We start from the raw sequence: 57671 nt of genomic DNA, 5'->3' as shown, positions 1-57671 counted from the left end.
TTGGTTTAGTAACTACTAAATCGATCTCCGGGGGAAAATGGACGGACCAAGGTGTCGTTATCTCGTCTAATGACGCCTCCAATTATAACGCCATTGATCCTAACATTACGGCAGATGCTAACGGAAACCTATGGATGACCTTCGGTTCCTGGAGCAACGGGATTTACATTACCTCCATCAACAAAACAACCATGAAGCCAACGGGCAACTCGTATCGCATTGCGACTAAATCCGGGGGGATTGAAGGCTCCAGCATGGTTTACAATCCAAACACCGGATATTATTATCTATTCGTATCCATTGGCCAATGCTGCTCAGGCGTAAACAGCACCTATAAAATTGCAGTGGGACGCTCAACCAGCGTACTGGGGCCTTTCTATGCGAAGGACGGTACCGATATGAAAAATGGCGGGGCTACGGTCATCGATAGCGGCAACAGTTTTTGGGCGGGTCCTGGTGGACAGGATATATACGGAACCAACGTTATCGTCCGCCATGCTTACAGTGTCGCTGAGAATGGCGCACCCAAATTGTTAATCAGTGATCTCGAATGGGATTCTGCTGGCTGGCCTTACTATAATTAACGTCTAATCGAGAGTTGCCCCGAAGTCCTACTCTGTGATTTATGGGGCAGCTTCTTTTTACTGATAAACCTTCTACTCTCTCTTTCGATAGATACCTGGCGAGACACCATAACGCTCCCGAAACACCCTGTGAAAATAGGTGTAACTTCCAAACCCCGTCTCCTCTGCTATACGCTCTAAGGTGTAATTGGTATTGTCCATTAATCTCAGTGCCATCGCAAGCCGGATTTGCCCCGCATATTGCATAATAGAATAACCGAATTGGATCTTGAATAAATGTACAGCCCTTGTCACACTAATTCCAGCATGAGCAGCTACGTCCTTTAGTCTGATCTCTGAAGTAGCATGCTCCTCCACATAACTCTTCATTTTAAGTCCGTGTAGAAGCGAAGCCGAAGATGATGCAGGTGCCTCTTCCATAGCCCGATCTAACAACAAACATAAAGCTTTAAATAGTGCTTCAAGTATTTCAGGGCTACCCCCGTCTAGTCTTCTATTCTCCAGATCAAGCTGTTGCCATATACTTTGCAGCTTACCATCATCCGCAATTCTAACCTTTTTGGGTCGCTCACGCAGGTTCCACCAGTGGTCCACCCATTCCCCTGTACACATTACAAAATAGTCCACACTATGTCCCAAAGGACTTTTCTTTTCACCGATTCTCAGATCATATATATCGTAGGGCTTAAATAACAATAGATCCCCCGGCACTACGGCAGTCATTTCTCCATCGATGAGGACTTCACATTCCCCTTCTGCTTGCAGCCTGATGATATAGGTATCCAACCCACTGCGATATAGTTGCCGAAAAGGCTGAGTATGGCGGATAAATCCACACAGACTAATTTGAACGCTGTTTGTTCCCATCGCATATGCTCCTCATTCTATAATAGTCGATGACCAGATTGTTGAGGTTCTTAGCCATATAGTTTCTTCAAAGTGCAGTGAATCTCCTTCTATAATAAAGACAGAATTCATATGTAGGAGGTTATCAAGCATTATGAGTAAAACTATTCGCGTCATTCAAACCGCTAAAGAAACCACGGATCGTTTAACAGAAAAGGACCCTCTGATTTTCCTTCCCGATACGTCAGGAGTCGAATCAGAGCTAATCAATATCTATGATGATCTGGAGTATCAAGAAATTGAAGGCTTTGGTGGAGCTCTTACGGAGTCCTCTGCCGTTACTATCGCTAAGCTTAGTGCAGCTAAACAAAAAGAAATCATCGACGCTTATTTTCATCCTGAGCACGGCATTGGATATACCCTTTGCCGCTCACATATCCAAAGCTGCGACTTCTCACTGGGCAACTATGCTTATGTAGAGGAAGGCGATGCGGAGCTACGTTCGTTCGATATTTCCAGAGATCACGAGTCGGTTATCCCCCTCATAAAAAATGCTGCCGCAGCAGTAGGTGAAGATTTCCGTCTGTTCTCTTCCCCATGGAGTCCTCCAGCGTTCATGAAGACTAACGGGCAAATGAACGGAGGCGGAGCTCTTAAGCCTGAATATCGTAAGGCTTGGGCTAACATGTTCGTTAAATATATTGAGGCGTACACTGCAGAAGGGATTGATATCTGGGCTGTCAGTGTTCAGAATGAAGCCAAAGCTGTACAAAGATGGGATTCCTGCCTGTATACCGCCGAAGAAGAAAAGGATTTTGTGCGTGACTACTTGGGACCTGCTCTGGAACAAGCGGGCTTGGGCCATGTAAAGGTTATGATCTGGGATCATAATAAAGAACGGGTGTATGACCGTGCTAAGGTTGCTTTTGAAGATCAAGCAGCGTCCAAATACATATGGGGAATCTGCTTTCACTGGTATTCCGGTGATCACTTCGAAGCCCTCTCTGCTGTACATGATCGTTTCCCTGATAAAAAGCTGTTCTTCAGCGAAGGCTGCCAAGAAGGTGGCGTTCATCTCGGCTCATGGAACACCGGTGAACGTTACGGACATGATATCATCGGCAATCTGAACAACTGGATGTCGAGCTGGACAGACTGGAACATTGTCTTGGATGAGCAAGGTGGACCTAATCATGTAGGAAATTACTGCGACGCTCCAATTATCGGAGATACCAAAAACGATGAAATTACTTTTGAGAGCTCATTCTATTACATCGGGCACTTCAGTAAATATATTCGTCCGGGTGCTAAACGCATTGGTTTCTCCAAATATACAGATAAGCTTGAAACAACAGCTTTCCGCAACCCTGATAGCACTATTGCTGTTATCGTTATGAACCGCACAGAGCAAGAGCTTCCATTCACCCTGCGCTTCCATGACGAACTGGCTGAGAACATGATTCCGGCTCATGCCATTCAAACGCTGCTAATTAAGTAGAAGCGGTTCATTCCTAATAAAAAAGAGGTTCTCTTTATGCCAGCGCACAGAGAGAACCTCCTTTTTTATTAAATTAAATGAAATAGTGCTTAAAGTCTTGCCGACAGTATTTCACATAACGCTCCATACAGTGTATGTTCAAGATCCAACGAGGCAAGAGAAGCCAGGGCCGCCATCGGCGTTACTGCTGCTTTGACTACATGGTAAATTTGCTCTTTCAATTGGAAAAGAATTTGCGCACGGTTCAGAAGGCTGAACACCTCATCATCTACCGAATTCACCGCAATCCGGGCATTTGTGAACGTTACTTCCAATGAATGCTCTACCGCTTGATCCGAAATCATGATCGTAAGCGTATGTGTAGCCTCATCATAGTCCATGTTTGCTTCGATTTCTGTGCCACCAGCGAATACCTGTACCTTCGTATCAGCAAAACCGACAAAGGACAGCTTCCACGATCTCCGCTCAGGCACAACCTTTGTATTTCCCTTAGCAGAGAGAATCTTGAAGCTGGCTCTATCCCCCATTTCCAGGATCATTTCTGTATCACACCATTGATCATCCTGATCCTCCGCAGTATCGCCCTCATCCTCCCAGAGATGAAAATGACCCCTTCCTCCCGCAAATACACGGACCTCCATATGCCCCGGATTATCCACTGAAGAGGTATATTGCGTCAGATCTGCCATAGGCACGATAGCACCCGCTTTAGCTAATACAGGGATATTCTCAAGATTGCGATAAAGAGAAAGCTTTCTGCCACCGTCGTACACTCTTCCGTTAAAAAAATCTATCCAAATCCCTTCAGGTAACCAAGCCTTAAATTCGGCAACGCCTACCTTTGGGTTGACCGGCTGTGTAATCGGACAGGCAATAAGTTCCGTTCCGAAATAATATTCATTGGGCACTTCATAGGCTTCATTCGACAACGCATGATGATAATACATCGGTCGGATTAGCGGAAGACTATCGCGGCTGGCATAGCGATTCATCGTGTACAGATAGGGAAGTAAACTATGCCGCAAACGCAGGCAATCCTTCATCACATCTTCCGCAATCTTATTGAATCGCCATGGCTCCTTGCTGTTAAAGGCACTAGCAGAACTATGTAACCGCAGAATAGGCGAAAACACACCGAATTGCACCCAGCGCATTGCTAACTCATCATCTAAATAACCATTCATATGGCCCCCGATATCATGGCTCCACCAACCATATCCCACGTTAGCGGCGTTGGCTGTGAAGTAAGGCTGGAAATCCAGCGACTCCCAAGTGACAATGGTATCTCCAGAGAAGCCCACAGGATAACGATGGCTGCCAAGACCTGCATAACGGGAAAAAGTAATCTGCCGGTTGCCTCGCCGGCCGCTATCCAGATAGTGATAATGGTTCAGCATCCAAAGCGGATCTAGTCCCGGTACTTTAGTCACTCCACCCTGCTGCCAATCAATCCACCAGAAGTCCACACCTTCATTCTCTAGCGGATGATGCAGAAACTTAAAGTATGCTCGCAAAAAATTCGGATCCGTAATATCAAATTCTACAGCATCACCCTTTTCCGGGTCCATACCCATCTCCGCAGCAATGGCTAGATAAGGATCTTCAAACGCTCGTACACCGTCTGCTGGATGTACGTTGAGCGTTACTCGAAGTCCTTTTTCATGCAGCCATGCCAAAAATCTTTGAGGCTCCGGAAACAGTTCCCGGTTCCAGGTATAACCCGTCCAACCACTGCCGTACTGCGGATCAATATCGACGAGATGCCAATCCATATCTATAACAGCGACGGAAAACGGAATTCGCTCGAGCTCAAACCGCTCCATTAGCGCTTTGTATTCTTCTTCTGAATATCGGTAATAACGGCTCCACCAGTTGCCAAGGGCATAACGTGGCAATAGGGGCGTACGACCGCAAAGGTGATAGAAATCCTTCAAGCAGTGCAAATAATCATGACCGTATCCAAAAAAATAAACATCGAGGCCAGCCATTGCCCGTAGCTCTACCCGTCCATCCTCTTCCAGTACTAGGGAGGTGCTATCATCAACTAACGTATACCCCGCACGTGAAAGCAGTCCGTGCTCCAGCGGAATGGCGCCATCTGCATTATCCAGTGTACGTGCTGTCCCTCCCAAATCTTGGACTGTATCTCCATAATTCCAGACACTCATTAGGTGACCCGCTTCGTTTCTCACCCGAACATTGAGACCATGCCGGGAGAAAGGCTGCTTGTCATAAGTTAAATGCAGGCGCTCCGTAATCAACTCAAGTTTATTCCCCAGATCCATTACGCGGAACTCTGGAACCGGAAAATTGCGATTCACAACGGTCTGTGACGCCCGATCTTCGAAATATCCTTCCTCACTATATTCCATCCGGATAAGCTCCGGAGTTAAGACAGTGAACCGATAGCACTCCCCCTGAATAATCGCGTCAGCATTACTGCCTGGTTCAGAACGCAGCTTTAATTGGGTCGCCAAAGGGGTTGGCTCTTTCATCGTATTTCCCATCAAGTAAAAACCCCATTTCTTGTTATTCAACGCCGATATAACGGCTGAAAGCATCTGTCCGAATTTTCACCATCTTTTCGAGGCCCATCCCCCGCAGCTGCTTCACATAGTCATCCCACTGCTCGTCAATATCACCTGAGATTATAAATTGAGCACGCATTGTATTGACGTAACTATCAATATCGGTGGTCAAGGTCGGCAGCTCCTGAAACTCTTCTGCAGTGTACATTACGTTAGGGAAAGGTGGTGTTGTGTAGTCACTTCCCAGCTTATCGAGTTGTAGCTTCAGCCCATCTCCGGTTTTGGGATTTAGAAAGATGGTCTTTTCAAAAGCTGGGCTCACATATTTCGGCCCGAAATCCCGGAGTGACTGTTCCCAATACCAAGCATCTGCACTGGTGCCGGTTGGAGGGTCCATCAATGTATACGTACCGTTGTCATTTTTCTTAATCACCGTTCCAATGGCACCCCAGAAATTCTGAATGCTGGCTTCATTGGTATAGAACTGATCCGCCCAGCGTGCTGCAATTTCTGGATACTTGCAGGATATGGTGATCAACAGCTCGTTGCGTTCCAGATTCATCCCATACGGGTTCCCAACGGTGTAGCGCTTCCCGTCTGGTCCAGCAATTGGCGGAATGGTCACATATTGATCACTCCATTTGCCAAACATAGCGTCTGGCGTCCACTGATAAGAGAAGCCTACGATTGGGGCATCCGGATTTAGAAACTTTGCCGATCTCATCGTTTCGTCTTGAGTGAATACTTCTTTATCAAGTAATCCGTCTTTAAATAATTTGCTCTCCCATTTGAGCCCTTCTTTGTACTCTTCTGAAATCGGGTAATAAACCGCATTTCCGTCCTTGACCACCATGAAGTTATTATTCAAATCTGCGATTCCGAAGGGACTGATTAGATCATTACTTAATTCGATAAAAGGAATCTCATCCTGTTTTCCGTTTCCATTCGGATCTTGTTCTTTGAATGCTTTTAGCACGTTATAAAGATCGTCTATCGTATCCGGTACCTTCAAACCCAATTTGTCCAGCCAGGTTTTGTTAATCACAGGCTGACGTGAGCTTTTAGGACGTGAGGGTAATCTTGCAGGCAGCGAGTAGATTTTCCCGTCAGGAAAGGTGCTGATTTTTTTCATTTCCGGTGTTTCTTCCATAGCTGCTTTGAGATTAGGCATGTTGTGCTCAATATAGTCATCTAACGGCCGAAATAAGCTTAAATTATTGACGATATCCGCATCTCCGAAGGTCTGACTCCCTAAAATGATATCTGGAAGTGTGCCGCTGGCCAGCATAATAGACTTCCGTTCACTCCAATCATTGGAGGACATCACCTGCCACTCAATTTTGACATTCGTGTTCTTCTCCAAATCCTTGAGCCATTGATTCTCGGTAAAAGAATCTCCCATGCTGACCCACCGGACAGTGAGTACTTTCAACGTCACCGGCTTATCCACTATCGGCAATCCTTCTTTGTTAAATTCACCCGGTTCAGTTTCAACAGAATTAATCCCACTGTTCCCTTTACAAGCTGTAAGGCTAGCAAGCAACGTTGTCACTAAAAGAATGACGGTGATTGTTCTATATATCCTGTTTTTTTGTTGCTTTTTCATAACGTTCTTGCTCCCTTACGAATGTTAGTAGAATAGCTGAATGTACTATTCCTTCACTGCGCCGATCATTACCCCTTGGTTAAAGTATTTTTGTACAAAAGGGTACACGCACATGATCGGAACCGTTGCCACGATAATAACAGAATACCGCATCATATTGGCGAGTCGTAGTGCGATTTGCGCAGCTTCCCCGGTTCCCATCCCCGACTGCATCTGATTGGTAATCAAAATATTTCGCAGGATCAGCTGCAAAGGATACATATTAGGATTTTTCAGATAGATCAAGGCATTAAAATATGAATTCCAGTAACCAACGGCGATCCATAGACCCAGCACGGCAATAATCGCCTTCGACAGTGGTAAAACGATCTGTAGAAAATAACGAAGATTTCCACAACCATCGATCTGTGCAGCTTCCCATAAATCTCCCGGAATACTCGACTGAAAAAAGGTGCGGGCAACGATTATGTTAAACACACCAACGGAGAAAGGCAGTACCATCACCAGAAATGTATCGTACAGATGGAAATCACGGATCGTTAGAAAAGTCGGAATTAACCCCCCATTAAAAAACATCGTAAAGATGAAAAACAGGGAAAGATATTTTCGTCCCACAAGATCCTTTCTGGACAACGCATAGGCCGCAGAAATATTTACAATTAAACCGATTGCCGTCCCTACCACCGTATACATGATGGTATTCCAGTAACCGATCCAAATATTTTCATGACGCAGCAGCTCTTTGTAACCATCGAAGGTGAACCCTTTAGGAAATAACCAAACCTGCCCCCCCGCCACCGCGGAAGGATCACTGAACGAAGCAATGACGATAAAATACAGCGGATAGATCAGGATAATTAGAAAAAGTGCTGATATAACATACATCACTATTTCCATTATAGTATCCGAAGAACGATTCTTCTTTATTTTCCCCACATTCCCTTTAGTAACTGTCTCTAAACCTCCCATTTCAATTCTCCTCCCTTCTACCACAAGCTATTTTCGCTTAGTTTTTTAGATATCTGATTGACCATGATCAATAAAATAAAATTAATAACGGTGTTGAATAGGTTGATCGCCGAGGAAAAGCTGTATTGACTGCTGAGCAAGCCAATTTTGTAGACATAAGTAGAAAGAATTTCACTTGAAGTGATGTTCAAGTCATTTTGCATTAGGTACACTTTTTCAAAACCAACCCCAAGCAATCCACCGACCCGCAAAATAAGCAAGGTTATCGCGGTTGGCATCAGCATCGGAATATCGATATAACGAATTTTGTGCATCCGGCTTGCTCCGTCTACGGTTGCCGCCTCGTACAAGCTAGGATCAACTGCGGAGAGCGCAGCGATAAAGATAATGCTGTCCCAGCCGACATGCTGCCACACATCCGACCAAACATATACACTGCTGAATAATCCAGCGGAGCCAATCAGATCAGGAGCCTCTTTTCCAAAAAGACTATATATATTGCCCAGCAGTCCGGTGCTAGGTGAGAACAAAATCATCATTAAACCCACCATTACTACCGTGGAGATAAAGTGCGGCATATAGGACACCGTCTGGAAAAAACGTCTAAACCGGTTAGGTCTCATCTGGTTAACCATCAACGCCAGTATAATTGGAATCGGAAAGGTAATCAGACTGTACACACTGATGATCAATGTGTTTTTAATCGTTGATGAAAATTGATAGGAATGAAAGAATTTCTCGAAGTATTTGAATCCAGCCCATGGGCTGCCCCCTATTCCCAACGCAGGGCTATAATCCTTGAAGGCAATCAGCACCCCGTACATTGGCTTGTACGCGAATAATAACGTCAGAACTACAGCAGGAAAAAGCAATAGATAGAGACCCCAATTTTGTTTGATTTGTCCGAATTTCCGCCCGAAATGAAGTGGACCAGATTTCATGACATCCCCTCCTTATTTAAAATAGAGAATGCTACCCCACAGCTATCCTGTAGGGCAGCACCTTTTTCGAAAGACGAATAGGTTATTTCACGTTCATATAACGGGTGTAAGCATCCGTGCGAATCTTAACTAACTTTTCAAGTCCCATTTTATTAAGCTTGCTCACATAAGCATCCCAGCCCTCGTCAATTCCGCCTTTGCTAATAAATTGCGCCCGCATAGTATTCACATAGCTGTCGATATCCGTAGTCAAGGTTGGCAGCTCCTCGAACTCCTCAGAAGTGTACATTACGTTAGGGAAAGGTGTTGTTACATATTCACTGCCCAGCTTATCCAGTTGCAGCTTCAGTCCATCTCCACTTTCAGGGTTCAGGACGATTTTCGATTCAAAGGATGGGCTCACATATTTCGGTCCAAAATCACGTAGAGATTGATCCCAATACCAAGCATCTGCGCTGGTTCCAGCTGGTGGATCCATCAATGTATAAGTGCTATCATCGTTTTTCTTAATAACCGTTCCAATCGCACCCCAGAAATTCTGAATGCTCGCTTCGTCAGTGTAGAACTGATCTGCCCAACGTGCAGCAACCTCAGGATATTTGCAAGATGTGGTAATCAGCAGCTCATTACGGTTAAGATTCATCCCAATCGGATTTCCGATCGTATAACGTTTACCATCTGGTCCGGCAATCGGTGGAATCGTCACATATTGATCGCTCCATTTTCCAAACACGGCGTCTGGAGTCCACTGGTACGTAAAGCCTACAATTGGAGCATCCGGATTCTGGAACTTAGCCGATCTCATCGTATCGTCCTGAGTGAATACCTCTTTATCTAGCAAGCCTTCCGCATACAATTTATTTTCCCATTTGAGACCTTCTTTGAACTCCTCTGAAACAGGGAAATATATCGCTTTTCCGTCCTTGATGATCATATTATTGTTATTCAAATCGGCAATTCCGAAAGGACTGATCAAGTCATTACCAATTTCAATAAAAGGAATCTCATCTTGTTTTCCATTACCATTCGGATCTTGTTCTTTAAAAGCTTTGAGCACGTTATAAAGCTCATCAATCGTTTCAGGCACCTTCAAGCCCAATTTGTCCAGCCAGGTCTTGTTAATCACAGGCTGACGTGAGCTTTTTGGACGTGCAGGAAGTCTTGTTGGCAGGGAGTAGATTTTCCCGTCAGGAAATGTGCTGATTTTTTTCATTTCTGGGGTTTCTTCCATAGCTGCTTTGAGATTAGGCATATTTTGCTCAATATAATCATCAAGCGGCCGGAAAAAGCTTAGATTATTTACGATATCGGCATCCCCAAAGGTTTGATTTCCCAAGACGATATCCGGAAGCGTGCCACTCGCCAGCATAATCGACTTCTGCTCACCCCAATCATTGGAGGACATCACTTGCCAATCGATTTTGACATTCGTATTTTTCTCCAGATCCTTCAGCCATTGGTTTTGCGTAAAGGTGTCCCCCATACTCCCCCAACGGACAGTCAGCACTTTAAGTGTTACAGGCTCATTCACAATCGGCAGACCTTCTTTGTTATAGCTGCTCGTTTCATTTGTCGCTGCATTATTCCCGTTGTTACCGCCGCAGCCAGCAATTCCAAATACCATCGCAGCCGCCAGCAGACCCACAGTCCATTTCTTTGCAGTTTTTTTCTTACTGTGTTGACTCATCTCTTAATCCCCCATTTCAATTTATCAAAATGCATCTGAATAGCTTTATAATAACTTCTTATTTTTTCGTATTCCGGACACATTAAGACGGTTATCCAGACCTTTGAATCCGCTTACAAAAAATGCAAAAGCTAAATGCTCTACTTGGGGAGATTTAATAACAGTATCCCGACTTCTGTATGTGCTATCCGGACTTTGAGGGAAATCGCTAGCGAGTTCTTATGTTTTTTTCACGCAGAGGTTTTATAATGATTTTATGATCAAAAAAACAGCGAAACACAAAACCTACCCCATTCGCCATTATATAAAAGTCATGATGTTGGTTTCATTCACAGTCCTTATTCTGGATTTAGGAATCAGCATCGCTTCCATTTCCATCGTTAAGCAGCAGTCCACTCGAAATTTGCAGGATACTGCGGCGCTTTACATCAATCGTATTAATCATGATTTTGCCTACATTAATCACTATATGGGCTGGACGCTTGGGAACGATGAGAGCTTACTAACGATGAATACTTACGGGGTCAACAGTATCGAGTTCTTAAAGGCAAATGATAATCTGTTCAAACGCTTTACCGAGCTGCAAAAAAACTACGGGCATGAGTATAACTTCTTCTACTATTTGAAAAATGAGACCTATTTTTTGAATTGCGCACCGATCAGCGTAACCTATACGGATTACAGGGAGCTGAAAAAAAAGATTATTTCTTATATTGATGATAAGGAGATGTACGAGAAGTTTTATTCCAAATGGACGCCTATTCTAGTAAACAACCATTATTATGTGATTAATATCGTGCCCTATTACAATCGCTATTTAATTGGACTGATCTCCGCAGATAATCTGATCCGGCCGCTACGCCAAATTAATCTTGGCGCCAATGGTTATGTTTCTCTAGTAGATGAGAATGAACAGCCTTTAACTAGTCCGATCTCCAATAGCGGAAAGCTAATAACGGAAAATGGGGGATTCTCTAATCTTTTGCAATCGCGTACAACAATCAACAGTGCATTCTCAGACACCACCTTCAGCACCAAAATGGTCATTAAATATGGCATATTCGAAAAAATCATGATTGCCCAGCTGCTTATTATGTTATTGTTCTTCATTGTGACCTCCACGTTATGCATTGTTCTGCTCTTTTTCAAAAAAAGAGTGTTAGGTCCGATTCAAAGCTTCTCCGATAACCTTGCTTTCATTAATGAGTCTGGGCAACCCGCAGATTTCAAAAGCAGTGAGATTATAGAGCTGGAACAGGCTAACACTCAGTTTAAAGGCTTGGTTGAACAAATCAAAACCTTTAAAATCGCTATGTACGAACAGGAACTGGAGAAACAAAGAATACAGCTGGACTATATGAAGCTACAGATTAAACCACACTTTTTCTTAAACTGTCTGACTAGCATCTATAGCATGGCGCAAATTCATATGTATAAAGAAATTGAAAATATGACGTTGTCTACCTCTAAGTATTTCCGTTACATTTTTCAGAATGGCGAGAATTTTGTCCGGCTGGAGGATGAAATCGAGCATGTCCGAACCTACTTGGAGATTCAAAAGCAACGTTATCAGGACGCATTTATTTATTACATCGAACAAGAGGATCAGGCAGGCAGTGTGGAAATTCCACCGTTAGTGCTGCAAACCTTTATCGAAAATTCAATTAAATATGCGATTTCACGCGAACATGAAGCCGAGATCAGACTTACAGTACAACGATTACAGATGGATCAGGAAGAAGAAATGCTCGTTATCCAGCTCACCGACACCGGTCCCGGTTTTCCATCTCAGGTGTTAGAGAAACTTAATCTTGGAGAGCCCTTGGATCAAAGCCAAGGTACGCAAATCGGCATTATGAATACGCTCAAAAGATTAGAGTACCTATATTTAAAAAGAGCAACCATTACCTTCTCCAATTTGGAGAGCGGCGGCGCTAGTGTAATCTTATATCTTCCGAAGCTTCCTAATAAATCTAAATGAATGGAGAGCAAACTATGAATGTACTGCTTGTTGATGATGACTTTTATGTTATTGCCGCATTGCAAAAGAAAATTGATTGGGAATCATTACACATTGATACTGTTTATACGGCTAATAATGTCGCTCAAGCACGTGAAATAATAGAAAAGCATTCTGTTCAAATTCTGATTTCAGATATTGAAATGCCGCAGGGCAGCGGACTGGAATTACTAGCATGGATTCGCGAGGGAAATTATAGTATTCAGACTATTCTTCTTACCAATTATGCAGATTTTAACTATGCGCAGAAAGCAATCGAATTGCAGAGCTTTGAATATTTCCTTAAGCCCATTGAATTTGACAAGCTGATGTTGATCATCCATAAGGCGGTTACCCAAGCAAAAGAGCAGCAAAAAAACGAAAAAGCCATTCAGGGCGGTTACTTTTGGCAAAAAAATCAGGCGAAGATTCTTGAGCATTTTTGGCGGAAGCTAGTTAGTGGCAGTACATCATTTCCCATTAAATTGTCAGACATCACACATGCCATTGAAGAACAAAACCTCTCCTATCAAATGAGTGATACCCTACAGCCTTTGATATTTAACTTATTCCCTTACAATGGCAGTATGGGAAAAGAAGAAAAGGATCTGTTTGATTTTGCCCTGCTAAATGTATTGTACGAATTGTTTCAGCACCCTTGTTTTACCATCGAAAGCATTCTGGAATACAAAGATTATAACTGGATCGCCATATTAAAATGGAACCAGGCTCCAGATACGCAACTGCTTGAAGCATTATGTGCTTCTTTTATTCAAAAGGCGAATCCTTATTTAAAATGTGATGTCTGCTGCAATATTGGTTTAAACGATAAACTGAGTAATGTAGGGAATGTTCTAAAACAATCCCTGACTATGGATGAAGAAATTACGAGATGCAGAAATCAGACCTTTTTGGTGGAGGCTTATCTGCATCAAAATAAACCGGGCTATACGCCACCGGATCTTGCCTATTTGGAAGAACTGCTGAATCAGAATAAATTCACTGCTTTTCTTGAAGAAGTTACACAATATTTAAAGGTCATGCTTAACAATAGAACACTTGAGACCTCTGTCCTTAGCTTGTTCCGTTTAGATGTAGTACAGCTAGTCTATTCATTTCTCAACCTGAAAGGGATAAGATCACACAAATTATACTCTGGCAAAACTAATGATAAATTATCTATGCACTCTTTGGATTCAATCGAGGATATGGAAGAATATCTTAAATACCTTGTCACTACAGCCATGAAATATCGTGACTTTGCTGCCCAGCCTAAGTCCGTCGCAGAAGAAATCAAACAATACATTCATTCACATTACGGCGATGACCTGACCCGAAATGATTTGGCTGAAATTGTCTATCTCAATCCTGATTACCTGGCAAGGATATTCAAACGAGAAACTGGGGTTTCATTAGGCAGTTATGTCATCCACGTCCGAATCGCGGCTGCAAAACATCTATTGGAAACCACAAATATGTCTGTATATACCGTCGCGAACAAAGTTGGCTATAGCAACTACTCCTATTTCTCCAAGCTTTTCAAACAAGAGGTAGGTCTCCCTCCAAACGATTATAAAAAGGAACAACAATACAATCCAGCTTACTAAAAGAGGGTAACCCAGCATCTAGTTCATGGATGCTGGGTTACCCTCTTTGGGATATCTTCTGCATATTAATTACTGTCTACCTTTACTCCTACGCTGCTGATAATGATCCACCTACGAGCTTACTCTTGCGCCCAGTGATCAACCGCCACACCTATACTCCTACGCTGCCGGGAATCTTACACCCCTGACTTTACTCTTACACCCAGCAATCATCCGCGATGCTCCCTGCTTCCGGACCCAGATGACGCTATTTGCTCATTTATCGCCTTTTGAGCACAGTTTCGGACTCCAGTGCAACTATTACTGTGATATTGCTCCAAATCGAGTGTGTTTCAGGTCAATAGCGACTATGCGGTCCGTTAGAATTCCAAATGTGGCATAAAGCAGCGTTTAAGGTCAGCTGAGTCCGATAGCTACTTCGTACGCGGAAATCTAATCGAATCTGCGAAGCTTGCCGGGGATCACGGGAAGGTTCCCCACCGCCAGTAATCTTGCAAGCTCCAAAAAACACATAAATGCCCCAGCAGTCATAATCAGAACGGCTGGGGCATCTCTTTTACTAAATTAAGCCTGAAGCGTTACATACTTATCGCCAAGCAGATTTTTGAAATAGGTGCGATTATATAACATACTAGGATGGGATGGATAAAAACTCAACGCCGTTTCATTGTGATGATTCGCCTTCTCGTGTTGGCCGAGACGATCATAACAGAGTGCCAATTGAAGATGCGGCAGCCAGGTATAAAAGATTCCATTCTTCATCCCCATCGAATCGTAATCCCGCGGTAGCTGAATCGCTAGCTCATACCAGTATGCGGCTGGTTGCAACTGGCCTTTTTCCAGCAGAAGTGCCCCCAGTCGGCAACAAAACTCTGAACGTGGTTTATCATACTGCAAGGTTTTACATAACGCTTCAAAAGCACCTTCTTTATCCCCCAGCCGTTCCCGGCATTCGGCAAGCTTTAGGCAAGCCTGGAAATTATCTTCAATCCAGCCCTGCCTACCCGCTAAAAAAATCTCATAGTATTTGCAAGCCTCTTCATTAATAGCATGATCTCTTAATTCATTCGCATAATAATACTGGTCTCTCGGCGAAAACACTTCACCCTGTGCAACTCGTTTTTGATAAATCTGCAAATTACGATCTGTGTATTCCTTATCCTTCTCATGTGTGATGCAGACATCACTACTAAAAGAAGGACCACTTACCTCTAAATACTCATGAACAGGCCCGATCCATTGAAAGTTGCAGCTGCGCCGAACCAGCCTGTTGCGGCGTAAACTAGCTGTGACATTTCCCGCTTCGTCAAAAGCCAGATTATATTGCATGTTCACACTGTGAATATGTCCCGGCAGGATTTCTTTTAGTTTTTTTAAAAGAATCTGATCCTCTTCCTTTATATAATCATCCGCATCAAGCCACAAAATGTACTCCTGAGTAGCTTTGCTAAAGGCAAAATTACGTGCGGCACTAAAATTATCAATCCATTCGAAATCATAAATTAAAGCTCCGAAGGACAACGCAATCTCTTTCGTTTTATCCGTCGAGCCTGTATCCACGATAACAATTTCATCTACGAGACTTGCAATGGTAGATAAACATCGGTGCAAGCTTTTTTCTTCATTTCGTACTATCATACATAAACTAATCGTAACCATACTCGCCCTCCTACACGCTTTGTTTGAAATTCTTTCTATATTGATATGCAGGGTTTAAGAAACGGACTCCCGCTCTATCCCGCCCGATCATGAAGAACTTCAGAAATATAAAGATTATGTAAGAAACTTTCCACTCCATTCTTAGGTCTATATAAGTAAGATCAAAGGAGGTACAGCATATATGAAATCCAAACGAAAAAGCGTTAGAAACGGCTGGATCTTAACTTCAATATCGTGCGTCGTAATTGTACTAGTACTGCTGATTGGATATAAAGGGCTTGACTGGGGAACGCCCACCACTCCACCCCCGTCCACCAACGCACAAACTAATAAGGAAGCAGATAACGAACCCAGCTCCACTCAAAAAATGCTCGAATTTCCTAGCAGTGATCCCGATAATGGGCAGGTCATCATTCCACTGCATACCACGCTCGCGCAGCTAAATATTGATAGTGGCAGCGAATATGTAAACACAGAAATCCCCCCCATACCTGAAATGACCTTTGCTTTATCTCAAGACATGAAAAACCAAGTAGAAGCAACGCTGGTCTACCGCCCTGATATCGGTGGAGGTTATCTTCTACTTGCTCCTGCCGGATGGCAGGCTACGGCGGTTGTCGGCGCTAACGGTTCTTATGGAGTTACCTTTCAGGATCCGAACCATCCGGAACAAAACATGAACTATTCAGATACGGCTTGGACTTGCACAGGCTGTGCCATCACTGCAATCGGAGCCTATTTCCCGGAGAAAGCCGAATGGGCTGACGCGCTGGGATTTACGATTAATAATCCACTTAAGTTTAGCGAACAGCATATTTTAGGTACTGCAGGAGCTGAAGCAAGAACGGTCAGATATACGCTTCAAGCAGACGCGAATGGCTATCAGAATGAGGGTGCTGCCTATTACGATAAGGGAGAATGGGGTTATTTATTCCGCAGTATCGGAATACATCAAGCTCAAACATCCCCACAGCAGGAAGTAGTGGAGACCCTCATGAAGTTCTTTACAGATAATCATGGACCGCTCTTCATTGCTGACCCAAACGCAGAGAAGCTGGACTAAGGGTGGGAATTTTTAGAGGAAGGTATTTTCAACCTTGCTCTTGCTTTTAGAAAGACGTAGGTGCTATTTTTTGTTATAATCAATGCAATGCGTTGTTTATGAATTCAGACATATATAAAGGGGACGTAACCATGACTCAAATTATTAAAACTCTAACTATTGCAGGCAGCGACTCCAGTGGTGGCGCAGGCATCCAAGCGGATCTAAAAACATTTGAAGAGTATGGTACCTACGGCTTTAGTGCCTTGACCACTATCGTTACTATGGACCCGGACAACGGATGGCACCATAATGTTTATCCAATTGATGCCTCCATTGTTGCTGAGCAGTTAAAAACTATTTTCGCTGGTGGCCCGGTTAATGCCATGAAGACAGGTATGCTTGGAAGTGTTGAAATTGTGCGCGTTGCTGAGCAAGCGATCAAAGAAAATCTTCAGACTAATGTAGTTATTGATCCAGTTATGGTGTGCAAGGGTGAAGATGAAGTCTTGAACCCTGACAGCGCTGAGGCTATTCGTGACTTATTGCTACCACTAGCAACTGTGGTCACCCCAAACTTGTTTGAAGCAGGTGTTCTTTCAGGTCTTGGCAAACTTACTACCCTTGAGGAAATGAAAGAAGCTGCCCGTCTGATTCATAAGCTCGGTGCACGTAATGTCGTGGTTAAAGGCGGCAAAGCACTCGGCGGCGATCAAGCGATTGATATCTTCTTCGACGGTTCTGAGTACACTGTATTCCAAACAGCCAAAATCGAACCCGCTCACAATCATGGAGCTGGATGTACTTTTGCCGCAGCAATTACAGGCGGTCTAGCTAATGGCTTAACGGTTCATGAAGCTGTTGCAAAGGCTAAAGATTTTGTCTCCGCAGCCATTCGTAATGGATTTGCGTTTAATGAATATGTGGGTCCTGTATTTCACGGTGGTTACCGTTTAGAACGTTAGAACTCGCAATCCAATTACACAGAAAAATAAATGGCAGTCCAGACGCTGAACATCAGCTCTGGACTGCCATTTTTATTTACTATTATTGAAAATCCGTAAATTCAAAACTATGCTTACCGAACATAGATTTTTTATACGATTATTTTCATGAAAAAAGCACCCGAATCAAGATTCGAGTGCTTCTGAGCTACGTCCTCTAATTATTTTATCAAAATGGATAAAGCACTTTTTGACGCCAAACGGAAAGATAATTCATCCGCTCCCGGCAAGTTCAAAGCCACATTCTCAGCCTTTTCACTATCGTTGAACAGAACAACTGCAATAGAGTTATCTGTATTCTTAAAAGCTACGGAACGAATCACTTCTTGATTGGTGGAGGCGTCAATGCGCACAGCCTTCGGACGAATAAATTTACTGAAATGGGCCAGCGCATAATAGTCGAGCGTATACGTAAGCTCCTTGGTCTCTTGGTTGACTGTCACAACACCACGACAAGTACTTTTGCCAAAACCCGGTACGGTTGGGCCGTTCTTTTCATCTAAGGCCATATTCCATAACACAAAGGATTTACTATGATTTCTAAGAATATCAATCCCTGTTCTCATTACATTGGAGAAGGCTTGTTCAAACGGAGGAATCCATTCTCCACCAGAACCTTCTGTAAAATGCACTTCTTTATCAGCAAAAGCTTTCAGAACCTCTGATTGCGCTGATACATTGCCACCATACCAGTGCCAAGCTACACCATCTACTTCATCTTTTGCATAATCGAGCACGGTTAACGGATAATCTGGACGATCCCAGTTGTGGTCGTAGCAGAGAATTTTTGTAGCGATGTTGTGCTTAACAAAGCTAGGCTTCAAGTAGTTTTTAATGAAATCTTTTTGCGCCTCAGGCAACATTAACATACTAGGGTAGTGTTTTGGTTCAAATAAAGGCTCGTTCTGTGGTGTTACAGCATAAGTTGGCAATCCGTGCCCTTCAAAAGCTTGAATATATCGAACAAAATAATCGGCATAAGCCTGATAATATTCTTGTTTAAGTTCTCCAGCAATCATCGATCCGCTAGTCTTCATCCAACCTGGTGCACTCCATGGAGAAGCCATCAGTTTGATCTCAGGGTTAATTTCCAGAGCTTGTTGCAACAAAGGGATAATGTCTGCTTCATCATGTGCGATAGAGAAGTGGGTTAATTCCGTATCCGTTTCCTGTGCAGGTCTATCATCATAGCTATAAATATCTCTAGCATAATCCGATGCCCCCATTGGATTTCTTAATACGGACAAACCAATTCCATCTTGTGCGTCAAAAAGCTTGCTCATGACTTCCTTTTTCTGTTCGTTGTCCAGGACTTGATTAATCAAATAAGCGGATGAATCCGTAAAAGATGCTCCAAAGCCATCCATTTCCTGAAAGGTTTGATTCTCGTCAATAGTTACAGTAGTGGTCGCCTCTGCGTCAGCAATTGGAGTTAATTGTTGCAGACTTTGCTCTACAAACAATGTATTCTCCCCGGTGGATTGATAAATTTTAAGCTCTGGCATGTTGTTTCCCTCCATCTTTCTATGAAGAGGCCCCAGTGAAGGGGCCACATTCTATTTTCTAACTTATTTAAGGCCTAATTTTTCTTTGTTGTTTTTCATTTTTTCAGAACGAACTTCTACAATCTTATCCCAGTTGTTATCATTTAAAAATGTTTTGTAAGCAGCTAAGGTGCTGTCGAATGTAGCATCGTCTTTAGCGCGGATCATACTTACAAGCGTAGTGTTCCAAGTAGTATCAATTGCAGTAAGACTGCGAGCTTCAGGCGTTCCTTGAGCCGGGTTAATGTTTTCAAGAATAAAGTGTGGTTTTAGCTTTCCTTTGCCCCACTCTTGCATTTGTTTAATGGAATCTGCGAATGCGTCATTACTCAGCGCTTTATCACGGTCATGTCCAAAGAACATAAATTCGCCCATCCGGTAATCTTTTTTGAATTTATCGGCATTATTTAATTGCAGGTCTTTGATTTCAGGCAAGAATTCAATTTTACCGCTGTCGTTAACTTTATAGGTTTCTCCTTCAATACCGTAGTTCATGAGCTTTTGTCCTTCGTCGCTGAGCAAATAAGTGTAAATTTGAATCGCTTTTGCAGGATCCTTAGCCTTTTTAGTAACATAGCTAATCATCCAACCTGTAATTCCGGATTGATTCAACGTTGGTTCATGTCCAACAGTACTTTGTGGGCCATCAATAGCGATATATTCCTTGCCTGGATTTTCTGTCATGAAGATTTGCAGGTTACCACTTTGTTGCGGTGTTCCATCCAAAAGTATTGTTGCATATTTACCGGATTTCACTTTTTCTTCAAAGGCAGTACCGTCATCAGCAAAGCTGTCATCACTGATGTCACCATTTCTGTAGACTTCATTTAACGTTTTCAACCACGTCAAGTAATCCTCATCCAGGTTACGGTTGTAGAATTCGCCATTTTCAGTTTCCATCGGCACTCCGATAAAGTCCTCCAATACATCTCCCAAAGAACCAGTGCCTGAACCAATGGAGTTAAAACCAAAAGGAATCATGTCCGGGAATTGTTTTTTGATTTGTTGCATAACGCTCTTGAATTCTTCAGGAGTTCCAAAGCTTGGTTTTCCAATGGCCTCGTAAACATCCTTACGGATGACAAAGGCTGTTTTAGCAGGGATGTTACCGCTATCATAATCGTTTTGCGTATTGGAATAGTTAGGGTATCCATAGGTCTTGCCATCTGCTAACTGGAACCAGTTCATCGTATCTTTTTCTGCAACTTTATTGAAATACGGATCATATTTATCTGCCAGATCATTCAAAGGCAATGCCCATGTAGCAGCTTTTTGTACGACTGGAGAGTTGGAATCAAAAATAGTCAACAGGTCTGGCATTTCACCGCCGGCAAAAATCGTATTCAGCTTAGTGTCATCGCCTGTAATGAATTTAATGTTGATGTTTAAATCCTCTTTAATTTTCTTGGTGACAAGGTCTTTTCCGAAATCAGTATTCCACCAGTCTGCATTCACGTACCAAGTCAGATCTGTTGTCTCTTTTTTTGTATCCAGCTTCCATGCCGGTGTTTCCGGATCTATAGTATAACGGCCTTCAATGGAGCTTAACTCTTTACTGGAGCTGTCAGAATTACCTTTCGATCCACAACCTGTAAATACTAATACAACAGCCATAAGTGCCGTACAAAGTTTGAGTCCTTTTTTCCCAAATGCTTTGTTCATCTTTTATTTCCCCCTAAAATGTTTTGTAAGTATTCACTACTTGGAAATTTACTTACTATTCCTTCACCGCCCCCATCATCATGCCTGAGATAAAGTACCTCTGTAATATTGGATACATCACAACAATCGGCAAAGTTGTAATGACAATTGTTGCTAGTTGAACCCCTTTAGTCGTAGTTTCGATAATCGCAGATCCACCCACATTTTGCATGGATTGTGTTTGCGACTGAACAATGATTTCATAGAGCTTCATCTGCAGCGGGTAGAGCGATTGATCGGTAATATATAACTTGGTGGTCATAAAGTCGTTCCACTGCCCAACCCCGTTAAATAACGCAATGGTGGCCATAGCCGGCATGGAAAGAGGGATAAAGATTTTTAGGAAAATGCGCCAGTCACCTGCACCATCAATTTTGGCTGACTCTTCAAGTGAATCCGGTACATTTCTGAAGAAGTTCATTAGAATAACTACATCATAATAACTGAACAAGGCCGGGATAATATAAACCCAGAAGCTGTTTAAGAGGCCTAATGATTTAATCAATAAATACGTAGGGATCATTCCACCTGAGAAAAACATGGTGATTACACCCATGGCAACATACAGCTTACGTCCACGTATGTATTTCTTACTCAAGCCATAACCGATCATGGCACAAAAGAATACGTGGGTAATGACACCAATAAATGTTTTGGCAAGCGATACTACGAATGCTAAACCAATGGTCTCATCTTGAAATACAGCACGATAATTTTCCAAGGAGAACTCTGGAGACCAAAATATGAATCCGCCTTCCGCAAGCGCCTTGCCCGAGCTTAAAGAGGATATGACTACATTCCATAAAGGAACGACAATAATGATTGTACAAATACAGAGCAGGATAATATTTAAGGTATTAAAGATTCGACTATCGAGATCTTCTTTAGCCACCGTACGATTCACAGAAATGCCTCCTTCTACAGAACTGATTGATTATCATTTAATTTACTGGATACTTTGTTGGCGCTAATCAGTAGGATGACTGAAACGATGGAGACACCTAAACCAACAGCAGTAGCATAAGAGAAGTCACCTTGCGTCATACCCATACGATACACATAAGAATTAATGACCTCCGCCTTAACGCGGTTCTGAGAATTCATCAATACCAGGGTTTGATCCAGATTTGATCCTAATAAACCGCTTACAGTGAGAATCAGATTTAAACTGATAATCGGCTTCATATTAGGAAGCGTAATATTCCAAATTTGTCTCATACGACTTGCGCCATCTATTTTGGCAGCCTCATAATAAGTAGGATCTATTTTCGACATAATGGCTAAGTAGAGAATCGTTCCCCAACCAGCCTCTTTCCAAATATCGGATAACGTTGCAATCCACCAGTATTTATTCGCATCAAGCAAAATATTTACCGGTTTCGAAATCAGTCCCAAACTGAGCATAATCTCATTAAACATACCGGATGAGGAAAACCAGGCAATCAGCATCCCGCCGAGAACGATCCAGGACAAAAAGTGTGGTAAATAAGAGATGGTTTGCACTATCTTTTTAAAGCGTCCGCCACTTAATTCGTAAATCATAACGGATAAAATAATAGGAATAACAAACCCTATGGCTAATTTCAGAAAGCTGATCCCTAATGTATTGACTACAGCGTCCCAAAAATATTTATCAGATAAAATAATTCTGAAATTATCGAGCCCTACCCAAGGTGCAGAATCGAGCGTATCAATTACGGTGTAGCTTTTAAAAGCAATCGTCAATCCGTAAATCGGAATAAAACAAAAGATAATCATAAAAATAATTCCCGGGATGACCATGGATTGAATTTCCCATTGTCTCTTGTAATCAATTACAAATTCTTTGACCCTCTGCCCCATAGGCTTTTTCCCGCTCATTGGATTCTTTCCGTTTGCTGGCACTACGGCTAATTTATCCACTTTTTCTTCTCCCCTCCAAATCATGATCCCCACACAATAAAAACGTTTTTATTTTTTTGAAAAAAAAACCCTCCCAAAACAACAAAATTATAAAAAATGATCGGGTAAAATCTTGAACCCATTACATATATGTGTTCTTACCGACCAATCTTTACTTGACTAGAACCTCTTACGACTAATTCACCCGCCAATTTCATCATCTCGCCCTGTTCCTTCTTCTGGATCATGCGAACTAGGTGATTAATAGCCAAAATACCTTGTCTAGCAATTTGATTTCTTACCGTAGTTAAAGGTGGTGAGAAATACTGCGCAATATCAATATCATCAAACCCCATAACGCTAACATCTAGCGGAACTTCGTATCCATGCGATTTCAAAGCTTGAATACATCCAATCGCACTCAAGTCGTTCCCTGCCAAGAAGGCATCAGGTATTTTATCAGGACTATAATGAAGAAAAGATTTTATAGCGTTGTAAGTGCTTTCTTCTTCAAAATACCCTTGTATAATATACTCTTCATGCGTGGGTAGCTGATACTGACGCAAAGCAGCTAAGTATCCTTCTCTCCGCTGAACACTGTCGTACATCTCATCCACACCAGATATGTAAGCAATCTTTTTATGCCCTAGACTGATTAAATATTTGGTCGCTTCAAACCCCGCTTCAAAGGAATCAAAAATCACGCTTCCCATCGTGTCGTTCTTAAGCGGTCGATCCAAAAATACAGCCTTGATCTTGTCTTTCACCATTGCAGCAATTTCTTCTTCGTCTATTCTCAGCTCCTCGTAGATAATGACACCATCCACTCGCCGGCCTAGAATATTGCTCATAATCACTTGTTTATCCTTGGTAACAAATACATTCAGCCCGTAACCTAGCCGATCACATTCACGCGACATGGACTCAACCAGCTTATAGAAGTATGGACCCGACACACTTGTTGTGAAAAAACCCAGCATTTTGGTTTTCCCGTTCCTAAGGAGCTTACCGTTCAGGTTAGGAACATAGTTTAATCGCTTCGCAACCTTAAGAACATGTGATTTCGTCTCCGGGTTCAATACATCTACGTCATTTAACGCGTTGGAAACCGTAGAAATGGAGACTCCAGCCTCTCTGGCAACATCTTTGATCGTTACCTTTTCCATAATGATTCAATCTTCCTTTACGAATAAAAACGTTTTTATAGATTTAAATTAACATAAAAACGTTTTCATTACAATATATTTTTTATTTTTATTTTATCAGAGGTAATAATTGGTACACAAGCTTAAATTTTCTACAGAATCTTATAAACACTTTACCTGTAAACTCGAAATCATTCGTAATACACTCTAAACATAATGTCTTGCTCGTAGTTCCCAAATCCACGGCCATATATGGTTAGTCCACCTCTTCTCCGTCCGCTATTCTCTGCCGTTAAACGAAAGGTCCACTGATCCTGCTCTACTCGTACATCCTCTAAGGTAATATCTGAGATTTGCTGCCCATCCACAAAGGTTCCACCTGCATTAATCCGCAGAACCTTCAGCAAACCATATTGGTTAACATCCGAACGCCACCAAATGGGATTTAATCGTCCTCTAGTGAGGCCAAAGTCGCCCGGACTGGTCCATTTTCCTAAATCCTGTCCATTCATCATAAAGCCGATATCCGACGGCCACTTCTCATTTACATGTGGAGCTTCGGAACCTATTTCCAGTGAAATCTCAATCTCTTGCACCACTTGATCTTGAAATAGATAATTTGGAATCTTGTACTCGATAGAACCTTTCGCAAACCATACAATGCCGGCATTCACCCGTTCCGGGTCCAGAAAATAACGTGGATCATCATAATAGCCGATCAGTTTCTCAGTAGTAGCAATCCCGCAGGTAGGTAAAGCCTGAATATCGGTATATTGCCCTACAGGGATAGACACCTCAACCACCTTTCTGGCAACTCCACGGGAGCCCGATAATTTAATCTGCAGGTAATTCGCAGACAAAGAACAATATTTATAGGTCCCTCCATTTACTCGTCTCATTTTAGAACTGATCAGGCCTGCTTTTTGCAGCTTTGCTACATGAGTACTAACAATTGCACTACTAAGATAGAGCTCCGCTGCCAGCTCTTTGATGTGCATCTCTCTGCGGTCCAGAAGTTCAATAATTCGCAGCCTAACTTCACTTGCCAGTGCTTCATACACCTGCAAAGATTCAGAATCTGTGGTTAAGTACATTTCAACGTCTCCTATGCTTATTGAATTAGTATTTTAACGAATCCTAAATTAATTCATTGCTTATTATAAGCTAAAATCAGTATCATGTAATCATAAAACAATTACTTAATTAGTGAAATCATTAATTCAACTAGAGGGAGCTGTACACTCATGCCGATTAAATCGACAATGATTATTGACAAAGATTTCAGACTAGCTGAAGTAGACCCGCGGATCTACGGCTCATTTATCGAACATTTAGGAAGAGCAGTTTACGGTGGGATTTATGACCCGGGTCACCCTACTGCGGATCAGAATGGTTTTCGGAACGATGCCATCGAAGCTATTCGTGCCCTAAACGTTCCTATCATCCGTTATCCTGGAGGAAACTTTGTATCCGGTTACAATTGGGAAGATGGGGTTGGACCCAAGCATGAACGCAAGCAATCTCTTGAATTAGCTTGGTGGACCACAGAAACCAATCAAGTGGGTACCAACGAATTTGCAGATTGGGCTAAGCTCGTAGGCAGCGAAGTCATGATGGCAGTTAACCTTGGAACACGCGGCATCGATGCAGCTAGAAATCTAGTAGAGTACTGCAATCATCCTTCCGGTTCCTACTACAGTGACCTGCGGATCTCTCATGGGTATAAAGAGCCCCACGCTTTTAAGACCTGGTGCCTCGGAAATGAAATGGATGGTCCGTGGCAGATTGGAGCTAAAACCGCGGTCGAATATGGCCGGTTAGCGAACGAAACTGCAAAAGCTATGCGCTGGGTCGATCCAACGCTTGAGCTTGTGGCTTGTGGCAGCTCCGGCAGCGGCATGGACACTTTTGCCGAGTGGGAAGCTACCGTGCTTGATCTTTCTTATGATAATGTGGATTATTTATCACTGCATACGTACTACAATAACAACAATGACGACACGCCTAACTTCCTAGCCCGCTCCATGGATTTGGATCATTTCATCAGCAGTGTGGCTGCCACCTGTGATTATGTTCAAGCGAAGAAAAAGAGCAAAAAGAAAATAAATCTGTCGCTCGATGAATGGAATGTATGGAAATCACAAGGCAGCAGCCGTGCCGAACAACACTGGCAGATCGCACCGCCAGAATTCGAAGATGTGTACACACTTGAAGATGCACTTGTTGTGGGCTGCTGTCTTATTTCATTATTGAAGCATGCTGATCGTGTGAAAATGGCCTGCTTAGCGCAGCTGATCAATGTTATCGCCCCAATTATGACTGAAAATGGCGGACCGCTTTGGCTGCAGACTACTTATTATCCGTACCTGCATGCTTCCCTTTATGGTCGTGGAACCGTACTTCACCCGCTGATTTCCAGCCCTAAATACGATTCCAAAGATTTCACTGATGTGCCTTATTTGGAAGCCATTAGTGTATACAACGAGGAACTGAATGAAGTAACCGTCTTCGCTGTAAACCGCCATTTATCCGAAGGACTAGAGCTCGACGTGGATCTGCGCAGCTTCAGTTCCGTAAACATTATTGAGCATATTGTACTGGAACATGAAGATATTAAAGCTGTAAATACCAAATCCAATCCACATAATGTGATGCCTAGCCAAGGCAAAGCCGTTGTTGAGGGTGGACATGTAAAAGCCCTTCTCGCAAAAGCTTCCTGGAATGTGATTCGACTGCGTGTGAACGGCTAAGTTAACTTGTAATAGTCATAGAAACGCCCCCATGAATCTTTAATAAGCCTTAGATTCATGGGGGCGTCTTCGTTATTTCATTCTGAAAATTGTCACGGATTGCTTCGGAAATTCATAAGTAAAGCTGCTTCCTTCTGTCTTAAAGCTGGTTTGTTTCGGAGAGACCCGCTGCTTATTCTCAAAGTTATTTTCGTCCTCAAGCTGGTATCCCGACATTTCATAGACTTCGATGGTCAGTGCTTCTTTTACCAAAGATTCCAGTACAACCTTTGCAGAAACACTGTTCTCTTGTACATTTACTGTCTTGAGGATAATATCCCCCGTTAAATCTTCCACACTTGCCGTGTAATACAGCGGTTCAATGACCGGAAGTTTATCTTCTGTCTCATTCACCAGTTCTCCGTTAATAAAAGTACGGATATGTCTGCCCACTACTTCTAACTTAAGATCGTATTCTACATCTGTTTCAACCGTAAACATAGCATGCGTCAGAACAGAATTTCTTCCGTTGATAATTGAGGCCACAATCGAATCCTGATTCTGCCAGCCACCCAGCTCCCAGTACAAATGATTCTGATCATCCGCTTTACCAAAATAGAAGATAAACCCTTTATTTCCTGCGGTTCGTGTAGCCTTAAAATGCAAAGTATAGTTTTCCCACTCTGTCTCACCAAGCTCTTGTGTCCGTTTAGCCGTTCTGTTCTGAGCAGGGTCAGGCAGATTTGAAACCTCCTCTGATAAGTCAGAATACGTCTTCACTTCTCCCGTAAGATTGTTGACTAATGTGATCTCGGAGAAACGAGCAGCAGAGGCATCCACACCGAAACTGATGGCTCCAGTGATCGCTTCCTTTCTGCTTTCCTTCGTTGCCGTGAAGCCATCTGCTTCCATCTTCAGCAAATGATCTCCCTGATGGTTCATGAATAGCTTTTGCACATAATAGTTTGCCGTTCCGTACACTTCATGATTATTGAACCAGATCAGGTCCGGCTTCCAGTTGATATAATCCACATTACAGAGCATTGGAGCATAACAAGCTAAGCCAACGGCATGAGCATTATTTTGCAGACCTGTCATAAATGCTGCTTCTACTAATGCATTGTAATAGGTATTGCCCCATGAAGCATATTCACCGAGGAATACCTTTGGCTCATCCGCTTTGAAGTCATCATAACGATGATGATTAGCCAGGAACCATTCAGGTGTACAGTAATAATGCTCGTCTACGAGGTCAGACTTATTCTCTTTTGCCGACGTCCAGCCCCGTTCATATTCCTGGCCGGCAGAGAACGGGCCACTAGAATTAATGACCTTGATTTCCGGATATTTTGCTTTGATGGCTTGATGAAAGTAAGGATATCTCTCGAAAAAGGGTGCGCCTACCTCTTCATTCCCAATGCCGACATACTCCAGCCCAAAAGGCTCGGGGTGACCCAGTTCTGCACGAATGCCTCCCCACTTCGTGGAAGAATCCCCCTTGGCGAATTCAATTAAATCCAAAGCATCCTCAATCCAAGGCGTTAATTCATCCAGCGGGACCATCCGTTTATGATGCGGGTCATAGCCGCCCGGAAGAACGGGGATCGGCTTAGCTCCAATATCCTCACAGAACTGAAAATATTCATAATAACCTAACCCAAGCGTCTGATTATATGACCAGTTATTGCGTCTTGCCGGTCTTTGTGCAACATCCCCAATCGTATTCTTCCATCTGTACATGGAGTCTCTGTCATCTGGATCCAAGGAACCGTCATGCACCAGACATCCTCCTGGGAACCGCATAAATTTAGGTTTTAAATCAGCGAGCAGCAGCGAAATATCTTCACGCATGCCTCCGGGTCTATTCTTAAAGGTCTTCTCAGGAAACAGAGAAACCATATCCAGATATACCTTCCCGCTACCTTTGGTAACGATTACAAGACGACTGCTTGTGTCAGTGCTATTAGCTGTGATAACGGCTTCATATCGGTTCCATTCCGAGCTGCTAACGGCTATTTCCACTTCACCAAGAATGGTGCCGTCTGTGCTTTCGATGTTTACGGTAAGCGGCACATCAAAGCTTGTCTCCCGGCGGGCATACACCGAGAAGTTATAATTCTCGCCTTCTTTTACCGGAATACCACTGTTAAAGCCTAGATTCATCAGGCCAACGCCGTCACCTTCAGCCACAATATCGATGGCAACATAATGTTGGTTACGATCATTTAAGGGCTTGCTGTCTTCTACAGAGATATTCACCTTTCCATCTCCACGTTCTACAGGCTCCCAAGCCATCAGCGCATGATAATCTGCCCGGTCAATCGGGTCGAATTCAAAAGATCGGTTCTGAACTAGCTCAGCGTAAAGCCCACCATCGGCCGCATGATTCAAATCCTCGAAGAAAATACCGAATAGATCGCCTAACTCCGCCCCCCGCTGCTGCGTATGTATCGTCAATTTTCCTTCTGTTTTCATTCTTTTGTCTTCCTCCTTGTGAATTCCAATTTGATTTATATTTATATTACTTAGTTCATATCAATATAAATCATTATAATAACTCCTCTCTACATTCGTCAATTCGAAAACGAAAAACTGACACCGAATACCCCTCGATGTCAGTTCACACTAGGAAGCCCCCTAGTATAGGTTATAAAGAATACGTAAATTGATAGCTGCCCGAACCTATTTCGAGTCTCACTCCGTTATCGACCAAGCTGATGCTGTGCACGCCTCTGGACTGCTCTACAGGAACTCCATTTTCTAATAACCCTAGTTGATTGGCTCCAGGCAGAACGACAATACCGTTGGTATTGGCAGGAATCGTAACGTGGATCACCATTCCATTATCCTCTGATCGCCGCCACGCTGACTCCACTTTTCCGTACATGGTTTCAAGACTAGCTTCTGCATAATCCAGACCGGGGCCTGGCTGTGGCTTGATATGAACGATTTTGAAGCCAGGCTCCAACTCATCTGTTCCAATTCCTGCAACGTAACGATACAACCATTCACCTATTGCGCCATAGGCGTAATGATTGAAAGAATTCATATCTGCACTCCAGAAGCTGCCGTCCTCCTTGATCCCATCCCAATGCTCCCAAATCGTCGTCGCACCTTTCGTCACCTGATACAGCCATGATGGATAATCCTTTTGAAAAAGAAGCTTATACGCGAGTTCGTTATTTCCAATCTCGCTGAGCACAGGATTCAGATAAGGTGTGCCCACGAATCCAGTAGTCAGATGATCCTTAGCTTCAGCAAGCAGCTCAGTGAGCTTCTGAATTGCACGTTCTTTGGCGACCCCTTCTACAAGATCGAAACGTAAGGCTAATATCTGTGCAGTCTGTGTAGAGACGGATAACCTTCCCGCAGGTGTTATGAACTCATCACTGAATGCTTTTATAATTTTGGCGTGCAGCTCACTATAATAGTCCACGTCCTCCGATTTTTCTAAGGCTATTGCCGCTTTCAAAGTCAGAGAAACAGAATAGGCATAAAAAGCGGTGGCGACATAATCCCGATCTGTAGCCCCTACATAGCTGTCTGGCTTGGAATCAAGCGCCAACCAATCGCCGAAATGAAACCCAGTATTCCATAGATAGGGATTGCTTCCCTGTGCATAAATATAAGAAATCCATTGTTTCATGCTCTCGTATTGCTCTGCAAGCAGCCTTTTGTCGCCATACATTTCATAGATTGTCCATGGACAGATCGTAGCTGCATCTCCCCAGGCCGCAGAAGAATGGTTAGTATCTCCGTCGCCAGGAGGAGCTGCTCTCAGCTCTGGAATAAAAAACGGAATGCCGCCCTCAGGGGTTTGGTCTGCCTTCAAATCCCGCAGCCATTTCGTAAAGAATGGTGCCGTATTCATCAAATAAGAGGCTGTGCGGACAAACATCTGAGCATCCCCCGTCCAGCCGAGCCGCTCATCACGCTGTGGACAATCAGTAGGCACATCGAGGAAATTCCCTTTTTGCCCCCACAGGATATTGTGATGCAGTTGATTCACAAGTGGATCTGAGCACTGAAAATCACCCGTACGTTCCATATTGGAGTGCATCACAATTCCTGTGAAATCCTCTAGTTGAAGATCTGCTGAGAACCCACTAAGCTTCACATACCGAAAACCTTGGAAAGTGAAGTGTGGTTCATACGTCTCTTGCTCTCCACCTTTCAGAGTATAGCGGATGCACTGTTTCGCTTTACGCATATTCTCCGTGTAGAAATTTCCGTCCCGGTCTAATATTTCAGCATGCTGAAGTTCTACCGCCTGACCAGATTGACCTTTTACATTAAATTTTAACCACCCTACCATGTTCTGGCCCATGTCCAGCACTCTATCTCCCTGGGGGGTAGTCAGCAGTGCAATCGGCTTCAAGGTTTCAACTTGTGTCACTGGCACATTTTCCTGGGCAACGATGATCGCTTTGGAATAGTTAATAATCTCCACTGGATGCCAACCTTCTGATGAAGGATCGGTGATATCCAGCTCCAGCCGAGCATCATAGGTTTCACCATTATAAATTTCAGACATCATAATTGCGCTTTTTGCAGCCTGCCAATTCTGATTTGAGCTAATAAGCTCATTTGAACCGTCTGCGTACCGGATATGAAGCTCCAGCAGAAGTGAAGTCTTTGATCCATATATCTCCTTTTGATTATCCCAGCCTAAATACCCTCTGTACCAGCCATTGCCTAACAGTGCGCCTAACGCATTCGCACCTTCATGCAGAAGCTTTGTGACATCATAAGTTTGATATTGCAGCCGTTTACTGTAACTGGTCCAGCCTGGAGTAAAATAATGATCTCCCACCCGACTTCCGTTCAGCTGCAGTTCATACAAGCCCAAAGCAGTAACATAAATCCTTGCACTTTCCACTGGACCTTTTACATCCACGAATGTACGAAGCTGTGGGCAAATCTCAAAATCTTTTGAAAAAGAGGCTGTAGGAGCGCTGATCCACTCCGCCTGCCAATTCCCTGCATCTAATAGTCCGGTTTCAAAAAATGCAACCTCAGACCAACCCGAGTCTGTTGCATTCTGATTCCATGCCCGAACCCGATAATAGTAACGCGTGCGAGCTTCCAGCAGCAGACCTTCAAGCTCAACATGGATCGATTGAGAAGACTTTACTTCCTCTGTATCCCATAGCTTGCCTTGAAAAAGCATATTCTCAGCCACTTGAATTTGATAAGCAGACTGCATGCAGTCCCTGTCATCTGTAACTAACTGCCAACTGATTCTGGGTCTGATCACATCAATTCCTAGCGGATTTTCTTTGTACTCACAACGAAGCTTAGTGATTGCGAACATATAGATAAAAACCTCCTTCTATAGCGACAAATTAGTCTTTGCCCTATAATTATAGCTGCGTTACCGCTTTCATCACCCGGTAATAAGGACATCATATCCCTGCAATTATGCCATAACTCTGGAAAGGGGAATTCAATATGCAACGAACCACCGAGTTGTTCAAAAATGAAGTCTTTTTTCAAAACGATCTGCATCTGCTGGTTAACCGCTATTCAGAGAACTTCCATGCCCCTTTTCATGCACATGAATTTATTGAGTATTGCTATGTAGCTGAAGGAAGAGGTTTTCATCACCTTGAAAATGAGATCTTTCCCGTTAGAAAAGGAATGCTGTTTGTGATTCCTGTAGGTGCTCCCCATGTGTTCCGTCCAGCATCTTCTGATACTTTAGGGAATCGCCTGATCGTCTATAATTGCCTTTTTGATATGCAAATGGTGGAGCAATTAAATATCGTCCTTCAAGAGCCATCTATCCGGGAGCACCTAACCACTCTTGGGAGTAGCAGCTCATCTTACTTTTCCGTCTCAGATCTAGATGGCTCTATTGAGCGCTTAATGCTGAATTTATATCATGAAATGTCGGTATCCGGTATGGGCTCCAAAACAATGCTTTACACCCTGCTGAGTCAATTAATCATAGCAGTGTACAGGCAAAAATACGGAGAAGATGACAAATCTACGATGGATATGGCTGACTTCACGCAAGTCATTCAATACCTAGAGCATAATCTGTCGGAGAAGATTACACTTGCCGAATTAGCCCGTATTACACAGTGGAGCAGCAGGCATCTTCAGCGTATGTTCCACAAGCATACTGGCCAGTCCTTTGGGACCTACTTGAAGAATCTGCGAATGCATAAAAGCTGTGAATTGCTGCGTACTTCTGGACATAAAATTAATACGATTGCCGAGTTAGTTGGTTACCGTGACATCGACTCCTTTAACGCTGTATTCAAAAAAATAGTCGGCCAGACACCCATCGCGTACCGCAAGCTCTACAGATCATAAAAAAGCCGATGTCGTATGAACATCCATACAACATCGGCCCTATTAATTTATTGATTAGTGATCTGTTTAAGTAAAAACTCAACAAAATCAGTTGATTTAGTCTTACTGTCATCTTGCCCTAACGTTCCGATGATCATCTGGTTAGAATGGATAGGGAGTTCTGTAGCAAAATCCGTATCTGTGATATCTATGCCAGTAATCAGCTCTTGACCACTCTCCGGGTTAGTCATACGTTTCAAACGGTTATCGTCCAGAGGAAGTCCTGCGGATTTAATAAACGACTCCAGATTTTGCAGTCCCGACTGCTGGCCAATCCATTCAAAAGTAGCATCATCCATAATCAGGATATCCGGATGGTCGGCTGCCAGCATCGCCATAGCCCGCTGCATATAGCTCATATCCAAGACTCCACCGTCCGTCCCACCTGTTGAGGGTAGATAAACGATTTCTGCCTCCACTCTCTTCCAGGTCGGGTAACGTTTGATAATCTCTTGTTTTAGCTCTTCATTCTTACCTGACGAGTCCTGAGATTCATAGTTGCCTAGGAACATGATTCGAACATCTACCGGTGGGAGCGTAGCTTCATATTTTCTTTCCTGCCACTGATCATAGAGCGCTTTCCCCCCAAAGATAACTACTAGCAGCACGATAATAGAAATAATAGTGTGCGTTTTGTAGAGCCGAAAGAAATTCTCCGATTTACGTGCTACGCCGGACATGGCTCCCCACTTCTCCAGGCGCTTGTCCTCCGCTTCCTGAATCTCCTTCTGATCCAAGCCATCTAGGATGGTTTTGTAAGCGCGGAATTCCTCTTCATAAGCTGCGACCTCATCTTCAGTCGAATTCGATCGACGGCGTTTCAAATGAATATCTAACCTTTTGTTCAATTCCTCCCGGGTAACGTCTTCAGGCAAGTTCAAACGCTCATAGGCTTGCTTTAGCTTCTCATTCAAAATGATGTCTCCTTCCTGATGCTTTTCGTCATTTCAGATCGTTAATTTGGTTCTATGTATTGAATTCTTGTGGCAGTAAAAGTATGGGCTAAGCAGTAAAAAAAACATCGCAGGAACTCAAGTAAACTATATCATGTTGTGCTAGACGGTAACAAGTAAGCGTTTATCTAATCCAAACCATGCAGCTGCTTAAATTGCTCAGGACTCATCCCTGTCAATCTTTTAAACACCAAACAAAAGTAACTAGCATTATCAAAGCCCACTAGCTGGGCAATTTCATACATTTTTTTATCGCGTCCATTAAACATAAGCTGTTTACTCAAATTGATACGTTGCTTATTGATATAGGTTACAGGTCGATCATGAATTGTTTTTTGAAAAAGCCTGCATAAATACTGTGGCGATACAGAAATAATCTCCGCCAGCTCCTTTAAAGGAAGCGTCCTATGCAGATTGCTCTCTATATAACGCAGCACCGGTTTGATTCGCTCCAATTCATGTGCCTCATTTAGAGGCGATACTAGCTTTCTTTTTAAATCCAGAAGCAATGCGTAAAGATGTTTTGATCGTGCTAAATTGGTTTCCAGCTCATTGCTATCTGGCAGCATAAGGATTTGCTTTAGAGGATTGAGCCATTGATCTTCTTTTAATCTAGCAGGACCAGACTCGCGGATGCCCGCATAGAGCAGCATTTGACCAACCTCTCTGCCATTGAACGAGACCCATGATACCTTCCACTCCTTCCCACTGATAGGGGCATACGAATGAGGAATATCCGGGAACAAAAAGAACACATCACCTGGCCCCACGAGATATCGGCTCTCATGAATGATAAGCTCACCCTTACCTTCGTGAATCTGATGTATTTGATAGTCTGGAAAGCCTGCAGGACGTATAGTTTCTGGCTGATGCTCCCAAAATCCAAGGGTTGTAGCATAAAGCGGCAGCATGCTTACATCTTCTGTTTGGCAAAAAATAATTTTGCTCTCCATAAATAAGTCCTCGTTTCATATTTTGTTATCTGGGACTAAAATTCTTTTATTTATCCTAACATTACTTCAACTTATAATATGAATATAATAACATTACAATGATTATAAAGGAGATCAACTCATGCGAGCAAAGTTTGTCTACCAGCCACCTGCTAACGGTTATCCGGAATGGAATAACAACCCAGAGACTTTTGAATTGAATCGATTGGATGCACATGCCTCCATGATCCCTTACCGTAGTTTATCCCAAGCGCTAACTAACGATAAAGAAACCTCACCTTTCTACCAAACCCTCAATGGGCTTTGGAAATTCGCTTTTTCCGAAACACCGGATCAACGAATTGTGGATTTCTATAAAGCCGATTTCGATTGCAGTACTTGGGATACAATTCCTGTACCGTCCCACTGGCAGTTCCAAGGTTACGACTATCCACAATATACAAATCTCCGGTATCCTTGGGCGGAATCCGAGCCAGAGCTTAAAGCCCCCTTTGCCCCAACAAAATATAATCCAGTAGGCTCTTATCTACGAACCTTTACTGTACCTGAGTCTTGGAATGGTCAACCGGTGTACCTAAGCTTTCAGGGTGTTGAATCCGCTTTCTACGTCTGGGTAAACGGTGAACTTGTCGGGTACTGTGAAGATACATTTACTCCATCAGAGTTCGATATCACCCCATATTTAGTTGCAGGGGACAACAAACTAGCTGTCGAGGTTTATCGTTGGTGTGATGCCAGCTGGCTAGAGGATCAGGATTTCTGGCGCCTTAGCGGTATTTTTCGGGAAGTCTATCTTTATTCGGCGCCTTCCGTTCATATTGCTGATTACTTCGTCCACACCGACCTGGATGAAAACTTCGTACATGCGGATTTAAATGTAGATATCAAGGTGGAAAATTACTTTAACGAGCAAAGCCCATATACACTGCAAATGCAGCTTTACAATAAAGATGGCCAGCCTGTTTGGGAGACTCCTATCTCCACTACTGGTTCCTTTGAGCAAGAAGGCGTCCAGCAACTCAAGCTTTCTGCCCCGGTTGAGCAGCCATTTAAATGGAGTGCTGAAACCCCTTATCTTTATACCTTAGTCCTGTCTATAAATGACGACAACGGGCATACACAAGAAACGGTCAGCTGTAAGGTTGGATTCCGCAAGTTTGAGATTAGAGACGGACTTATGAAGATCAATGGCAAAAGAATCGTGCTTAAGGGCGTCAATCGCCACGAGTTCTCTTGTGACACAGGTCGTGCTTTAGCCAAAGAAGATATGCTGCGCGACATCCAATTAATGAAAACACATAATATTAATGCCGTTCGAACCTCCCATTACCCGAATCAGTCTGTCTGGTACGAGTTATGTGATGAATACGGATTATATGTAATTGACGAAACCAATCTGGAAACGCACGGCACTTGGGCATACAGCCAAGAAGGATTGAATGACGGGAATGTTCCTGGAAGCAAACCGGAATGGCGGGCCAATGTCATTGACCGCTGCAACTCCATGATGCAAAGGGACAAAAACCACCCTTCTGTCATCATTTGGTCTCTCGGCAATGAATCTTTCGGAGGCGACAATTTTATCGCTATGCACGACTACCTGAGAGAAACCGATCCTTCGCGGCCAGTTCATTATGAGGGGATCTTTCACTGTAGAGAATCGGAAGCAGCAAGTGACATAGAATCTACTATGTACATTAAACCGCAGGATGTTGAAAAATATGCGCTTAATAATCCGAAGAAGCCTTATATCCTCTGCGAATACAGTCATGCCATGGGCAATTCATGCGGTGGGCTGCACTTATACTGTGACTTGTTCGACAAATATGACATTGTTCAAGGTGCATTCATTTGGGATTGGGTAGATCAAGCCATTCGGACCCACACCTCCGAAGGAATTGAATATCTCGCTTATGGCGGGGACTTTGGTGAATCGCCTCATGACGGCAACTTTAGTGGCAACGGATTGCTTTTTGCTGATCGTACGGTTACTCCTAAGCTCTTTGAGGTCAAAAAATGTTATCAGAATATTAAAGTAACGGCTGAAAATATCCTAGAAGGACTCTTCCAGATTCGCAATTCCTTCTTATTTACCAACTTAAAGGAATACGATCTCAAATGGGAAGTTCGTTTAGACGGAGTAACTGCGCAAGAAGGCTTACTGAAGATCTCATGTGCACCAGGTGAGAGCACTTCATGCAAAGTTCCTTACGAGCTGGATTCACTGCGTGGCAATCATGAGGCAGTTCTGAATCTTTCCTTTATTCAGCCTTCAGCAACTATATGGGCAGAAGCCAATCACGAAATCGCTTGGGAACAGTTCATTCTGTCACCTCGTTTCGTAACCAATACCTCAAAGAGAACCACAGAAACACTGCGTGTCAGCGAGCTTGAGAATGTTTTGAACGTGCAAGGTGATAATTTCGAACTGAGCTTTAGTACAACTACGGGTGCTCTGAACTCTTATCGTTCCTCAGGCAAAGAACGTCTGCTAGAACCTGTAAGACCTAACTTCTGGAGAGCAGTCACAGATAATGATTGCGGTAATAAATTGCCACAGCGGTGTGCAGTATGGAAGCAGGCATCGCATAAACAACACTTAATCAGCTTTACATTTAGAACCGAAGGCTCTCTCTGTTTCGTCTCTGCCAGCTACCTTCTGGCTACAAGTCCGGACTCCACGCTTCGGGTTCAGTATGTGATTCGCGCTGACGGGACTTTAGAGATCACGCAAGAACTGAGTCCGGGCAGCAGCGTTCTGCCAGAAATCCCTGAGTTCGGAATGATGTTCGTTCTAGATGGAAGTCTTGATACCCTATCATGGTACGGCCGCGGGCCTCATGAGAATTATTGGGATAGACAAACAGGGGCACCACTCGGACGTTATACAGGCAAGGTTAGTGAACAATTCACGCCTTATCTCAAACCTCAGGAGTGCGGCAACAAGACAGATGTCAGATTTGCTTCAATTACAGAGAGCAAGGATGGATCAGGGCTCTATTTTGAAAGTGCAACGCCTATAGAGATTAATGCCCTGCCTTGGAAACCTGAGGAATTGGAAGCCCATGATCACGTCTATAAATTGCCAGTCTCGAACAAAAGCGTACTAAGAGTTAACTACAAGCAAATGGGTGTTGGCGGGGACGACAGCTGGGGCGCACCAACCCACGAAGAGTTCACTCTGCCGGCTAATCGCCCGTACATCTTCCGTTTCACTGTCTCACTGCTCTAATCTCTTCCACTTATAAAAAAGGCCGTCTCTGGTTGGTTTCTACCACACAGGACGGCCTTCTTCTATTTATTTTACAGCTACTGTTCCTTGTCTGAATTCCGAAGGGCTTAAACCTACATTTTTTTTGAACTGTTTGGAGAAATAATAGAGTTCGCTAAAACCAAGATCATGGGCAATCTCACCGACAGAACTTTGCGTCCCCCTCAATAGCTCCTTGGCCTTAGTTATCTTTTTTCGGGTGATATACTGAATGGGTGGAACTCCGATTTGCTGTTTAAATAGCCGGATAAAATAGTTGGGATGCATGTACGCAATCTCGGCAAGCTCGTGTATGGTGATATTTCGCTCGATATGAGCGTCTATGTACGTTAATACTTTCGTTAATTTTTCGATCGAGCTCAGATTCTTAAAGGTGATATCATCTACATCTATGTTCATAATAAAATAAGAGAATAACTCCATTAACTTACTTTTGGCTAATAAATGAGCATACACCGCATCAGATTTCATATGACTCGTTAGGCTGCTGAAAATCTTTTGGATTACATGAGGATCTACTTCTCTGCATACATGACTTAACTCTAACATTTTGAATAGATTAATGTCTCCGACTTTTGCGCTGAAATGGCACCAATACTTCTCAAAGGGTTGATCATTTATGCAAGAATAAGATTGCTTAACTCCCTCAGGCATCAAAAAAAGCTGACCAGGCTTCGGATAATATTCTCGATCTCCAATCTTTAACCAACCCTCCCCATCGCAAATAAAATAAAATTTACTATAGTCAGGTGTGTAGTCAAGATCTTTCCAGTCACGGCCACAAAGATTGTAATCAGCCATAATTAAATCAACCTTTAAATTGGATAAATAATTTGTAAGCAAAACATGGTTATCCATCCCTTACTCCGCCTTATCAGGTTAGTTTTGTACATCTAAAAGTTAATGTCCTACATTTTGATTCCCACATCTAATCACTAGAATGAAGAAGAAATAAACGTTTGAAAGGATGATTGCAAAATGGTGGATAAAAGCAAATATTTAAAAGTAATCGAAGATACGATCGCAACTGGAAGATTCAAAGCCGATTGGGATTCACTAAGTCAATTTCAAGTGCCTACGTGGTATGAGAACGCTAAGTTTGGTATTTTCATTCATTGGGGCCTTTATTCTATTCCGGCTTTCGCCAATGAGTGGTATCCCCGAAATATGTATATCCAGGGTTCGCGGGAATATGAACATCATCTTGCTACCTATGGCGAGCATAAAACCTTTGGCTATAAGGATTTCATCCCCTTGTTCAAGACTGAGCATTTCAATGCTGAGGAATGGGCCAATCTCTTTAAATTATCTGGAGCCAAATACGTGATGCCTGTTGCAGAGCACCATGACGGCTTTCAAATGTATAAGAGCGCTTACTCCCACTATAACACATATGAGATGGGTCCCAAGCGGGATTTAGTCGGGGAAATGAAAGACGCTTTTGAGCAGCAGGGATTAGAGTTTTGTGTATCTTCCCATAGAGCTGAGCACTGGTTCTTCCTGTCTCATGGCAAGGAATTTGATTCCGATATCCATGAACCGCTTGTATGTGGAGATCTCTATTGGCCATCCATGCCCGAACCCGATCATCAGGATTTATTCGGCTCCCCACCCAATCAAGAATTTCTGGAGGATTGGTTGATTCGCTGCTGCGAGCTGGTAGACAATTATCAGCCGAAAATCTTTTACTTTGACTGGTGGATTCACACAGCCGCCTTCAAACCCTATCTCAAAAAGTTCGCTGCTTACTATTACAACAAGGGAGAGGAATGGGGAACTCCGGTTGCAATCAATTATAAGCATGATGCCTTCATGTTTGGCTCAGCGATCCCAGATATTGAGAGAGGTCATTTCTCTGAGCTTAAACCTTATTTCTGGCAAACGGATACAGCAGTAGCTAAAAATTCATGGTGTTATACACCGGAAAATGATTATAAATCTGCCGTAGAAATTATCAGAGATTTAGTAGATATCGTAAGCAAAAACGGCAACTTGCTGCTGAATATAGGCCCTAAAGCGGATGGCAGCATTCCAGCTCAGGATCAGGAGATTCTGCTTGGCATCGGAGAATGGCTAAAGGTGAATGGTGAAGCAATCTATGATACGACCTACTGGCGCACCTTCGGGGAAGGCCCTACAGAGATCGTTGAAGGTCAGTTTACAGATGGGATCACGAAGATTTTCACCAATGAAGATATCCGCTTTACGGTAAAAGGCAGTTATCTTTACGCTAATGTTCTTGTCTATCCAAACAACGGTATAGTGCAAATCAAATCCCTTAAAGAAAACTCTGCTCACTTCCATGGGATGATTAAACAGATCAAAATCTTAGGTTTTGAGGAACAACCTGCATGGGAAAGAACCGATGAAGCCCTGATTATAAAAACAACCTCGGTTCGCAGTGAGACTCCGGTTGTTCTGCGGATTGAATTGGATTAGGGACACTTACAGAACTTCATAACCTATAAAAAGAGTGTTCTTGCCCATCCAGCAGAGAACACTCTTTTATAGTTTTATAACCATCAATTTATATTAAAAGTAGGGTACCCTGACGTTTACTGTCTTCATTCTAGTCCTATGAGGATATCTCGCGCGTAATTTGTTGGACTCCAAAATAATGCGACCATGAAGCGGATGCTCCGTAGGGATTTTTAGTTGTGTAGCAATGACTTCACTTAGCCCGTGGTTTCGGATGTCCGCTTGAAGCTGTAAGGCTTCTGGATCTTTTTCATAATCAAAATAAAGTGCAGAAACAATAGCTGAGACTAAATGTGAGGTCTCAAAACCAAGTTCATGAGCAAGCATTGCCGGTTTTACGAGTCGATCATTAGGTGAAAGCTTGCGAAGCGGGGAGCGGGCGACACGTGTAATTTTATCGTTAAAGTTGGGGTTAGTGAATCGTTCCATCATCTTTTCTATATACCGGTCATGTTCTATGGGCTTGAAGCCATATAAATGCACCAATAAGGTCCCTGTTTCCTTAAGCACCCCGTGAACACGAGCTCTGATTTCGGGATCAGACATCGCTTCTTGAATGCTAGTATAACCTTCCAGGTATCCAAAATAGGCTGCACTGCAATGACCTGTATTCACAGTAAATAGCTTCCGTTCGAGGTATGGCGCCAGCGAATCTACATAATGGACGCCTTTAATTTCATTGTAGTTACCAATCATTCCACTGCGGGGAATAACCCACTCACTGAAGGGTTCAACGAGGATTTCAAGTGAATCTGTATTTTTCTGCATAGGTACAATCCGGTCAACCATCGCATTGGGAAAAGCGACATTGCGGTCAGCAAGCTCCTTGAAGGATTGCTTCATATATCGATAAACAGATTTTTTCAACTTCTGACTGCTTCCAATCCCATTCTCACAGGCGATGATATGAAGAGGGGTGAGATTTCTGTTGTTTTCAAGCCTTCGTTCGATGCCCTGCGCAATGGTCTCAGCAATATCTTGTAAAGCGGATATTCCGACTGCAGTTGTCACAATTTCAGCTTCTGCTATAGCTCTAGTAACGTCCTCAGTATCATTCAGATTGATCGCTGTAACATTATCAACGATAAAGCTGTCCCGGTTCTTGTTAGCTAGGGTGACAGGATATTGGCCACGTTTTTGCAATTGGGCAATTTTACTCTTATTTCTTCCGACGAAACAAACGTTGTAACCGGAGTCCGACAACATAGGCCCAATAAATCCTCTGCCAATATTGCCCGCTCCAAAGTGTACGGCTCTCAATTTGGTATCCCCCTTTAATTTGAACTCAGTTTCTCGGTTTCTCTATACGAAGCAACGTTGAGTAACTACATGATCAAATTCAAGAAGACTTAGATTATCAATTTTATGGTGCTGCTTATCGAATTCAAGAAAATTAGTAATTTCGTTAGGCGTCACAATGCAACGGATGCCAGCTGCTGCCGCTGCCTTAGATCCATTCGGTGAATCCTCGATAGCAACCGCCTCATCAGCTGTGATTCCAAGACAAGCTAACGTTTGGTTATATAGCTCCGGATCTGGTTTCACTTTTGCCACATGGTCGGCAGTCCGAACACATTCGAAATACTCGCGAATACCCAATTGATTCAGATATTTTTCCACCCATTCCAGGGAAGAACTTGAGGCCAGCCCTATGCGCAGTCCAGCTGCCTTGGCAGAATCAAGATAATGCTGAATACCTGGTCTTATTGTTTCAAGCTCCATCAGTTTGCTGTGTCTCTGTTTAACAGCCTTGCTGAACTCTTCTTTGTCAATTGCGAGCTTAAGATCAGTCATCAAATATTCATAAGGATTAAAACTGTTCAAGCTCGTGCCGATGCAGGTGGAATATTGTTCAAGCGTCAGGTCCACTCCATATTCTGCATAAGCCTCGTTAAATGCGGTGTACCAAGCAGTCTCCGTGTCGATAATCGTTCCGTCAAAATCAAAAATAATTCCTTTGATCACAATCAACCATCTCCCTCGTATTATGTTTGGTTAGAATATCTTACGCAAAACCTTCTGCATATTCTACAAAAAGCTATTTCGGCTTGCGTTTGACTATAAAAACCATAACAAAGCCCTTCTACTGACGTCAAGCACGGTAGATAACATGCCACGTAATGATAACGATTACAATCAATGCGGACAACCCTGAATTTTTGCATCACCTGAACATCTTAATACATAACAATAATCAGATTCAAAAAAACACCACAATCCTATGTGCTTCAAGGGATTCCTTCTGCCAAGTTTGTTATGAAGGCAAGCTCCCTCTCTTTCTTTCCATTGCTGTTATTTAGAGTATTTTTCCAAGCAGCTAAAAATAATTTAAAATAATTTCAACCACATCCTTTTTACTTGATTGTACAAATCAAATTACGGGGTTATTTTTTGTCCATTGAGTAAAAAGAGGCTTTAATTTATGATAGTTTTTAATCGAGAATGATTATCATTATTGGTGGTCGTTACATATAATAGGGAGGCAATAAGATATGAACAAGGTAAGACAGTCCTTCGCTGTGGTATGTGTACTATTTTTGCTGAGTACATTGCTACTGGCGTGCGGAAACTCAAAGGAACAATCCTCTGCCAATAGTACGGCGAACGCAACCGGGAACTCTTCCGCTGCAACCGCGGCACCTTCAGCAGAACCCTCAGATAGCAGTACAGATGAAGCTGCAGCGACTACCCGCTCCTATACAGATTACATAGGACATACTGTAGAGATTCCAGTGAATCCGCAGCGAATTATCTATTCTGGAGAAACTTATGGCGATTTGCTTGCACTTGGTGTGCAGGCGGTAGGTTATCCTCTTTCTATGGGGGAAGGCCAGGTTTTTGAAGATCAATTGCAAGGTGTGGAGGATGTAGGCTTCCCTATCAATCTGGAAAAAACATTGGAGCTTCAGCCTGACTTGATCATCTATGCGGGCACAGATGAAGCTGATTTCGAGCAGCTCTCCAAAATTGCACCAACGATAATATTTAATACCTTTGCCCCACTCCAGGAACGTATGCTGGACATTGGTGGAATTGTTGGTAAAACGACTGAAGCAGAAGCATGGCTTGCCCAGTATAAAACCGCTGAAGAGAACATGTGGAAGCAATTGAAATCCGCAGGCATGAAAGAGGGCGAAACGGCTGCGGTCTTCACTTATTATCCAGGAGACAGACTATTTATAATGGCAGCAACCGGACTTTCACAGGTACTCTATGGGGAGAATGGCTTCAAGGCAACTCCAGCTATTCAGAAGATACTTGATGAAGGTAAAGGGTTCCAGGAAGTATCCATGGAAGTCCTGAAAGAATATGCCGGAGACCGGATATTCATCTTGACTCCAGTGGCAGAAGAAGCAAAACAATCCACAGAGAATCTATTAAAGAGCCCTATCTGGAAGAGCCTTCCTGCCGTCAAGAACGGATATGTCTATACACAAGACATCATGAAGACTTCAAGTGATGCGACAACAAGAGAATGGCTGCTTGGCGAAATTCCACAGCTATTGAATATGAAATAACCTTCCGAGATGAAGTGTTTAACACAAGGCTGATAAAAAACTGCAAGAAGCATGTCAACAGCTGTTGATATGCTTCTTTTTTTTATATACAATGAATTCATTGATAATCATTCTCACCAAATGAACGGAGGCTGAACCCATGCTGCATACATCATCGTCCTGCCCCCCACTCCACTCTCTGTTATTTCAGCTAAACGAGGCCGAACTGATGATTCAAGCTGCCGATTCAAGCTCTATAACGCGTACAACCCAGGACTATACCCTTCTCATATTTACTGGAGGGAACGGACAATTGAACCTCGATGATCAAAGCGTGATACTAAGTACGGATAAATGTTATCTACTATCTCCTGGAATCTCCTATAGTACGAACAACCAGGAGCTGACGTTGTATTATTACCTCATCACCTTTACAGCAATTTATACAACCAAGCATCCTAAACGATATTCTGGAGAGCTGCTTTCCGGCAGACGGGAGTTAATTGTGCACCCGTTCACCAAGGTAATCCGACTAGTCGAAGAGCTGCTCATGAACAGGAATAATACCGATGATGTACAACAATTCAAGCGACAATTAAAATTCCAAGAATTGCTGCTGCTACTTTTTGAGCATAATTACCCTTCCAAACACCTGCCAAGTCCTACGGAATCCGTAGAAAAGACCATAACATTCATTCAGGAGCATTATACAGAGAGTATCACCGTGAAGCAGTTGGCTGAACGGGCGGGGATATCGATCTGGCAGTATACACCGATCTTTCAACAGCTTACGGGTAAAAAGCCGCTTGAATACCTGACGGATCTGCGTATTAATCATTCCAAACGATTCCTGCAGGAATCGACTGAACCACTGCGGGAAATCGCCAGACTGGTCGGCTTCTCGGATGAATACTATTTCAGCCGCCGCTTTCGGCAAAAAACAGGAGTTACACCCGGACAATATGCACATCAGCAAGGTCGTAAGCTTACCGTCAAGGATTGGACGGGTCATGAGGTGGAAATTCCTGAACGAGCGAAACGTATTGTCTATCATGGCGAGACACTTGGCGACCTTCTCGCGTTAGGTGTAAAGCCTATCGGTGGAGATGAAGCATTCGCCCGGAACAGCGTCTATAAACATCGACTTAAGAAGCTCGCCAACGTCGGGTTTCCACTGGACCCGCAGTTGACCGCTTCCCTAAACCCAGATTTGATCATTTTGGCAAATAGTGATGAAAGAGCCTACAGAGCAGTTTCTGGTATCGCTCCGACACTCACCTTTGATTCATTTGCGCCTCTCGACAACCGAATGCGGACATTAGGCAGTTGGCTAGGTAAACAGCGCGAAGCGGAAGCATGGCTGGAGTCATTCACAATCAAAAACGCAGCCATGTGGCAGCAGCTTTACTCGACAACTCTCCAAGTTGGAGAAACCGCCTCTGCTTTGGTCTATGATCATGGAGATCATCTATATGCTATGGGAATGTCCGGATTCTCCACTGCGCTTTATGCCCCATGTGGTTTACAACCGACCGAAGAGATTCAGGCCATATTGGACGAAGAGTTAGGGTTCGCCGAAGTGGATCCAACACGACTGCCTGCCTACGCCGGAGATCATATCTTCATGTTCATTCCGGAACGCAAAGACTCGCGAGCTGCAATGGAACGACTACTAGACAGTTCACTTTGGAACAGTCTCCCGGCAGTACGTCAGGGACATGTTTATCTGCTCGACGGAAGCAAATGGAACTCCAGTGATGCGTTAACCCGGGAGAAGCTGCTAACGTTGTTGCCTAAACTACTCGGCGGAAGTAGCGCTAGCAATTGAAGGTGAATCTAGGATTCTCTTTTGACTTTTCAAAACTTCATAGGGTATACTTTATCTACGCTTAATTTCCAACTTTTACAGTTGAAAAGCGGGGGAACCAGTTAATTGGGGCGAATCATTGAGCATTAGAATGTAGGGTACCATCTTACCCGAGTCCGTCAGCTAACCTCGTCAGCAGTGGATGGGTCTGCTTTTCATGTTATTTACATAACCAGAGACCCTTGCTAAGGGTCTCTTTTTGTGCTTTTTTTGGACCCTGCTGGCAGTAGATTGGCCTTTGACACTAAGGCTCCCTCATTTCTCACACTACGAGACAAAGGAGAGATGTACGTGCAAAAGGTAAAGTACTTCACGGATATTAACAAAATAGCTATGTTGTCTGAGCTGGAAAAAGAGAATCTGAAAGAAATTACAGAAAAATTTGTTTTTCGTGTAAATGACTACTATCTGTCTTTGATTAACTGGGATGATCCAGAAGATCCCATCCGTAAGCTGGTTATTCCTAACGAAGGTGAACTGCTGGAGTATGGGCGCTGGGACGCCTCCGATGAGGACACGAATTATGTGGTACCTGGTTGTCAGCACAAGTATAGAACCACTGCACTACTGATTGTATCCGAGGTCTGCGGGGCTTATTGCCGCTACTGTTTCCGTAAGCGTCTGTTTCGAAATGACGTGAAAGAGGCGATGGCTGATGTCTCTCCGGGCTTGGAGTATATCGCAAAGAATCCGGAGATTAACAACGTACTTCTTACGGGCGGGGACAGTTTAATTCTCTCCACACCGAAGCTAAGATCCATTATTGAAAATCTAAGAAGCATTGAGCATGTTAAAATCATTAGACTAGGTTCGAAGATACCCGTATTTAATCCGATGCGGATCTCTGAAGACGAAGAGCTGCTGGAGCTGATTCGTACTTACTCTACCGAAGACAAACGAATCTATGTTATGGCGCACATCAATCATCCTCGTGAAATCACACCTGAAGCCAAAAAAGCATTTAAAGCTCTCCACAACGCAGGGGCAATTGTCGTAAATCAGACTCCCATCCTCAAAGGCATCAACGATGATCCCATTATTTTAGGGGAACTACTGGACCGACTTTCATGGGCTGGCGTTACACCCTACTACTTCTTTGTGAACCGGCCCGTTGCCGGAAACCGGGATTTCGTATTACCGCTCGAGCAAGTCTATCAAATTGTAGAAGAAGCCAAAGCTAGAACCTCAGGACTTGGCAAAAGAGTACGCTTATCCATGAGCCACACCTCAGGAAAAATAGAAATTCTCGCCATTGATAACGGGAAAGCCTATCTCAAATACCATCAATCCAGAGATCAGGAATACGGAAAATTCATGATTCTAGATTGTCCAAAGGACGCCGAATGGTTCGATGACCTGCCTGGGAATGAGCAATATTGGACCCCACCTGTGAAAAAAAACGATGCTATTATTTCTGTTAATCATTTATCAGAGCCTGCGGATTTAATCTATAAATAAATTAATCGGCTCTGTCAGACTCTGTCATAGGATATTACTTCATCACCAACAACAAAACTCCTCCCTCCCAAAATTAGCCCGAAAAAATCTATGATATAATCACGCTGTAACACGAAATGGACTAATGGGTGGGAATGCACACATGAAATTGGAACGATTGATTTCTATGATCTACAAGCTATTGAACCACGAAGTTTTATCTGCCTCCAAGCTGGCTGAAGAGTTTCAGGTTTCCCAGCGAACGATCTATAGGGATATCGATGTGATTTGTGCCGCTGGTATCCCGGTCGTATCATATCAGGGAACTAAAGGTGGATATGGCATCATGGACGGATATAAAATGGATAAAAGCCTGCTCCGTTCGTATGATGTCACTTCTCTGATTACTGTACTTAACAGTCTTTCTTCCGTGTTTGAAGATGAACATACGCAAAGAACCATTGAACGGCTGCAAACGATTGGAACGGAGCCACAGACCTCTAGTCTCGCGGTGGATCTTGAAACCCGGCGTACGGATCCTGACGCACTTCCTCTTTTACGTGCGGCTATAGCGGAACGAAATGTTGTCCGTTTTGATTACATCAGTGTAAAAAATGAACGTACAACCCGTGAAATGGAACCAGTAAAGCTTCATTTTAAATATAGCAACTGGTACATCTATGGTTATTGCCGGGCACGGCAGGATTATCGGGAGTTTCGTCTTTCCCGGATGCTGAATTTGTTCCTGACGCAGGATACCTTTCAATCACAACATGAAGTACCCAAAGAGGCTGGCTGTTCAAACAGGGTAGATCAGGTGGAGGAAATAGTAATCCGGGTGGGCCCTGAGGCTTTGGCAGAAGCTTTGGATCAGTTTCATCAAGTCGACAAGGAATTTCATTCTGATAAAAGCATGACGATGCGAATTCCTGTGTATAAGCCATTGGAAGCTTGTTGGCTTTGGTCCATTCTGCTGAGTTTCGGCAGCGGGGCCGAAGTCCTCGAACCCCCTGCATTGCGAGGTATTTTAAAAGAGCAGCTTCAAAACACACTCAAACTTTATGAAGAAGTATGACAGTCTGATGTCATACTTCTTCTTTTATATTAACAACAGTAACAAAAACAAATCCATGACAATTCAAAAGGAGACAATACGAATGACAAATTATCCAGTAGAAATGTTTAAATACCACACATGGGGAAACCAAACTATCCTGGGGAGAATCAAGGAACTCCCGGCTTCTGTGCTAAGTCAAGAAGTGAACAGCTCATTTCCCACCATCGCTCATGCCCTTAGCCATATCTATGCGGTTGATACGATGTGGTATCTTGTTTTAACAGGCACTGCTATGCCTGAGGCTTTTCAACAAAGTATCCCGCTAAATTTGAGCATTCTAGATTCTGTGGATGAGTACGTAAATATCTTTGCACAGCTATCGGAACAATACAAAGCATGGTTACACAACCAATCCGATTTGGAGCAAACCATTCTGCTTGACAATCCATTCGCCGGAATCCGCCAAACACGCCTATCAGAAATTGTGTTGCAAGTCGTCAATCACGGGACTTATCATAGAGGTAATATATCTACTATGTTACGGCAGTTAGGCCACGCTTCCACCATGAATGACTATTCTCTTTTTTGGTATCAGGTAACAGCGGAAGCTATTTAAACACTAATGGGCAATCTGCCCCACTCCATACCTAGAAAGGAAATTGTATTTTAATTATGGAGATTGAAAATCTAATTACAGTAAAAACGAGAGAAGATTTAAGAGTTTGGCTGCAGGAGAATTGTAAGACTGAAAAATCTTGTTGGGTACTCGTTAGTATGAAGCCAAACCCAGAAACGTTGCTATATTTGGACGTAGTTGAGGAATGTTTGTGTTTTGGATGGATCGATGGAGTGAAAAAGAAAATTTCGGAAACAGAGCTGGCGCAAAGACTCTCTCCCCGAAGTAAAAAAAGCTCTTGGACTGAATTGAACAAAGAACGGGTCCGCCGCCTCGAAAAGCTGGGGTTAATGAGTGCTGAAGGAAAACGGATACTTCCTGATATGAACCCTGATTCTTTTATAGTAGATAAGATTATAGAGCAAAGGCTAAAAGAGGACAGGCAAGTATATGAGAATTTCCGGGCCTTTCCCCCCCTTTATAAAAGAGTTCGGATCGACACGATCCAAAGCAATAAACATCAGCCAGATTTATTTAAGAGTAAATTAGACAAATTCATAACAAACACTAAAGAAAATAAAATGTACGGGCAATGGCATGATAATGGACGTCTGCTCGATTAAGCTGCGCTAGATGCATGATCTCCTGCTGAGGCTTTCGGACTCCAATGACGCTATTTACTAATTTATCGCCTCTTCAGCAATCCATCGGACTCCAGCGCAGCTATTCCTTAGAAACTGGCTCTTATAAGGCGTTTTTTTCGCCAATAGGGGCTATGCGGTCCGATAATACTCCAAATGACGGATTTTCCTGCATTTAAGGTCTGCTGAGTCCGATACGCCGAAGAATGATCATTTGCTGGACTCCTGAGTCCGACACCGCCGAAGTATGATCATTTGCTGGGTCAACTGCTATTGCTATTGCTATTGCTATTGCTATTGCTATTGCTATTGCTACTGCTACCACTACTGCTACCGCTACTGCTACCATGATCTCCTGCTGAGGCTTTCGGACCCCAATGACGCTATTTACTAATTTATCGCCTTTTCAGCAACTCATCGGACTCCAGCGCAGCTATTCCTTAGAAACTGGCTCTTATAAGGCATTTTTTTCGCCAATAGGGGCTATGCGGTCCGATAATACTCCAAATGGCGGATTTTCCTGCATTTAAGGTCTACTGAGTCCGATACCGCCGAAGCATAGTCATTCGCTGGGTCAACTGCTATTGCTATTGCTACTGCTACTGCTACTGCTGCTGACACCATGATCTCCTGCTGAGGCTTTCGGACCCCAATGACGCTATTTACTAATTTATCGCCTTTTCAGCAACTCATCGGACACCAGCGCAGCTATTCCTTAGAAACTGGCTCTTATAAGGCGTTTTTTTCGCCAATAGGGGCTATGCGGTCCGATAATACTCCAAATGACGGATTTTCCCGCATTTAAGGTCTGCTGAGTCCGATACCGCCGAAGCAGGATCATTCGCTGTGTGTTGTTTCCGTATCTTGGTCATTCGCCGTGTGATGCTACCGTGTCTTGGTCATTCGCTGAGTGATGCTACCGTATCCTGCTCTTTTACTGTGTGATGTTACCGTATCTTAGTCATTCGCTGTCTGTTGCTACCGTATCCTAATCATCTGCGGATCAAACACCATCGACTCATGATCATCTGCTAATCCTATAGTGCTACATACGTGTAAATTCATCTGTTAATCCTAATGTGCTACGTACGTGTAAATTCATCTGTTATTCCGAAAGTGTTAAGTACGCGTGAATGGGATCGGTTCAAACGTTCAGACGAAGTTTAGAGTTGAGAGCAGTGGTTGGTTTAAGTTCAAAAAAAGGAGGTGTCCTAGCCATTTTCATGGCTTTTGGACACCTCTTTTTTTGATTATAGCCCCTCAGCCAGAATCCGTTTCAGGAACATCCCTGTGTAGGATTCCCGCACTTCAGCAACCTGCTCCGGTGTACCTTCAGCTACAAGCTTACCGCCCACAACGCCACCTTCAGGGCCAATGTCAATCACCCAGTCGGACTCCCGAATCAACTCTAAGCTGTGCTCCACAACCACGACCGTATTTCCCGTATCAACCAATTTGCTCAATAAGGTATGGAGCTGCCTGATGTCTGACGGATGAAGGCCTGTTGTTGGTTCGTCGAGCAGATAGAGCGTATGGTTTTTGGAAGGTTTGCTCAACTCTTTAGCCAGTCTAATCCGTTGCCCTTCACCACCGGATAAGGTTTTGACAGATTGTCCCCATTTAAGGTAACCGAGACCCACCTCACACAACGTCTCGATTATCCCCGCCATTTTGGCTTCCGACTTAAGAATTGGCAAGCTTTCCTGCACGGACATGTCCAGCAGATCCGAGATGGAATATCCATCATATTTCACCTGGAGAACCTCATCCGTAAATCTTCTCCCCTTGCAAACGTGGCATTTAACCTCCAAATCGGGTAAGAAATTCATGTCTACAGTCAGCACCCCAAGACCCTGACAGGTTTCGCAGCGTCCACCCGGTGTGTTAAAGGAAAAATGCTTGGAGGTCAGTTTTCTTTTTTTCGCCTCCGGCAATGCAGCAAACAGCTGGCGCAGATGTGTGAAAACATCTGTATATGTCGCTACATTAGAACGCAACATCCTCCCCATGGGCGATTGGTCAAAAATCACTATATTTCCAACCTGATCTAAGCCTGCAATCTCCGCACAGCCTGTTTGCTCATGTTCTTTCGCACTACCTTGCGCAAGAATATCAAAGACTAGCGTCGACTTGCCTGAACCCGAAACCCCAGTTACAGAAACTAGACAACCTAGAGGAAATGTAACCTCCGGGATCTCAATGTTCCGGTATTGAGCCTGTCGGATGGTGATCTGTTTTCCGTCACCTTTCCGGCGAACATATGCAGCAGTCTTATGACGCTCTTCTCTAAGATAGACTCCCGTAACGGAAGTCTCGCTTGCCATCAAGTCCTCAATGCTGCCCTCGCCAACAACTTGCCCGCCGTCCAGACCAGCACCCGGACCCATATCAATAATATGATCGGCAGCGCGCATCATCTCAATATCATGCTCGATAACGAGCACCGTATTCCCCAAATCGCGTAACTCCTGAAGCACACGAATGAGGCCAACAGTATCCCGCGGATGAAGCCCGGTCGTCGGTTCATCTAGAATGTATAACACTCCAGTCAGACCTGACCCCAGCAATGAGGCAAGGCGCAGCCGCTGTGCCTCTCCACCAGATAAGGAGACCGTCTGACGGTTCATAGAAAGATAACCTAGACCAACATCGATAATCCTTTTTAGTCGGGTAGGCATATCGTGAAGGATGGGTTCAAGCAGATGAAGTCCCTCGGCGGGCAAAGCCGCCTCTAAGCCTTTCGTCCACTCGTAAACATCGCTTAATGACCAATCCGATACCTCCGTAATCGATACGCCAGCTACCCGTACGAGACGAACTTCGTTTTTTAAACGAGCGCCAAGACATTCCGGGCATTGCTGCTCATGAAAAAATCCGCCGTCTTTTTCCTGTGTACCAGCTTCTCCTTCCTTCTCCTTGTAACGCCGCCACAAACCAGGAATGACGCCTTCAAATTTGGTGCCTTGAATCGGCTTAACATTGGGAAAATGGCGCTTAAACGCCTCACTTTCCACTCCGTAATACAACAAGTCGCGCTGAATTTCACCGTAATCTTTTAAGGGCTGATCCGGGTCAAACTCAAAGCCAAAATGCTTGCCAGCGGCCAATAATATACGCATCTGTATATCACGATGAACACCATTCAGCGAGGCAACCCCACCCTCACGCATACTAAGCTCTGGATTAAACACCGCCGCTTCATTTATAGTTGCCACAGATCCAACACCACCGCAGGCTTCACAAGCTCCCTCCGGTTTATTAAAAGAGAAGTGGGACATACCCAGCTTCTCAAGCTCTGCTCCGCAATGTGGACAACCCATCGTCTGACCATCCATTTCCTCGTCTTCCTCGATCAGCAATCCCCTCGCTTCAAAAGAAGGTGGGATGCTGCCACTACAGGAAGGGCAAACCTGCTCGCCTAATCTGGAAAAGATAAACCGGACAAACGTATAGATGTCAGTGACAGTCCCGACTGTCGAACGGGGATTACGATTGGTGACATGTTGTCCAACACTAATGGACGGAGATAGTCCAATAATAGACTCCACCTTTGGTTTACTGATCGTATCTGACGTCATGCCCATGGAATCCAAATACTGTCTTTGGCATTCCCGCTGTAGTGTATCCATAGCTAGCGTCGATTTGCCTGATCCCGAAGGTCCTGTCAGGACAACTAGCTTATACTTAGGAATCGTGAGCGAGACATTTTTCAGATTATTCTCACTTGCACCTTTAATAACAATAGTCTCTTTCACATCTATTCCCCTCTCATTTCAACCCACTGGTTCGTAGTTATATCTTCTATCCATATGGTTGCCCAAAGTTGTTGTATTGCAATTATTTTGCAAAACATTCCTAATTTCGATAGAATGTATTTGATAAATCACAAAATTTTCAAATAACTTTATAATCTAATATCTTGACTATCAAGATATAATTATTTTAAAAGGAGCGTTATCTTTTGTCAAGCCACGAACAACCTACACCAGAGCAGGAACAATTCACCTTGCTTATGCGCAGTTTGGGAAACCGAACGGTATTGTACCAACAAAATGTAGCCGCCTCACTTGGGTTATACAATAATGATTTCTTATCTATAGATATTCTACGGGAGAAAGGTCCGATCACTGCCGGAGAACTGTCTAAATTAACCGGTCTGACCACCGGAAGTGTTACAGCATTAATAGACCGGCTCGAAAAAAATGGCTATGTCCGCAGACAAAATGACCCGAATGACCGCCGTAAAGTGATTATTGTGCCATTATATGAGAATAAAGATGATGTCATTAATACGTACCAACCGCTCCATACCGCCATGGTTAAGCTCGCAGCTTCTTATACGGATGAAGAGCTCGCCCTTATTTCGCAGTTTTTAGGCAAAGCAAGTGCGGTTCTAGAAGAGCAGATTGATCATCTTGGATCCACTGCGCGCGGCAAATCTTCTTCCTAAGATACTTATTTATACAAAAAAGGACGATATCCAAAAGTCATACGACTCTCTGGATACCGTCCTTTTTCATTTATTTTCTAATACCAATCGTTACAATTTCGCATGGACCGATCTGTAAGTCAAAGCTTCCTTTCTCTTTCTCATCACTAGAGACAGGGTGGCTCTCCTCTTCTAGGATCGTCGTTTTATAGAAATACTGCTGCGGAATACTTGAACGGAAGGACAGGTTGGTGTTCTGCTGACTCATGTTATACCAACGCAGCAGCAAGTCTCCAGTCTGCTCGTTCATTTTTAGTGAAGAAAATGCGAGTTCCTTACTCTCCCAATCGAATGGAGTATAAACCGGCGCAACTACTCCTGCATGTACATCTGTCTGGCATACAATCCACGGAACCTGGAATTGGTAAGCTTCAGCATAAGCACCAGAAGTTATACCCTCACCTGTGTGCGGGATTAGCTCCATACGAACAACGTGCTCTCCAAGACACTGCGCTTCTGGAGTAGGGAATAGCCCCCAGTCACCAAGTTCACCAACAGAACGTAGCAGTGTAATCGCAATAGTGTTACGCCCATCTCGCAGCACTTCATATTCATTTAATCCAAAATTAGCGACGGTTAGACCCGCTTTCCCATCACTAATATCAACAAAGGCTTGCTGATGTTGCGTGTTACTCGGATTCTTCCATTCTGTGGCGGGTTCAATATTCCGCTCAGCAACCTCGAACATCGAATCTACACGATGCGTAGCAGCGTTCAAATCTGTCGGAAACAGTATACGAATCCGGTGATCTTTGGCCTGGTTTTCTATTGTCGTTTCGATATGCAATCCCTTTCCGCCCCGCTCCAAGGTGATTACAGTACGAAGTTTTAGAATGACTGTGTCACTACTGCGCTGAGCTTTGCGCTCCGGATAGTAAACCAGTGCACGCTGCTCCTCATCCAGCTTATCATCTGCCGAAGCTGGAATCTCCCAGTCATGCTTAATTTCTATAGCGGCGCGAAACGATGTATTTTCCAGTACACAAATATTAGCCTTTAGTCCTTTAGTCGTCAGAGCTTGTTCGGCCTCTGGCTGTTTGTACATATATTCATTGCCGATATCCCCGGTGTTTTCATATACGCCAAGATCTTGATAGGTCACTCCACTAGTTTTGTCACTTAGCATAAACGAACCATCATCATTAATAACTACCTTGATAACGTCATTTTCCAGCACCCGATCTCCTTGTAGCAAAGATTCAGCGGCTATTGGCAGTTTTGCATCTGCCCGGCGAACCCAAGCATATGAACGAAGACCTAGCGCAGGAACTTCTACGGCTTCAAAGGTAAGTCTTACCCGGCGGCACATATACGGCTGACGGAACTTGTCATCTGGCAAATCATAACCAAACTGAAGCCCTAAGTCCTCCATCTGGCAGGCAATATCATTCCCTTGATCGTCTACTAACACACGATCGTGCAAGTCAATTCCGGTCATACGGCTAGCCGTTTCTTCCAGAGAGAACCCTTCTCGCAAATATAGACGCGCCACATCAAGTTCTACGCTCACAGTACCCGTGCGACTCCAACCCGTCATATTCATCGCAACTAGTGGAAGCACGTCTTCACCATATGCTGTAAACCCGGTCGTATCCACAGCTTCTGCAATCTCTCGTTTACTACCCTCAACAATGGTCTCTGCCACATGACGGCTTTTGTCAAAACGGGTGACCATCTCACGGTGTACCTCATCCACGCTGCATCCACAAATGCTATCATGCGGATGATTCTGCATTAATGTCTTCCATGCATAGGTGAACAGATGATGGGGGTACTCTTTGCCCAGTAAATGTGCGAACGAAGCAAGTGGCTCGGCCACCTTTTCAAGCAAGATTTGCCCTTCCTGATTCATCTGTTTCAAATAGACACGCGCAGACGCGGTATTCACTAACGTACCCCATCCATCAGTATGCTGGCTCCGCAGTTCGCCCTTTACAGTCGACAGATTGCTGCGATCCATTACACCCTCTACGGCCTTAAGGTAATCAGGAAAGTTCGAATGAATGAACTCCATATCTGGATACAACCGCTTCGCAGTTTCGATAGCCTCTGGCAAATCCAGTTGAGCCGGCTGATGATCGCAACCATTCATGAACAGCAGCTCACCTGTAGAGGCAAACTTCCGCGCATCTGCCAGCTTTTTCTCCCAGAACACTTTGGCTTCTGCTTCATTTACAGGCACTTCGTTTCCGTTAGAATACCAATTAACAAATAGGATGCCGAGCACTTTTGATCCATCAGGACCTTCCCAAATCAGCTCCGAGAATGAGGATTCGTAACCTCCATCTGACACCGTATTATTGAATCCAGTGGGCTTCACACCTCTTCCAAAAAAGGCATTATTGATGCCGGATTGCCGCATTAATTGTGGAGTCTGGCCGACTAGACCAAAGGTGTCCGGAAAATAACCGATTTTGGAGGGTTCCCCGTAACGCTTCGAATCCTGATGGCCAATCTGCATATTACGAACATTGGCCTCCCCACTAGTAAGGAACGCATCCTGCAAAATATACCAAGGTCCTATTAGAAGGCGACCTTCCGTAATATATTTCTGCAGCCGCTCTTGATTTTCGGGACGTACCTGAAGATAATCATCCAGAATAATCGTCTGTCCATCCAGATAGAAACTCTTAAATTCGTTATCCTCATCCAACCGGTTCAGTAATTCATCAACCAGTTTTACTAAGCGTACATGATGTTTCTCATAGGGAAGATACCATTCCCGATCCCAGTGTGTATGGGAAATGATATGGGCAGTCTGAGGTTTAATAGATTGATTTGAACTTTCCAAAGTGAAGACCTCCTTATATGCAATGCGTTCTCTCTACCAAGATGCTTAATATAGAAGATGTGGTTAATTTACATGGATCTCGACTTCCTGCGGGCGATAAACACCAAGCAAGTCTCCTTTACTATCCGTAGCAAAGAGAACAGAACGTTCCTGTTCTAACACGAACGAATAGGTTCGGCCAGTGGCTGAATCCTTCACCTCGATCTTTGCATCTTGGGCATATTCCGACACGAAGGTAAAAAGCGCACCCGTAGCAAAGCTCAATTTCCGTCCGTAGATACCCGCTAAGTC

Annotated in this window: 40 protein-coding genes and 1 riboswitch (2 of these 41 only partly in view); of the genes, 17 read left to right on the top strand and 23 right to left on the bottom strand. The window is 43.6% G+C overall.

What is annotated here, in order from left to right; all coding sequences use genetic code 11:
- On the top strand, positions 1-584 hold the 3' portion of the coding sequence (locus tag NSQ66_RS11110; RefSeq protein ID WP_036689758.1) for a glycoside hydrolase family 43 protein. Its footprint begins 385 nt before the window's first position; only the last 584 of its 969 coding nucleotides appear in the window; its start codon lies beyond the left edge, outside the window; the stop codon is at positions 582-584.
- Between the two features lie 72 nt (positions 585-656).
- Here NSQ66_RS11110 and NSQ66_RS11105 read toward each other — a convergent pair whose 3' ends face one another.
- On the bottom strand, positions 657-1451 hold the full coding sequence (locus NSQ66_RS11105) for an AraC family transcriptional regulator (RefSeq protein WP_076142017.1): 795 nt from the start codon (positions 1449-1451) through the stop codon (positions 657-659).
- Positions 1452-1584: 133 nt separating this feature from the next.
- Here NSQ66_RS11105 and NSQ66_RS11100 point away from each other — a divergent pair, with 133 nt between their 5' ends.
- Entirely contained in the window at positions 1585-2928 is a 1344-nt protein-coding gene (locus NSQ66_RS11100; RefSeq protein ID WP_036689755.1) for a glycoside hydrolase family 30 protein, read from the top strand.
- 89 nt (positions 2929-3017) lie between these two features.
- Here NSQ66_RS11100 and NSQ66_RS11095 read toward each other — a convergent pair whose 3' ends face one another.
- The 5 genes from NSQ66_RS11095 to NSQ66_RS11075 all read right to left on the bottom strand — a co-directional run bounded on the left by NSQ66_RS11095 (position 3018) and on the right by NSQ66_RS11075 (position 10659).
- Entirely contained in the window at positions 3018-5465 is a 2448-nt protein-coding gene (locus NSQ66_RS11095) for a TIM-barrel domain-containing protein (RefSeq protein WP_339279689.1), read from the bottom strand.
- Entirely contained in the window at positions 5458-7062 is a 1605-nt protein-coding gene (locus tag NSQ66_RS11090; RefSeq protein WP_051491642.1) for an extracellular solute-binding protein, read from the bottom strand. Before NSQ66_RS11090 ends, NSQ66_RS11095 begins: the two co-directional genes overlap by 8 nt.
- 45 nt (positions 7063-7107) lie before the next feature.
- Positions 7108-8031 (bottom strand): carbohydrate ABC transporter permease, encoded by a 924-nt coding sequence (locus tag NSQ66_RS11085; protein ID WP_051491641.1) that lies wholly within the window; start codon positions 8029-8031, stop codon positions 7108-7110.
- 17 nt (positions 8032-8048) lie between these two features.
- Positions 8049-8972, bottom strand: coding sequence for an ABC transporter permease subunit (locus NSQ66_RS11080; protein WP_036689753.1), 924 nt, complete (start codon positions 8970-8972; stop codon positions 8049-8051).
- 82 nt (positions 8973-9054) lie between these two features.
- On the bottom strand, positions 9055-10659 hold the full coding sequence (locus tag NSQ66_RS11075) for an extracellular solute-binding protein (protein WP_076105382.1): 1605 nt from the start codon (positions 10657-10659) through the stop codon (positions 9055-9057).
- A 256-nt stretch (positions 10660-10915) separates the two neighbouring features.
- On the opposite strand from NSQ66_RS11075, the gene NSQ66_RS11070 reads away from it, so the two are divergent.
- Positions 10916-12640: a sensor histidine kinase gene (locus NSQ66_RS11070; protein ID WP_076142018.1), complete on the top strand. Its 1725-nt coding sequence runs from the start codon at positions 10916-10918 to the stop codon at positions 12638-12640.
- 14 nt (positions 12641-12654) lie between these two features.
- A complete protein-coding gene (locus NSQ66_RS11065; RefSeq protein WP_036689748.1) occupies positions 12655-14265 on the top strand; it encodes a helix-turn-helix domain-containing protein in 1611 nt (536 codons plus the stop codon).
- A gap of 564 nt (positions 14266-14829) precedes the next feature.
- Here the strand turns inward: NSQ66_RS11065 and NSQ66_RS11060 are convergent.
- Positions 14830-15924 carry a glycosyltransferase family 2 protein gene (locus NSQ66_RS11060; RefSeq protein WP_076142019.1) on the bottom strand — a complete coding sequence of 365 codons (1095 nt, stop codon included), beginning with the start codon at positions 15922-15924 and terminating at the stop codon, positions 14830-14832.
- Between the two features lie 181 nt (positions 15925-16105).
- On the opposite strand from NSQ66_RS11060, the gene NSQ66_RS11055 reads away from it, so the two are divergent.
- Together NSQ66_RS11055 and thiD are read left to right on the top strand one after the other, a co-directional pair.
- Positions 16106-16987, top strand: coding sequence for a DUF4850 domain-containing protein (locus tag NSQ66_RS11055; RefSeq protein WP_076100768.1), 882 nt, complete (start codon positions 16106-16108; stop codon positions 16985-16987).
- A 131-nt stretch (positions 16988-17118) separates the two neighbouring features.
- Complete coding sequence (thiD, locus tag NSQ66_RS11050; RefSeq protein WP_038570000.1) at positions 17119-17931, top strand: bifunctional hydroxymethylpyrimidine kinase/phosphomethylpyrimidine kinase; 813 nt, start codon at positions 17119-17121, stop codon at positions 17929-17931.
- A gap of 200 nt (positions 17932-18131) precedes the next feature.
- On the opposite strand, the gene NSQ66_RS11045 is transcribed toward thiD, so the two are convergent.
- From NSQ66_RS11045 to NSQ66_RS11020, 6 genes are all read right to left on the bottom strand, one after another.
- Positions 18132-19475 carry a glycoside hydrolase family 30 beta sandwich domain-containing protein gene (locus NSQ66_RS11045; protein ID WP_076100769.1) on the bottom strand — a complete coding sequence of 448 codons (1344 nt, stop codon included), beginning with the start codon at positions 19473-19475 and terminating at the stop codon, positions 18132-18134.
- A gap of 63 nt (positions 19476-19538) precedes the next feature.
- On the bottom strand, positions 19539-21176 hold the full coding sequence (locus NSQ66_RS11040) for a sugar ABC transporter substrate-binding protein (RefSeq protein ID WP_038569996.1): 1638 nt from the start codon (positions 21174-21176) through the stop codon (positions 19539-19541).
- A gap of 55 nt (positions 21177-21231) precedes the next feature.
- A complete protein-coding gene (locus tag NSQ66_RS11035) occupies positions 21232-22119 on the bottom strand; it encodes a carbohydrate ABC transporter permease (protein ID WP_036689738.1) in 888 nt (295 codons plus the stop codon).
- Between the two features lie 14 nt (positions 22120-22133).
- Positions 22134-23075 (bottom strand): ABC transporter permease subunit, encoded by a 942-nt coding sequence (locus NSQ66_RS11030; protein WP_036689816.1) that lies wholly within the window; start codon positions 23073-23075, stop codon positions 22134-22136.
- 179 nt (positions 23076-23254) lie between these two features.
- Complete coding sequence (locus NSQ66_RS11025) at positions 23255-24262, bottom strand: LacI family DNA-binding transcriptional regulator (protein WP_036689737.1); 1008 nt, start codon at positions 24260-24262, stop codon at positions 23255-23257.
- Positions 24263-24432: 170 nt separating this feature from the next.
- Entirely contained in the window at positions 24433-25335 is a 903-nt protein-coding gene (locus tag NSQ66_RS11020) for an ArsR family transcriptional regulator (RefSeq protein WP_076100771.1), read from the bottom strand.
- A 150-nt stretch (positions 25336-25485) separates the two neighbouring features.
- On the opposite strand from NSQ66_RS11020, the gene NSQ66_RS11015 reads away from it, so the two are divergent.
- Positions 25486-26991 (top strand): alpha-N-arabinofuranosidase, encoded by a 1506-nt coding sequence (locus tag NSQ66_RS11015; protein ID WP_076100772.1) that lies wholly within the window; start codon positions 25486-25488, stop codon positions 26989-26991.
- A 72-nt stretch (positions 26992-27063) separates the two neighbouring features.
- Here NSQ66_RS11015 and NSQ66_RS11010 read toward each other — a convergent pair whose 3' ends face one another.
- Positions 27064-29445: an alpha-L-arabinofuranosidase C-terminal domain-containing protein gene (locus NSQ66_RS11010; protein ID WP_076100774.1), complete on the bottom strand. Its 2382-nt coding sequence runs from the start codon at positions 29443-29445 to the stop codon at positions 27064-27066.
- A gap of 172 nt (positions 29446-29617) precedes the next feature.
- Positions 29618-32284, bottom strand: a complete 2667-nt coding sequence (locus NSQ66_RS11005) for a family 78 glycoside hydrolase catalytic domain (protein WP_076142020.1) — start codon at positions 32282-32284, stop codon at positions 29618-29620.
- A 137-nt stretch (positions 32285-32421) separates the two neighbouring features.
- Here NSQ66_RS11005 and NSQ66_RS11000 point away from each other — a divergent pair, with 137 nt between their 5' ends.
- Positions 32422-33291: an AraC family transcriptional regulator gene (locus tag NSQ66_RS11000; RefSeq protein WP_076142021.1), complete on the top strand. Its 870-nt coding sequence runs from the start codon at positions 32422-32424 to the stop codon at positions 33289-33291.
- A 47-nt stretch (positions 33292-33338) separates the two neighbouring features.
- Here the strand turns inward: NSQ66_RS11000 and NSQ66_RS10995 are convergent, their stop codons facing one another.
- Both NSQ66_RS10995 and NSQ66_RS10990 read right to left on the bottom strand, forming a co-directional pair.
- A complete protein-coding gene (locus NSQ66_RS10995) occupies positions 33339-34244 on the bottom strand; it encodes a hypothetical protein (protein WP_036689727.1) in 906 nt (301 codons plus the stop codon).
- A 167-nt stretch (positions 34245-34411) separates the two neighbouring features.
- A complete protein-coding gene (locus tag NSQ66_RS10990) occupies positions 34412-35236 on the bottom strand; it encodes an AraC family transcriptional regulator (RefSeq protein WP_036689725.1) in 825 nt (274 codons plus the stop codon).
- A gap of 121 nt (positions 35237-35357) precedes the next feature.
- Here NSQ66_RS10990 and NSQ66_RS10985 point away from each other — a divergent pair, with 121 nt between their 5' ends.
- Entirely contained in the window at positions 35358-38468 is a 3111-nt protein-coding gene (locus NSQ66_RS10985) for a glycoside hydrolase family 2 TIM barrel-domain containing protein (RefSeq protein ID WP_076142022.1), read from the top strand.
- 66 nt (positions 38469-38534) lie between these two features.
- Here the strand turns inward: NSQ66_RS10985 and NSQ66_RS10980 are convergent, their stop codons facing one another.
- Positions 38535-39365 carry an AraC family transcriptional regulator gene (locus NSQ66_RS10980; protein WP_076142023.1) on the bottom strand — a complete coding sequence of 277 codons (831 nt, stop codon included), beginning with the start codon at positions 39363-39365 and terminating at the stop codon, positions 38535-38537.
- 120 nt (positions 39366-39485) lie between these two features.
- On the opposite strand from NSQ66_RS10980, the gene NSQ66_RS10975 reads away from it, so the two are divergent.
- Positions 39486-40946, top strand: a complete 1461-nt coding sequence (locus NSQ66_RS10975) for an alpha-L-fucosidase (protein ID WP_076100782.1) — start codon at positions 39486-39488, stop codon at positions 40944-40946.
- A gap of 93 nt (positions 40947-41039) precedes the next feature.
- On the opposite strand, the gene NSQ66_RS10970 is transcribed toward NSQ66_RS10975, so the two are convergent.
- Both NSQ66_RS10970 and NSQ66_RS10965 read right to left on the bottom strand, forming a co-directional pair.
- On the bottom strand, positions 41040-42245 hold the full coding sequence (locus tag NSQ66_RS10970) for a mannitol-1-phosphate 5-dehydrogenase (RefSeq protein WP_076100783.1): 1206 nt from the start codon (positions 42243-42245) through the stop codon (positions 41040-41042).
- Positions 42246-42287: 42 nt separating this feature from the next.
- Positions 42288-42950 (bottom strand): HAD family hydrolase, encoded by a 663-nt coding sequence (locus NSQ66_RS10965; RefSeq protein ID WP_036689719.1) that lies wholly within the window; start codon positions 42948-42950, stop codon positions 42288-42290.
- Between the two features lie 527 nt (positions 42951-43477).
- Between NSQ66_RS10965 and NSQ66_RS10960 the strand changes: the two genes are divergently transcribed.
- The 6 genes from NSQ66_RS10960 to NSQ66_RS10935 all read left to right on the top strand — a co-directional run bounded on the left by NSQ66_RS10960 (position 43478) and on the right by NSQ66_RS10935 (position 50082).
- Positions 43478-44503, top strand: coding sequence for an ABC transporter substrate-binding protein (locus tag NSQ66_RS10960; RefSeq protein WP_036689718.1), 1026 nt, complete (start codon positions 43478-43480; stop codon positions 44501-44503).
- A 139-nt stretch (positions 44504-44642) separates the two neighbouring features.
- Positions 44643-46310, top strand: a complete 1668-nt coding sequence (locus tag NSQ66_RS10955) for an AraC family transcriptional regulator (protein WP_076142024.1) — start codon at positions 44643-44645, stop codon at positions 46308-46310.
- A gap of 48 nt (positions 46311-46358) precedes the next feature.
- Positions 46359-46500, top strand: a riboswitch (cyclic di-AMP (ydaO/yuaA leader).
- 140 nt (positions 46501-46640) lie between these two features.
- Positions 46641-47807 carry a KamA family radical SAM protein gene (locus NSQ66_RS10950; protein ID WP_076142025.1) on the top strand — a complete coding sequence of 389 codons (1167 nt, stop codon included), beginning with the start codon at positions 46641-46643 and terminating at the stop codon, positions 47805-47807.
- Positions 47808-47949: 142 nt separating this feature from the next.
- Positions 47950-48861: a YafY family protein gene (locus tag NSQ66_RS10945; RefSeq protein WP_076142026.1), complete on the top strand. Its 912-nt coding sequence runs from the start codon at positions 47950-47952 to the stop codon at positions 48859-48861.
- An 82-nt stretch (positions 48862-48943) separates the two neighbouring features.
- Positions 48944-49459 (top strand): DinB family protein, encoded by a 516-nt coding sequence (locus NSQ66_RS10940; RefSeq protein ID WP_076142027.1) that lies wholly within the window; start codon positions 48944-48946, stop codon positions 49457-49459.
- A gap of 56 nt (positions 49460-49515) precedes the next feature.
- Positions 49516-50082, top strand: a complete 567-nt coding sequence (locus NSQ66_RS10935) for a YdeI/OmpD-associated family protein (protein WP_076142028.1) — start codon at positions 49516-49518, stop codon at positions 50080-50082.
- Positions 50083-51350: 1268 nt separating this feature from the next.
- Here the strand turns inward: NSQ66_RS10935 and uvrA are convergent.
- Positions 51351-53855, bottom strand: a complete 2505-nt coding sequence (gene uvrA / locus NSQ66_RS10930; RefSeq protein ID WP_076140972.1) for an excinuclease ABC subunit UvrA — start codon at positions 53853-53855, stop codon at positions 51351-51353.
- Between the two features lie 257 nt (positions 53856-54112).
- Here uvrA and NSQ66_RS10925 point away from each other — a divergent pair, with 257 nt between their 5' ends.
- A complete protein-coding gene (locus NSQ66_RS10925; protein WP_052097458.1) occupies positions 54113-54550 on the top strand; it encodes a MarR family transcriptional regulator in 438 nt (145 codons plus the stop codon).
- A gap of 70 nt (positions 54551-54620) precedes the next feature.
- Here NSQ66_RS10925 and NSQ66_RS10920 read toward each other — a convergent pair whose 3' ends face one another.
- On the bottom strand, positions 54621-57380 hold the full coding sequence (locus tag NSQ66_RS10920; RefSeq protein WP_076140971.1) for an alpha-mannosidase: 2760 nt from the start codon (positions 57378-57380) through the stop codon (positions 54621-54623).
- A gap of 63 nt (positions 57381-57443) precedes the next feature.
- Positions 57444-57671 carry the 3' portion of a beta-galactosidase gene (locus tag NSQ66_RS10915; RefSeq protein ID WP_076140970.1) on the bottom strand. 2907 nt of this gene lie beyond the right edge of the window, so the window shows 228 of its 3135 coding nt (coding positions 2908-3135); the start codon falls outside the window, past its right edge — the gene reads right to left on this strand; the stop codon is at positions 57444-57446.

Origin of the sequence: Paenibacillus sp. FSL H3-0329 (assembly GCF_037963285.1) — a bacterium.
In the GTDB taxonomy this organism is placed as follows: domain Bacteria; phylum Bacillota; class Bacilli; order Paenibacillales; family Paenibacillaceae; genus Paenibacillus_AQ; species Paenibacillus_AQ odorifer.
This window is presented reverse-complemented; position numbering and strand designations above follow the sequence as displayed.

Coding starts and splice junctions, on each gene's coding strand:
- NSQ66_RS11105 (WP_076142017.1), bottom strand. CDS start 1,451: ATGGGAACAAACAGCGTTCAAATTAGTCTGTGTGGATTTATCCGCCAT.
- NSQ66_RS11100 (WP_036689755.1), top strand. CDS start 1,585: ATGAGTAAAACTATTCGCGTCATTCAAACCGCTAAAGAAACCACGGAT.
- NSQ66_RS11090 (WP_051491642.1), bottom strand. CDS start 7,062: ATGAAAAAGCAACAAAAAAACAGGATATATAGAACAATCACCGTCATT.
- NSQ66_RS11085 (WP_051491641.1), bottom strand. CDS start 8,031: ATGGGAGGTTTAGAGACAGTTACTAAAGGGAATGTGGGGAAAATAAAG.
- NSQ66_RS11080 (WP_036689753.1), bottom strand. CDS start 8,972: ATGAAATCTGGTCCACTTCATTTCGGGCGGAAATTCGGACAAATCAAA.
- NSQ66_RS11075 (WP_076105382.1), bottom strand. CDS start 10,659: ATGAGTCAACACAGTAAGAAAAAAACTGCAAAGAAATGGACTGTGGGT.
- NSQ66_RS11070 (WP_076142018.1), top strand. CDS start 10,916: ATGATCAAAAAAACAGCGAAACACAAAACCTACCCCATTCGCCATTAT.
- NSQ66_RS11065 (WP_036689748.1), top strand. CDS start 12,655: ATGAATGTACTGCTTGTTGATGATGACTTTTATGTTATTGCCGCATTG.
- NSQ66_RS11060 (WP_076142019.1), bottom strand. CDS start 15,924: ATGGTTACGATTAGTTTATGTATGATAGTACGAAATGAAGAAAAAAGC.
- NSQ66_RS11055 (WP_076100768.1), top strand. CDS start 16,106: ATGAAATCCAAACGAAAAAGCGTTAGAAACGGCTGGATCTTAACTTCA.
- thiD (WP_038570000.1), top strand. CDS start 17,119: ATGACTCAAATTATTAAAACTCTAACTATTGCAGGCAGCGACTCCAGT.
- NSQ66_RS11045 (WP_076100769.1), bottom strand. CDS start 19,475: ATGCCAGAGCTTAAAATTTATCAATCCACCGGGGAGAATACATTGTTT.
- NSQ66_RS11040 (WP_038569996.1), bottom strand. CDS start 21,176: ATGAACAAAGCATTTGGGAAAAAAGGACTCAAACTTTGTACGGCACTT.
- NSQ66_RS11030 (WP_036689816.1), bottom strand. CDS start 23,075: ATGAGCGGGAAAAAGCCTATGGGGCAGAGGGTCAAAGAATTTGTAATT.
- NSQ66_RS11025 (WP_036689737.1), bottom strand. CDS start 24,262: ATGGAAAAGGTAACGATCAAAGATGTTGCCAGAGAGGCTGGAGTCTCC.
- NSQ66_RS11020 (WP_076100771.1), bottom strand. CDS start 25,335: ATGTACTTAACCACAGATTCTGAATCTTTGCAGGTGTATGAAGCACTG.
- NSQ66_RS11015 (WP_076100772.1), top strand. CDS start 25,486: ATGCCGATTAAATCGACAATGATTATTGACAAAGATTTCAGACTAGCT.
- NSQ66_RS11010 (WP_076100774.1), bottom strand. CDS start 29,445: ATGAAAACAGAAGGAAAATTGACGATACATACGCAGCAGCGGGGGGCG.
- NSQ66_RS11005 (WP_076142020.1), bottom strand. CDS start 32,284: ATGTTCGCAATCACTAAGCTTCGTTGTGAGTACAAAGAAAATCCGCTA.
- NSQ66_RS11000 (WP_076142021.1), top strand. CDS start 32,422: ATGCAACGAACCACCGAGTTGTTCAAAAATGAAGTCTTTTTTCAAAAC.
- NSQ66_RS10990 (WP_036689725.1), bottom strand. CDS start 35,236: ATGGAGAGCAAAATTATTTTTTGCCAAACAGAAGATGTAAGCATGCTG.
- NSQ66_RS10985 (WP_076142022.1), top strand. CDS start 35,358: ATGCGAGCAAAGTTTGTCTACCAGCCACCTGCTAACGGTTATCCGGAA.
- NSQ66_RS10980 (WP_076142023.1), bottom strand. CDS start 39,365: ATGGATAACCATGTTTTGCTTACAAATTATTTATCCAATTTAAAGGTT.
- NSQ66_RS10975 (WP_076100782.1), top strand. CDS start 39,486: ATGGTGGATAAAAGCAAATATTTAAAAGTAATCGAAGATACGATCGCA.
- NSQ66_RS10960 (WP_036689718.1), top strand. CDS start 43,478: ATGAACAAGGTAAGACAGTCCTTCGCTGTGGTATGTGTACTATTTTTG.
- NSQ66_RS10955 (WP_076142024.1), top strand. CDS start 44,643: ATGCTGCATACATCATCGTCCTGCCCCCCACTCCACTCTCTGTTATTT.
- NSQ66_RS10945 (WP_076142026.1), top strand. CDS start 47,950: ATGAAATTGGAACGATTGATTTCTATGATCTACAAGCTATTGAACCAC.
- NSQ66_RS10940 (WP_076142027.1), top strand. CDS start 48,944: ATGACAAATTATCCAGTAGAAATGTTTAAATACCACACATGGGGAAAC.
- NSQ66_RS10935 (WP_076142028.1), top strand. CDS start 49,516: ATGGAGATTGAAAATCTAATTACAGTAAAAACGAGAGAAGATTTAAGA.
- NSQ66_RS10925 (WP_052097458.1), top strand. CDS start 54,113: ATGCGCAGTTTGGGAAACCGAACGGTATTGTACCAACAAAATGTAGCC.